Origin of the sequence: Pseudomonas sp. NBRC 111131 (assembly GCF_001320525.1) — a bacterium.
GTDB lineage: Bacteria > Pseudomonadota > Gammaproteobacteria > Pseudomonadales > Pseudomonadaceae > Aquipseudomonas > Aquipseudomonas ceruminis.
Genome location: NZ_BCBH01000001.1, coordinates 338871 through 396541 on the forward strand (window position 1 = coordinate 338871; position 57671 = coordinate 396541).

At 62.7% G+C, this 57671-nt stretch carries 45 protein-coding genes (2 of these 45 cut by a window edge); 14 read left to right on the forward strand and 31 right to left on the reverse strand.

Annotation, left to right across the window (positions count from 1 at the left end):
* A protein-coding gene (pdxJ, locus tag APH34_RS01565; RefSeq protein ID WP_220462597.1) for a pyridoxine 5'-phosphate synthase crosses the window boundary here: on the forward strand, positions 1-543 show its 3' portion. The gene continues 180 nt to the left of window position 1, outside the view; the window shows 543 of its 723 coding nt (coding positions 181-723); its start codon lies off the left edge, out of view; it ends in the stop codon at positions 541-543.
* Positions 544-605: 62 nt separating this feature from the next.
* Here the strand turns inward: pdxJ and APH34_RS01570 are convergent, their stop codons facing one another.
* Complete coding sequence (locus tag APH34_RS01570; RefSeq protein ID WP_054899410.1) at positions 606-1988, reverse strand: heavy metal sensor histidine kinase; 1383 nt, start codon at positions 1986-1988, stop codon at positions 606-608.
* Positions 1985-2659 (reverse strand): heavy metal response regulator transcription factor, encoded by a 675-nt coding sequence (locus APH34_RS01575; RefSeq protein ID WP_054899411.1) that lies wholly within the window; start codon positions 2657-2659, stop codon positions 1985-1987. The genes APH34_RS01570 and APH34_RS01575 overlap by 4 nt, the downstream gene beginning before the upstream one ends.
* A gap of 277 nt (positions 2660-2936) precedes the next feature.
* Between APH34_RS01575 and APH34_RS01580 the strand changes: the two genes are divergently transcribed.
* Positions 2937-3140 (forward strand): hypothetical protein, encoded by a 204-nt coding sequence (locus APH34_RS01580; protein ID WP_054899412.1) that lies wholly within the window; start codon positions 2937-2939, stop codon positions 3138-3140.
* Between the two features lie 67 nt (positions 3141-3207).
* On the opposite strand, the gene cmoB is transcribed toward APH34_RS01580, so the two are convergent.
* The 7 genes from cmoB to APH34_RS01615 form a co-directional block, all read right to left on the reverse strand.
* A complete protein-coding gene (gene cmoB / locus APH34_RS01585; RefSeq protein WP_054899413.1) occupies positions 3208-4164 on the reverse strand; it encodes a tRNA 5-methoxyuridine(34)/uridine 5-oxyacetic acid(34) synthase CmoB in 957 nt (318 codons plus the stop codon).
* Positions 4161-4904 carry a carboxy-S-adenosyl-L-methionine synthase CmoA gene (cmoA, locus tag APH34_RS01590; protein WP_054899414.1) on the reverse strand — a complete coding sequence of 248 codons (744 nt, stop codon included), beginning with the start codon at positions 4902-4904 and terminating at the stop codon, positions 4161-4163. Before cmoA ends, cmoB begins: the two co-directional genes overlap by 4 nt.
* Before the next feature lie 89 nt (positions 4905-4993).
* Positions 4994-5386, reverse strand: coding sequence for a protease inhibitor I42 family protein (locus APH34_RS01595; RefSeq protein WP_054899415.1), 393 nt, complete (start codon positions 5384-5386; stop codon positions 4994-4996).
* 169 nt (positions 5387-5555) lie between these two features.
* Positions 5556-7982, reverse strand: a complete 2427-nt coding sequence (lon, locus tag APH34_RS01600; protein ID WP_054899416.1) for an endopeptidase La — start codon at positions 7980-7982, stop codon at positions 5556-5558.
* A 133-nt stretch (positions 7983-8115) separates the two neighbouring features.
* The gene (locus APH34_RS01605) at positions 8116-10527 is read right to left on the reverse strand and encodes a glucose/quinate/shikimate family membrane-bound PQQ-dependent dehydrogenase (RefSeq protein ID WP_054899417.1); all 2412 of its coding nucleotides are present in this window, start codon (positions 10525-10527) and stop codon (positions 8116-8118) included.
* A gap of 29 nt (positions 10528-10556) precedes the next feature.
* Entirely contained in the window at positions 10557-11903 is a 1347-nt protein-coding gene (locus APH34_RS01610) for a carbohydrate porin (RefSeq protein ID WP_054899418.1), read from the reverse strand.
* Positions 11904-12185: 282 nt separating this feature from the next.
* On the reverse strand, positions 12186-14234 hold the full coding sequence (locus APH34_RS01615; RefSeq protein WP_054899419.1) for a TonB-dependent receptor: 2049 nt from the start codon (positions 14232-14234) through the stop codon (positions 12186-12188).
* Between the two features lie 169 nt (positions 14235-14403).
* Between APH34_RS01615 and APH34_RS01620 the strand changes: the two genes are divergently transcribed.
* The gene (locus APH34_RS01620; RefSeq protein ID WP_023378991.1) at positions 14404-14625 is read left to right on the forward strand and encodes a VF530 family DNA-binding protein; all 222 of its coding nucleotides are present in this window, start codon (positions 14404-14406) and stop codon (positions 14623-14625) included.
* Position 14626: 1 nt separating this feature from the next.
* Entirely contained in the window at positions 14627-15268 is a 642-nt protein-coding gene (locus APH34_RS01625; protein WP_054899420.1) for a Pr6Pr family membrane protein, read from the forward strand.
* Positions 15269-15324: 56 nt separating this feature from the next.
* On the opposite strand, the gene APH34_RS01630 is transcribed toward APH34_RS01625, so the two are convergent.
* The 3 genes from APH34_RS01630 to APH34_RS01640 all read right to left on the reverse strand — a co-directional run bounded on the left by APH34_RS01630 (position 15325) and on the right by APH34_RS01640 (position 19847).
* On the reverse strand, positions 15325-16083 hold the full coding sequence (locus APH34_RS01630) for a siderophore-interacting protein (RefSeq protein ID WP_054899421.1): 759 nt from the start codon (positions 16081-16083) through the stop codon (positions 15325-15327).
* Positions 16076-16621, reverse strand: coding sequence for a PadR family transcriptional regulator (locus APH34_RS01635; protein ID WP_054899422.1), 546 nt, complete (start codon positions 16619-16621; stop codon positions 16076-16078). Before APH34_RS01635 ends, APH34_RS01630 begins: the two co-directional genes overlap by 8 nt.
* A gap of 88 nt (positions 16622-16709) precedes the next feature.
* Entirely contained in the window at positions 16710-19847 is a 3138-nt protein-coding gene (locus APH34_RS01640; protein ID WP_054899423.1) for a transglycosylase domain-containing protein, read from the reverse strand.
* A gap of 389 nt (positions 19848-20236) precedes the next feature.
* Between APH34_RS01640 and APH34_RS01645 the strand changes: the two genes are divergently transcribed.
* Positions 20237-21655 (forward strand): amino acid permease, encoded by a 1419-nt coding sequence (locus APH34_RS01645; protein ID WP_054899424.1) that lies wholly within the window; start codon positions 20237-20239, stop codon positions 21653-21655.
* 39 nt (positions 21656-21694) lie between these two features.
* Here APH34_RS01645 and APH34_RS01650 read toward each other — a convergent pair whose 3' ends face one another.
* Both APH34_RS01650 and APH34_RS01655 read right to left on the reverse strand, forming a co-directional pair.
* Positions 21695-23314, reverse strand: coding sequence for an FMN-binding glutamate synthase family protein (locus APH34_RS01650; RefSeq protein WP_054899425.1), 1620 nt, complete (start codon positions 23312-23314; stop codon positions 21695-21697).
* A 164-nt stretch (positions 23315-23478) separates the two neighbouring features.
* Positions 23479-27759 carry a DEAD/DEAH box helicase gene (locus APH34_RS01655; RefSeq protein WP_054899426.1) on the reverse strand — a complete coding sequence of 1427 codons (4281 nt, stop codon included), beginning with the start codon at positions 27757-27759 and terminating at the stop codon, positions 23479-23481.
* Positions 27760-27884: 125 nt separating this feature from the next.
* Between APH34_RS01655 and APH34_RS01660 the strand changes: the two genes are divergently transcribed.
* On the forward strand, positions 27885-28298 hold the full coding sequence (locus tag APH34_RS01660; protein ID WP_054899427.1) for an NUDIX domain-containing protein: 414 nt from the start codon (positions 27885-27887) through the stop codon (positions 28296-28298).
* Here the strand turns inward: APH34_RS01660 and metR are convergent.
* On the reverse strand, positions 28282-29199 hold the full coding sequence (metR, locus tag APH34_RS01665; RefSeq protein WP_054899428.1) for a transcriptional regulator MetR: 918 nt from the start codon (positions 29197-29199) through the stop codon (positions 28282-28284). The two genes, APH34_RS01660 and metR, sit on opposite strands and share 17 nt — an antisense overlap.
* 195 nt (positions 29200-29394) lie before the next feature.
* On the opposite strand from metR, the gene APH34_RS01670 reads away from it, so the two are divergent.
* Entirely contained in the window at positions 29395-30390 is a 996-nt protein-coding gene (locus APH34_RS01670) for an alpha/beta fold hydrolase (protein WP_054899429.1), read from the forward strand.
* Between the two features lie 76 nt (positions 30391-30466).
* On the opposite strand, the gene APH34_RS01675 is transcribed toward APH34_RS01670, so the two are convergent.
* From APH34_RS01675 to APH34_RS01700, 6 genes are all read right to left on the reverse strand, one after another.
* Positions 30467-31795 carry a sigma-54 dependent transcriptional regulator gene (locus tag APH34_RS01675; RefSeq protein ID WP_054899430.1) on the reverse strand — a complete coding sequence of 443 codons (1329 nt, stop codon included), beginning with the start codon at positions 31793-31795 and terminating at the stop codon, positions 30467-30469.
* Positions 31792-33696: an ATP-binding protein gene (locus APH34_RS01680; protein ID WP_054899431.1), complete on the reverse strand. Its 1905-nt coding sequence runs from the start codon at positions 33694-33696 to the stop codon at positions 31792-31794. The genes APH34_RS01675 and APH34_RS01680 overlap by 4 nt, the downstream gene beginning before the upstream one ends.
* Before the next feature lie 69 nt (positions 33697-33765).
* Complete coding sequence (locus tag APH34_RS01685) at positions 33766-34500, reverse strand: amino acid ABC transporter ATP-binding protein (RefSeq protein WP_054899432.1); 735 nt, start codon at positions 34498-34500, stop codon at positions 33766-33768.
* Positions 34497-35168, reverse strand: coding sequence for an amino acid ABC transporter permease (locus APH34_RS01690; RefSeq protein ID WP_054899433.1), 672 nt, complete (start codon positions 35166-35168; stop codon positions 34497-34499). Before APH34_RS01690 ends, APH34_RS01685 begins: the two co-directional genes overlap by 4 nt.
* Positions 35169-35915 (reverse strand): amino acid ABC transporter permease, encoded by a 747-nt coding sequence (locus APH34_RS01695; RefSeq protein WP_054899434.1) that lies wholly within the window; start codon positions 35913-35915, stop codon positions 35169-35171.
* Positions 35916-36057: 142 nt separating this feature from the next.
* Complete coding sequence (locus APH34_RS01700) at positions 36058-36975, reverse strand: glutamate/aspartate ABC transporter substrate-binding protein (protein WP_054899435.1); 918 nt, start codon at positions 36973-36975, stop codon at positions 36058-36060.
* 340 nt (positions 36976-37315) lie between these two features.
* Here APH34_RS01700 and APH34_RS01705 point away from each other — a divergent pair, with 340 nt between their 5' ends.
* Positions 37316-41443, forward strand: a complete 4128-nt coding sequence (locus APH34_RS01705) for an NEL-type E3 ubiquitin ligase domain-containing protein (protein ID WP_054899436.1) — start codon at positions 37316-37318, stop codon at positions 41441-41443.
* Positions 41444-41475: 32 nt separating this feature from the next.
* Here the strand turns inward: APH34_RS01705 and glpD are convergent, their stop codons facing one another.
* From glpD to APH34_RS01725, 4 genes are all read right to left on the reverse strand, one after another.
* Positions 41476-43005, reverse strand: a complete 1530-nt coding sequence (gene glpD / locus APH34_RS01710; protein WP_054899437.1) for a glycerol-3-phosphate dehydrogenase — start codon at positions 43003-43005, stop codon at positions 41476-41478.
* Between the two features lie 173 nt (positions 43006-43178).
* Positions 43179-43934, reverse strand: coding sequence for a DNA-binding transcriptional repressor GlpR (gene glpR, locus APH34_RS01715; protein ID WP_054899438.1), 756 nt, complete (start codon positions 43932-43934; stop codon positions 43179-43181).
* Positions 43935-44037: 103 nt separating this feature from the next.
* The gene (gene glpK, locus APH34_RS01720) at positions 44038-45537 is read right to left on the reverse strand and encodes a glycerol kinase GlpK (protein ID WP_054899439.1); all 1500 of its coding nucleotides are present in this window, start codon (positions 45535-45537) and stop codon (positions 44038-44040) included.
* Positions 45538-45578: 41 nt separating this feature from the next.
* On the reverse strand, positions 45579-46430 hold the full coding sequence (locus tag APH34_RS01725; RefSeq protein ID WP_054899440.1) for an MIP/aquaporin family protein: 852 nt from the start codon (positions 46428-46430) through the stop codon (positions 45579-45581).
* A gap of 297 nt (positions 46431-46727) precedes the next feature.
* On the opposite strand from APH34_RS01725, the gene ybaK reads away from it, so the two are divergent.
* Positions 46728-47198, forward strand: coding sequence for a Cys-tRNA(Pro) deacylase (gene ybaK / locus APH34_RS01730; protein ID WP_054899441.1), 471 nt, complete (start codon positions 46728-46730; stop codon positions 47196-47198).
* A 36-nt stretch (positions 47199-47234) separates the two neighbouring features.
* Here the strand turns inward: ybaK and APH34_RS01735 are convergent, their stop codons facing one another.
* Both APH34_RS01735 and argF read right to left on the reverse strand, forming a co-directional pair.
* Positions 47235-48344, reverse strand: a complete 1110-nt coding sequence (locus tag APH34_RS01735) for an ABC transporter ATP-binding protein (RefSeq protein WP_054899442.1) — start codon at positions 48342-48344, stop codon at positions 47235-47237.
* On the reverse strand, positions 48341-49261 hold the full coding sequence (gene argF, locus APH34_RS01740) for an ornithine carbamoyltransferase (protein WP_054899443.1): 921 nt from the start codon (positions 49259-49261) through the stop codon (positions 48341-48343). The genes APH34_RS01735 and argF overlap by 4 nt, the downstream gene beginning before the upstream one ends.
* Positions 49262-49626: 365 nt before the next feature.
* Between argF and APH34_RS01745 the strand changes: the two genes are divergently transcribed.
* Both APH34_RS01745 and grxD read left to right on the forward strand, forming a co-directional pair.
* On the forward strand, positions 49627-51735 hold the full coding sequence (locus APH34_RS01745) for a molybdopterin oxidoreductase family protein (protein ID WP_054899516.1): 2109 nt from the start codon (positions 49627-49629) through the stop codon (positions 51733-51735).
* 91 nt (positions 51736-51826) lie between these two features.
* The gene (gene grxD, locus APH34_RS01750) at positions 51827-52162 is read left to right on the forward strand and encodes a Grx4 family monothiol glutaredoxin (protein WP_054899444.1); all 336 of its coding nucleotides are present in this window, start codon (positions 51827-51829) and stop codon (positions 52160-52162) included.
* Positions 52163-52219: 57 nt separating this feature from the next.
* Here grxD and bfr read toward each other — a convergent pair whose 3' ends face one another.
* Together bfr and APH34_RS01760 are read right to left on the reverse strand one after the other, a co-directional pair.
* Positions 52220-52693: a bacterioferritin gene (gene bfr, locus APH34_RS01755; RefSeq protein ID WP_054899445.1), complete on the reverse strand. Its 474-nt coding sequence runs from the start codon at positions 52691-52693 to the stop codon at positions 52220-52222.
* Positions 52694-52894: 201 nt separating this feature from the next.
* Positions 52895-53116 (reverse strand): bacterioferritin-associated ferredoxin, encoded by a 222-nt coding sequence (locus APH34_RS01760; RefSeq protein WP_054899446.1) that lies wholly within the window; start codon positions 53114-53116, stop codon positions 52895-52897.
* Positions 53117-53330: 214 nt separating this feature from the next.
* Between APH34_RS01760 and APH34_RS01765 the strand changes: the two genes are divergently transcribed.
* On the forward strand, positions 53331-53933 hold the full coding sequence (locus APH34_RS01765) for a peroxiredoxin (protein ID WP_033702669.1): 603 nt from the start codon (positions 53331-53333) through the stop codon (positions 53931-53933).
* Positions 53934-54023: 90 nt separating this feature from the next.
* Here APH34_RS01765 and rnt read toward each other — a convergent pair whose 3' ends face one another.
* Together rnt and pyrC are read right to left on the reverse strand one after the other, a co-directional pair.
* Complete coding sequence (rnt, locus tag APH34_RS01770) at positions 54024-54635, reverse strand: ribonuclease T (protein WP_371263286.1); 612 nt, start codon at positions 54633-54635, stop codon at positions 54024-54026.
* Positions 54636-54694: 59 nt separating this feature from the next.
* Positions 54695-55741 (reverse strand): dihydroorotase, encoded by a 1047-nt coding sequence (gene pyrC, locus APH34_RS01775; protein WP_054899448.1) that lies wholly within the window; start codon positions 55739-55741, stop codon positions 54695-54697.
* 130 nt (positions 55742-55871) lie between these two features.
* On the opposite strand from pyrC, the gene APH34_RS01780 reads away from it, so the two are divergent.
* Positions 55872-56828, forward strand: coding sequence for an OmpA family protein (locus APH34_RS01780; RefSeq protein WP_054899449.1), 957 nt, complete (start codon positions 55872-55874; stop codon positions 56826-56828).
* A 128-nt stretch (positions 56829-56956) separates the two neighbouring features.
* Positions 56957-57671, forward strand: the 5' portion of a protein-coding gene (locus APH34_RS01785; RefSeq protein WP_054899450.1) for an argininosuccinate synthase. The gene runs 503 nt beyond the window's last position; 715 of the gene's 1218 nt are visible here — the first part of the coding sequence; it begins with the start codon at positions 56957-56959; its stop codon lies off the right edge, out of view.

Below are 57671 nucleotides of genomic sequence, written 5' to 3' on the forward strand. Positions count from 1 at the left end.
GTGCTGCAAACCCGCATGAACTTCGAGATGGGCGTCACCGAAGAGATGATGGCCTTTGCCGAGAAGATCCGCCCAGCGCACATCTGCCTGGTACCTGAGACCCGTCAGGAACTGACCACCGAGGGTGGTCTCGATGTGGCTGGCCAGGAGGCGCGGATCAAGGCTGCGGTGGAGCGCCTGTCGCGTACCGGCGCTGAGGTGTCGCTGTTTATCGACGCAGACGAGCGGCAGATCGAAGCCTCGCGTCGTGTCGGTGCGCCGGCCATCGAGCTGCACACCGGGCGTTATGCCGACGCAGAAACCCCGACCGAAGTGGCTGAAGAGCTCAAGCGTATCGTCGATGGCGTCGCCTTTGGCGTTGGTCAGGGTCTGATCGTCAACGCCGGTCATGGCCTCCACTACCACAATGTCGAGGCCGTGGCGGCGATCAAAGGCATCAACGAGCTGAACATTGGCCACGCGCTGGTGGCCCACGCGCTGTTCGTCGGCTTCAAGGCGGCAGTGGCGCAGATGAAGGCGCTTATCGTCGCGGCCTCGCGCTGATCGAAGGCGTCGTTGCCGGTCTCTTCGCGGATGGCTCACGAAGGGGCCGGGCGACAGCCCGTCTATTCAGCCCGGAACACCAGAGAGAATCGCGTAGGCCCGGTTGGGCTGCTGTTCACCTCAACCCGCCCACCATGCAGTTGCATGATCGATTTCACGATCGCCAGGCCCAGCCCCGTGCCGCCTTCAAGCCGTGAGCGGCCTGAGCCTGCCCGGTAAAACCGCTCGAACAGCTGGGGCAGATGCTCATCGGCAATCCCCGGCCCCAGATTCGACACCGATAGCCATACCTCGTCGCCCTGCCGTTCGATGTCCAGGCTAACGGGGTGGCCCTCGGGGCTGTGCCGAATTGCATTGCTCAACAGGTTCGACAGCGCCCGTTGCAACATCAGCCTATCCGCCAATGCGGTCCCCCAGCCTTGCAGGTGCAAGGTCAATGCCTTGTGTTCGGCACTGAAGGCAAACAGCTCCATTACCTGGCTAGCCTCATCGGCCAAGGCCAGCGGTTTGAGCGCCACCGCTGTTTGTGGTTGGCTGACCTGGGCGAGGAACAACATGTCGTTGATGATGCGGTTGAGCCGTGTCAGTTCTTCGATACTGTCTGCCAGCACTTCGCGGTAGTTCTCGGTATCACGTTCGCGCGCCAGGGTGACCTGGGCCTTGCCCATGAGGTTGCTCAGGGGCGTGCGCAGCTCGTGGGCAAGGTCGTCGGAGAACTGAGACAACTGTTGCACGCCCCGATCCAGGCGGTCGAGCATCACGTTGATGCTTTTGGCCAGTTCGGCCAGCTCCACCGGCAGGCCGCTGTCCGGCAGACGGTGCTGCAGGTCCTGGGCCGATACCTGCCCGGCGATACGCCGAAAGCGGCGCAGGGGCTTTAGCCCGCGCTGCATCAGCCACCACGCGCCAGCGCCTATCAGCACCAGCAGCAGCGGCACGGCAAGCAGGGTGGAGTGCAGGTACGCCTGGAGCAGGGCACTGTCGTCGGCACGGTTGAGCGACATCATCACCCGCACCGGGGTATCGTCGCGCAGGCGCATCTGCCGGGTCACGGTCAGGATCTGGTTGCCCGCGCTGTCACGCCATTGGTGATAGCTCAGGCGTGTATCGGTGGGCAATTCGCCTACGCGGGCATCCAGGGCCGGGCCCAGGCTGAGCAGGTGAGGGTGCCGCCCCTCGAGCGCCAGCACGCTGAGGCTGAGGTTGTCGTGCCCCATCACCAGGTCCAGCAGCGGGTGGGCGCGTGTGCCCAGGTCCTCGCTGCGCAGGTCGACCCGCAGGTTGTGCTCCACCTGGAGCATCTTGCGCGCCAGGTCCTTGTGGGCGCGGCTGTCCAGCTCGTGATCGAGGGCCAGCACGGCCAGGCAGGCCAGCAACAGCACCAGGGCGGCGCCCATCAGCGTGACGCTCAGACCAAGGCGCAAGGACAGGCTGGCCTGCTTCACAGGCGTGCTTCCAGTACATAGCCAACGCCCCGCAGGGTGTGGATCAGTTTGTCGTCGAACGGATCGTCGATCTTCGCCCGCAAGCGGCGGATGGACACCTCGACCACATTGGTGTCGCAGTCAAAGTTCATGTCCCACACCAGCGAGATGATCTGGGTGCGCGACAGCACCTCGCCGCTCTGGCGCATCAGCAAGTGCAACAGGGCGAACTCCTTGGCCGTCAGGTCGATACGCTGGCCGCCACGGTAGGCGCGGTGGCGACCGGGGTCCAGTTCGAGGTCGGCGACGCGCAAGGTGCTGGGCTGCAGTTGCTGATCGTTGCGGCGCAGCAGGCTACGAATACGGGCCAGCAGCTCGGGAAATTCGAACGGTTTGAGCAGGTAGTCATCGGCGCCCAGGTCCAGGCCCTTGACCCGGTCTGCCAGGCGCCCGTGGGCGGTGAGCATCATGATGCGTGTCGCCGCCTGGGCGCGCAGCTGCTGCAGCACGCTCCAGCCATCGAGCCCAGGCAGGTTGACATCGAGGATGATCAGCTCATAGGGCTGCTGGCGTGCCAGATGCAGGCCGTCGATGCCGGTGTGGGCGCAATCGACCACGTAGCCGTTTTCGCGCAGGCCTTGTTGCAGATAGTCGGCGGTACGCAGTTCGTCCTCGATGATCAGTAGGCGCATTGGGGGCTCGGGGTGCTGAAAGAGGGGGGATTCTTGAGCCTGTAGGGGCTTCAGGGTCAAGCAACGGGATGTTACGGGATGAGAATGGCCTGGCGGCGCAGATAACAGATTTGTAATGCCTATGTTATCTGGCTGTTCACCAGCGGGCGTGCCAGCGACAGCGGCCAGACCCGTTGGCACGGGGCACATTGCAAGACTGTAATGCCCGCCTCACCTTGGCGTTAGCTGCGCCTCAATAGGATGGCCTCATCTGATCGGTTATCACGAGGCAAGCACGATGAACCTGAACCAATACCTGCTGCTGGCGATCCTCACCCTGGGTAGCGCCGGCGCTCATGCCGAGGGTGGCGCAGAACGCTCTCGTCAGTTCTGGGAAGCCTTCCGCCAGGACCAGGAGCGCTTGTACGGTGACAAACAGCAGGCCGTTGCGGAGCGTGAGCGCATAGCGCAGGACAAGGCCCGCGAGGTGGCCAAAGACTAGTGCAACACCATCTGCGATGTATCAGCTCCTCGCCGCAGGTGTATTCAGGCGCCCCAGGGCGCCCTTTTTATTTGCGCGCCAGCAGTGTGGCGCGACGTGGGGCAGGCAGCCCTTCGACGGTCTTGCTGTGATCGTTCGGGTCAAGGAAGTCAGCCAGCGACTGATAACGCATCCACTCGGTACTGCGTTGTTCTTCGATGCTGGTGACGCTGACATCGACGCAGCGCACATCACTGAAGCCTGCCCGGCGCAACCAGCGCTCCAGCGCTGGTACCGAGGGCAGGTACCAGACATTGCGCATCTGCGCGTAACGGTCCTCCGGCACCAGGACCTGCTGTTCGTCGCCTTCGATCACCAGCGTCTCCAGTACCAGTTCGCCGCCTTTTACCAGGCAATCCTTCAGCGCCAGCAGGTGCTCGATGGGCGAGCGGCGATGGTAGAAGACGCCCATGGAGAACACGGTGTCGAAGCCTTCGAGGTTGGCTGGCAGTTCTTCCAGGGCGAAGGGCAGGTGCCAGGCCGGCAGGTCGGGCAGGTACTGCTGCACAGCCTGGAACTGGCAGAAGAACAGCCAGTTGGGGTCGACGCCGATGACCATGTCGGCGCCCGCGCCAAGCATGCGCCACTGGTAGTAGCCATTGCCGCAGCCCACATCGAGCACGCGCTTGCCCTTGAGGTCCAGGTGCGGGCTGACCCGTGACCATTTCCAGTCCGAGCGCCATTCGGTGTCCACGTGCACGCCGAACAGGTCGAATGGGCCCTTGCGCCAAGGTGACAGGCCCATCAATGCCTGGCGCATCTGCGCGCGGGTGGCGTCGTCGCAGGCGCAGTCCAGGCGTAGGCCGTCCACCAGGTCGATTTCACTGGGCTGCAGTGCCGGCAGGGCCTCGAGCGCGCCGCGCCAGCGATCGAGGTCGCCGTGGCCTTTTTCCAGTTTGGCGTGCAGTTGTGCTTGCAGGCCTTGCGACCAGGAAGCCAGGGGCGTACCCGCCAGGCGGCGGACGAGGGGGGACAGATCGATCATGGCAGGGCTATCAGCGAGGCAAAATTGAGGCATTGGAACCACGGCACGACCTTGGAGAAGCCCGCTGCGCGCAGGCGCTCGCTGTGGGCTTGCAGGGTGTCTGGCTTCATCACGTTCTCGATGGCACTGCGTTTCTGGGCGATTTCCAGTTCGCTGTAGCCATTGGCACGCTTGAAGTCCAGGTGCAGTTCGTTGAGCAGGGCCTGCTCTTCGTCATCGGCAAAGCGCAGCTTTTCCGAGAGAATCAGCGCACCGCCGGGCAGCAAGGCCTGGCGGATGCGGCTGAGCAGTGCCAGGCGTTGTTCTGGGGCGATGAACTGCAAGGTGAAGTTCATCGCTACCACCGAGGCCGGTGCGAAAGGCAGGGTCAGGATGTCGGCTTCCAGTACCTGGACCGGCAACAACTCCTGGAACATGGAGTCCTGGGCGGTGAGGTATTGGCGGCAGCGTTCGACCATGGCGGCGGAGTTGTCCACCGCGATGACCCGGCAGCCGTCACTGCGCACATGGCGGCGTAGCGACTGGGTGACGGCGCCCAGCGAGGCGCCCAGGTCATACAGGGCAGTGTTCGGCTGCGCAAAGCGCGCCGCCAGCACACCGAGGTTTTCGACGATGGTCGGGTAACCAGGCACCGAGCGCTTGATCATGTCCGGGAAGACGCGCACCACATCCTCGTTGAACACGAAGTCGGGTACTTGCTCCAGAGGCTGGGCGAAAAGGCGGTCGGGTTGTTTGCTCACGGTGGGTCCAGGCAGCTGGCAATAGGCAGGGCCGGCATTCTAGCCAAACCGCGCCAAGGTTGCATGATTGGCTGACCAGCGCTGTGCGTTCAGTCGACGCGAATGGCGCAATCGAAGGTCTGCACCGGGCGCACTTCCGGTGCCCAGGGTTGCTGATAAACCAGCACAAGGTGGCCTTCGCCGGCCGCACGGGCCTCGAATCGCCAGGTGGAAAGCCCGGCGTTGCCGACGATGCCGGCCTCCTCGGGCGCGCTGTAGACCTCGGGGCCGAGGCTGCGCAGGATGCTCGAAGCCGGGTTCTGCACCAGCCAGCGGTAACCCGTGGTGGGGTTGCTGGGCAGGGTCAGCGTCAGTGGCTGGCCGACCTGCAGGCGCTTAGGGCATTCGCTTTCGGCGTCCAGTTCGACGGGTTGCCTGGGGTGTTGGGCACAGGCGGTAAGCAGGGCAAGGCTCAGGGGAACGAGCAGACGAGGTGCAGTCATGGTAGCTCCTTAGGCTGGCGATGGCCTGAGGATAACCGAAGCGGGTTCAGTTTTGTGCTGCCTGGTTCGGCCCCGTCACGGTAAACCCACGCCCACTGGCACTGCACAACAGCGCTGGACCCGTAGGCGCGCGTTTACCCGTGAAGGGCCGCATCGCGGCCCGGATGCATCAGAACAGTACCTTGGCCACGTCGGCAAAGCGCTTGGCGAAATGCACGGTCAGCCCATCACGCAGGTAGTCCGGCAACTCTTCGAAGTCCCCGCGGTTGGGTTCCGGCAGAATCAGCTCGAAGATCTTCTGCCGCCGCGCTGCAATCACCTTCTCGCGCACGCCACCAATGGGCAGTACCTGGCCGGTGAGGGTCAGCTCGCCGGTCATCGCCACCCCTTTCTTCGGCGCCTGGTCACGGGCCAGGGACAACAGCGCACTGGCCATGGTGATGCCAGCACTCGGGCCGTCCTTGGGCGTAGCGCCTTCGGGCACGTGCAGGTGGATGAATGCTTCGTTGAAGAAGGCCGGGTCGGCACCGAACTGCTTGAGGTTGGAGCTGACGTAGCTGTAGGCGATCTCGGCCGACTCCTTCATCACGTCGCCCAGCTTGCCGGTGAGCTTGAAGCCGCGGTTGAGGGTGTGGATGCGGGTGGCTTCGATCGGCAAGGTCGCGCCGCCCATGCTGGTCCAGGCCAGGCCGGTGATCACTCCCTTGCCCGCCAGCACCTGCTCGCTGCGGAATACGGGGATGCCCAGCGCGGCCTCCAGGTCCTTGGTGCCGATCTTGAGTTTGGCGTCGGGGTCTTGCAGCAACTTGACCACCGCCTTGCGCACCAGCTTGCCCAGCTGTTTCTCAAGCTGGCGCACACCGGCCTCACGGGCATAGCCTTCGATCACGGCGCGCAGGGCGCTGTCGCTGATGCTCAGGCTGGTCTTGGCCACGCCTGCCTTGTCCAGTTGCTTGGGCCAAAGGTGGCGCTTGGCGATGGCCAGCTTTTCTTCGGTGATGTAGCCGGAGAGACGGATGACTTCCATGCGGTCGAGCAATGGCCCAGGGATCGAATCCAGGGTGTTGGCGGTGCACACGAACAGCACTTTGGACAGGTCCAGGCGCAGGTCCAGGTAGTGGTCGAGGAAATCGACGTTCTGCTCCGGGTCCAGCGTCTCCAGCAGTGCCGAGGCCGGGTCGCCCTGATAGCTCTGGCCCATCTTGTCGATTTCGTCGAGCATGATCACCGGGTTCATCACCTCGACGTCCTTCAGCGCCTGTACCAGCTTGCCGGGTTGAGCGCCGATGTAGGTGCGGCGATGGCCTTTGATCTCGGCCTCGTCACGCATGCCACCCACGCTGAAACGGTAGAACGGGCGGCCGAGGGATTCGGCGATGGATTTGCCGATACTGGTCTTGCCCACGCCGGGTGGGCCTACCAGCAGCACGATCGAGCCGCTGATCTCGCCCTTCCAGGCACCAACGGCGAGGAACTCGAGGATGCGCTCCTTGATGTCATCGAGGCCGGCATGGTGCTGGTCGAGCACCTTGCGGGCATGCTTGAGGTCGAGTTTGTCCTTGCCATAAACCCCCCAGGGCAGGGCGGTGGCCCAGTCCAGGTAATTGCGGGTGACGGCGTATTCAGGCGAGCCGGTTTCGAGGATGGCCAGCTTGCCCATCTCTTCGTCGATGCGTTTCTTGGCCTGCTCCGGCAGGGTCTTGCCTTCCAGGCGCTGTTCGAACTGTTCAAGGTCGGCGCTACGGTCATCCTTGGTCAGGCCCAGCTCCTGCTGAATGACCTTGAGCTGCTCCTTGAGGAAGAACTCGCGCTGGTGTTCGCCAATCTGCCGGTTGACCTCGGCCGAGATCTCATTTTGCAGGTGCGCGACCTCGACCTCCTTGCGCAGCATCGGCAACACCTTCTCCATGCGTTTGAGCATGGGCACGCAGTCGAGCACTTCCTGCAACTGGACCCCAGTGGCGGAGGTGAGCGCTGCGGCGAAGTCGGTGAGTGGCGAGGGGTCGTTGGGGCTGAAGCGGTTGAGGTAGTTCTTCAACTCTTCGCTGTACAGCGGGTTGAGCGGCAGGAGTTCCTTGATCGCATTGATCAGGGCCATGCCGTAGGCCTTGACCTCGTCGGTGGGTTCGGCCGGCTGGCGAGGGTACTCGACCTCGACCAGGTAGGGGGGGCGATGGTGCTTGAGCCAAGTGCGGATGCGCACCCGGGTCAGGCCCTGGGCGACGAACTGCAGCTTGCCGTTTTCACGGCTGGCGTGGTGCACCTTGACCAGGGTTCCATACTCCGGCAACGCCGAGGTGTCGAAGTGGCGGTGATCCTCTGGCGGGGTGTCCATGAAAAACAGCGCCAACGAGTGATGCGGGGTTTTTGCCACCAGATCGAGGGTTTCGGCCCAGGGTTCTTCGTTGACGATCACCGGCAGCACCTGCGCCGGGAAGAACGGGCGGTTGTGGATCGGGATCACGTAGACCTTGTCCGGCAGTTGTTGGCCGGGCAGGGCGAGGGCATGACCATGACCGGCTTCGGTCTTGGCATCGAGGTGTTCGACTTCGCTGCGTTCGTCGGGTTGTTCCGGGAAATCTTGCTGGTCGCTCATGGGGCACCTGCGTGAATGGCTATGGTGCTTAGATGGGGCGCGGGGGGATGGGTTTCAAGCTTCATGTTTCAAGCTGCAAGCTTCACGAAAAAAGCGGGGCCGTGCAGGCCCCGCTTTCTCGTGTAGCTGTCGCTTAGTCAGGCAATTTGTAAGCGATGATGTAATCGCCCATCTTGGTGCCCAGCGAGCCGTGGCCACCGGCGACGATCAGCACATACTGCTTGCCGTCCTTGCCGGTGTAGGTCATCGGTGTGGCCTGGCCACCTGCCGGCAGGCGGGCCTTCCACAGTTCCTTGCCGTTGTTCACGTCATAGGCGCGCAGGTATTGGTCAAGCGTGCCGCTGAGGAAGCCGACGCCACCGGCGGTGACGATCGAGCCGCCCATGCTTGGCACACCCACCGGCAGCCCGATCGGTACCGGCGTGCTGTCACGGGTAGTGCCGTTCTTGCGCTTCCATACCACCTTGTTGGTGAACAGGTCGATGGCGGCCACATAGCCCCAGGCTGGTGCCTGACACGGTACGCCCAGCGGCGACATGAACGGGTGCATGATCACGGCATACGGTGCGCCGGTGTTCGGCTGCACACCGCTGGTTTCGCTCTCGCGCTTGCTGCCGGCGGCCACCTGCTCACGCGGTACCATCTTCGACACGAACGCCATGTAGTTGGGGGAGGTGAACAGCAGTTGGCGCACCGGGTCGACCGAGACGCTGCCCCAGTTGAACACGCCGACGTTGCCTGGGTACACCAGGGTGCCCTGTTCCGACGGCGGGGTGTACTGGCCTTCGTAGCGCAGTTCGCGGAACTGGATACGGCACAGCATCTGGTCAAACGGGGTGGCGCCCCACATGGCTTGTTCGGTCAGTTCCGGGCCCAGCAGGTTGAGGTCGGAGCGGGCCTGGGTCGGCGCCGTGTGGTCGCCCTTGACCGCGCCTTGCGGCACGGGGATCTCGCGGATCGGCACGATGGGCGTGCCATCGCGGCGGTCGAGCACATACAGGCTGCCCTGCTTGGTCGGTACGATGATCGCCGGCTTGACCCCGTCCTGGGTCTTCAGGTGTACCAGGGTCGGCTGGCTGCCGACGTCCATGTCCCACAGGTCGTGGTGGGTGAACTGGTAGTTCCAGCGGGCCTTGCCGGTGGCCAGGTCCAGGGCGACGACGCCAGCGCTGTACTTCTCCGCGCCTGGGGTGCGATCGGCGCCCCACTGATCCGGGGTCTGGTTGCCCAGGGGCAGGTAAACCATGCCCAGGTCTTCATCGACGCTGGCCAGGGACCACATGTTGGCCGAGTTGCGGCTGTACATCTTGCCTGGCGCCAATGGCTTGGTGTCGTCCGGGTTGTTGCTGTCCCAGTTCCAGACCAGGCGGCCATCGTGCACGTCATAGGCGCGGATCACGCCGGACGGTTCGTTGGTCGACTCGTTGTCGGTAACGTGGCCGCCGATGATCACCAGGCTGCGGGTGACCGCCACTGGCGACGTGGAGTAGTAGCCACCGGCAGTGAACGGGCCGATACCGGTCGTCAGGTCGATCGCACCCTGGTTGGCGAAACCTTCGCAAACTTTGCCGTTGTCGGCGTTGATGGCGATCAGGCGGGCGTCAGCGGTGGGCAGGTAGAGGCGGCGTGGGCAGGCCTGGGCCACGGCCTGGCCGGCGTCCGAGACTTTCGGCGCGGGGCTGCCGTCACGGCTGACATAGGCGTTCTCGTCATAGTACGAAACGCCGCGGCAGGTCATGTGGGCAAAGCCCTTGAACGTGCCCACCGGGGTTTTGATCTGGGGGTCGAAGCGCCAGATCTCGGCACCGGTATCTGGGTCCAGGGCCAGCACCTTGCTGTGGGCAGTGCAGGCGTAGAGCATGCCGTTGGCTTTGAGCGGCGTGTTCTCGTTGGTCAGCTCGACTGGATCGTTGTCGGTGGGCAGGTCACCGGTACGGATGCGCCAGGCTTCTTCCAGGCGGTAGGCGTTCTGCGCAGTGATCTGGCGCAGCGGCGAATAGCGATCGCCGTGCTCGGTGCGGCCATAGGCCTGCCAGTCGCCATCAGGCATGGCAGGGGCGGCACTGCCCATTTCGCTGTTGTCGCGGCCCAGCTCGCCAAACACCTCGCCGGGGTGGGTGAATTGGCTACCCAGCGCACAGGCGCCGGAAGCCAGCACGGCAACGCTGAGCAGGGCAGTGTTGGCCTTGGCGGCCGGCCCGATCAGCGGGCGGCGCGCCCACGGCAAGAGCAGCACCACGCCGATGGCGAACCAGAGGGCCAGGCGCGGCACCAGTTGCCACCAGTCCAGGCCCACTTCCAGCAGCGCCCATACCGTGCTGCCAAGCAGCACCAGGCCGTAGAGCCCCAGGACGATGCGGCGCTGGGCCAGCAGCAGGATGCCCGACAGGGCAAAGCCGACACCGGCGATCAGGTAATAAAGCGAGCCGCCTACCTGGCTCAGCTTGATGCCGCCCGCTAGCAGGGCCAGGCCCATCAGCAACAGCAGCACGCCTATCAGGCGCGGTAGCCAGCGGCTTCCATTCTTGGCACCGTCAGTGCTCATCGTATGTTCTCCGTTAGGTGAGAGGTTTGTCAGAAAGTGCTCTGGATCTTCAGGCCGCCGATCAGGGCGGCGTCGACCTGCGACACACCGCCCGGATGGCGGATGTACTGCAGGTTCGGGCGTACCGTGAGCCAGTTGGCCAGGTGGATGCCGTAATAGAGTTCAGCGCTGTATTCGGTGTCCTGCACCGGCAGGAAACCTGGATTGTCGTAGTCATAGAAGCCGGCGGCCTGGTTGGCCAGGCGGGCGTTCTTGCGGTAGGCGGGGTTGGCGTGCACGCGGGCGAGGGCGAAACCGATGTCGTCCTTGGCGCGGGCGTCGAAGGGGCCCTTGTATACCAACCCTGCTTGAACATAGTTGTCGATGGCATTGGTCTTCTTGTCGTGGACCGTGGCGTTGGCGAACAGGCTCAGGCCGCGCGAGTGGTCAGAGGCCAGCGAAGTCACCTGCTGCTGGGCGCCGATCCAAAGGCCGTGCTTGCTCGAACTGCTGCGATAGGCGGCGCCGCTGATGGCGGCCGGCTGACCGTTGCTGTCCTTTAGAACATCCTGTGCCTTGGCATTACTGTAGTAGTACCCGGCGCGATATTCCCCTTTAAGGCCATTGACCGTCGGGCTCCACACCAGTTCGACCGGCATCACGGCGCCCTGGGTGCCGCTGCCGCTGAGCTTGAAGCCATTGCCCGACTCGAGGTTGGAGGGGTTCTGCTCGAACACACCGACCTGTGCGTAGAGCTGGTCATTGAGGTTGTAACGCACGCGCAGGGCCCACTGGCTGACCGGCCAGTTGTACCAGATGCCCCCGACCCAGTTGCCCACCTGCGAGCCGCAGAAGGCCAGGTTCTGGAAATCACAGGGGAAGCTGTTGAAGTCTTCGCCCTCGCCGAAACGGCCGAATTTCACGTCCAGGGCGCCATCGAAGTACTTCTGTTTGACCCACAGTTGGGTGAGCCGCCAGGTTTGTCCACGGCCCCAGACTTCCTGGGCCGAGGTGAAACCGCCGACACGCGGATCGTTGATGCGGTCATTGCTGATGTTGTTGCCGTGCCGTTCGGTGATGGTCAGCTGCAACTCGGCATCGTGCCACCCGAGGATCTTTTCCAGGTCCAGGTGGCTGCCGAAGGTGAACTGGTCGCTGTAGCGTGCGCTGCGATCGTGGTCGTAACCGCCGTGCAGGTTGCTGCCCATTTCGCCGGTGTAGCCCAGGGTGAAGTCGTAGCCTGCTTCCAGCAGCGTGCTGCGGGTGCCACCCCAGTCCCCGAGCATCCAGGGGGAGTCGCTGGCGAACGGTTCGCTGGCGCTGGCAGTGGCGGACCAGCCCGCAGCGAGTGCGATGAGGGCGAGTCTGGAGTAACGGGTATCGGGCAGTTGAAACATGAGATAGCGCTATCTTTTGATTATTGAAAAAACGGCAAGCGCACCGAGGAGGGGCTCTTCGATGAAAATGGCAACAAGGTATGCGGGATGAAGCGATTCAGCTTGCGGCGGGGAGGATATAGGGGAAGTTGTAAGAAAAAAAGACAAATTGTCGCAGTTGATTATTACAGGGGCGGTAACAGTCGCGTGGGTGCAGGGCCAACCCGCCCCCCAGGTTCACTGCTGCAGCCGTAACGCCAGCGTGCCTGTGGGAACGGGTCGGCCCGCGAAGGGGCACTGCGATCAGAAGGACGTACGCAAGCCGACCTCCACACTACGCCCTGGCGCCGGTGCGATATCACGCAGAATCGAACTGGCATAGCGCACCGTCTGGTCCGTCAGGTTCTCCCCGCGCACGAACGCAAGCCACTGGCTTTCGCCGATATCGAAGCGATAGCCGACGCTCGCCCCGAGCGTGGTGTAGCCATCGGTGCTGGACTCGTTGTCCGGTTTGCGATGCTGCGAAGCGGCATGTTGCACATCGACCCGTGCCTGCCAGCGGTCCAGTTCCCAGACCAGGCCGCTGTTCAGGCGCAGTGGCGCGATGCGTGGCAATGGCTCGCCGCTGTCCAGATTCTTGGCGCGGGTGTAGTCGCCGGACAGCTCCAGGGCGAAGCTGCCGTATTGGTTCTCCAGCAGTTTCCACCGGTCCTGGGCCTCAATACCGTAGAAGCGTGCCCGCACGCCCTGGTACTGGTACTCGGGGAAACCACCGTCATCATGATCATGATCGTGGTCGTGATCATCGCCATCGTGGTCGTGGTCATGCCCTTCGCGCAGGTTGCCCGTGCCGATCAAACCGATGTAGTTGCGAAAGTGGCTGTAGAACACGCCCACACTGCCCTTGTGGGTGCCGTTATCGAAGCGCAGGGCCAGGTCGCTGGAGATGGCCTTTTCCTTGTTCAGGCTTGGGTCGCCGACTTCAAACGCCCCGGTGGCAACGTGGGCACCGTTGGCATACAGCTCGTAGAAGGTTGGCGCGCGTTCGGTGTAGCCAAGGTTGGCAGCCAGCGACCAGATCGGATCGAGCTGGTACACCGCCCCCGAGGACAGGCTGAAGGCGTTGAAACTGCTGGCGCTGTCGGCGCCGATGAAGTTCTCGTTGCCCTTGGCATCGGGGTCGACGCGGGTATGTTCCAGGCGTGCGCCCAGGCTCAGGTTGAGGCGCTGAGTGGCTTGCCACTGCTCGAGCATGAACAGCGCCAGGCTGTCGGTATCGGTGTGCGGGACGAAGGCCTCTTCACCCAATGCCGAGAACTCGTTGCGGCTGACCTGGGCGCCAACCACACCTTCCAGCGGGCCGAGCGGTTGATGGCGGGCCTCGATGCGCGCTTCGTAGCCTTTGTTCTTGAAGGTGGTATGCACCTCGCCTTCTTCGATTTCGCTGTGCTGGTAGTCGGTGTAGCCCGCATCGACCTTGACCGAGCTGAACGGGCCGTCCAGGTCACGCAGTTCGGAGGCGAAGGCGTAGTGGTCCTGTTTCATGTCCAGGCGTACACCGGGCTCGGCGACCGAACCGTAGTTGCTGTCGTAGCGGCTGTAGGAAAGGCCTGCATAGCCGTGATCCCAGTGGTAGGAACCGCCTACTGCGCCACCGTCCTGGCGCCCGTCGCTGTTCTCCAGGCGGTGCTTGCTACCAGGCTCGTCGGCGTCGCGCACATTTGCGCTGCGGGCGTAGCCGGGGATACGCAGGTCGTTGAACTGGCGGCTGTTGGCGTCCAGGTGCAGGGCGAACGTACCGTCGCCGGCTTCCAGCTTACCTGCGCTGCTGCGGGTGGTGTCGGCGCCGCCGTAGCGCAACTCCCCGGCACCGTGGATGCCCTCGATAGGGGAGTCGGGGATACGGTTGTCGAACGTGTTGACCACGCCACCGATCGCATTGCCGCCGTACAGCAACGCGGCGGGGCCACGGACGATTTCGACGCGTTCGACGGTGACCGGGTCCAGGGGCACCGCGTGGTCGTAAGACAGCGACGAGGCATCCAAGGCGCCGACGCCGTTTCGCAAGATTCGAATGCGATCGCCGTCCAGGCCGCGGATCACGGGGCGGCTGGCACCGGGGCCGAACCAGGTGGAGGCCACTCCGGGCTGTTTGTTGAGGGTTTCGCCCAGGCTGCCGTGCTGTTGTTGCAGCAGCTTGTCACCTTCGAGCACGGTGCTCGGGGCGGCCAGTTGGCTGTTGCCCAGTGGGTTGGCAGTGATGACCTGGGGTTCGAGTTCCACGGCCTGGCTGGGCGATGACGCCAGCCAAAGGGCGATGGCAAGAGGGGAGAGGCGTAGCGGGCTGTGCATGGGGCTGTGACGTTCCTTGGCAGATGCTTTTGTGTTGTTACAATATAACATCACTATTTCAGCACAGAGGTTTCGCCGTTTGCCAGCAGTTTTTGTAATCGGGTCAGCTGTGCCCCTTGGCCACTACACTCGTGTAAGGTGCGCATCTTTTTCAACGCGGAGCACTGGCATGAGCACGGCCCAACACAACGCGCTGCACGGCAAGACCCTCGAACAGATCCTTACCGAGCTGGTGGCGCACTACCAATGGCAGGGCCTGGCCGAGCGCGTTGATGTGCGCTGCTTCAAAAGCAACCCGAGCATCAAGTCGAGCCTGACCTTCCTGCGCAAGACCCCCTGGGCGCGTGAGAAGGTCGAGCAGCTGTACGTGAAACTGCAGCGACAGGCCTGAAATGGCGCGTCATCCCTGGCTGACGTTGCTTGCTGTGCTGGGCTGGCTGGGCCTGACGGTGCAGGTTTACCTGGTGCTGGTGGCGCGTTGGCAGGAACAGGCCAGCCTGATTGGCGGCCTGATCAATGTGTTCGGGTACTTCACAGTACTGACCAATACCTTGGTAGCGACGGTGCTGAGCTATGCGGCTTTCGGGCGTGAGTCAGGCGCCAGGCGGTTTTTCCTGTCACCCTCGGTGAGCTCTGCAGTAGCCGCCAGTATCGTCCTGGTGGCGCTGGCCTACAGCGTGCTGCTGCGGCATCTGTGGCACCCCGAAGGGTGGCAATGGCTGGCGGACGAACTGCTGCACGATGTGATGCCTGTGCTGTACGTCCTGTACTGGTGGTTCGAAGTGCCCAAAGGCTGCTTGCGGCTTTGGCACTTGGCCCTGTGGGCGCTGTATCCAGCGGTGTATTTCGGCTATGCGCTGTGGCGGGGGAGTGAAATTGGCGTGTATCCCTACCCGTTCATCGATGTGGCGAACCTGGGGTATGGGCAGGTCATGCTCAATGCACTGGGCGTGCTGGGAGGGTTCTGGCTCATAGCGCTGGTGTTGTTGTGGCTGGATCGCTGGCGCGGGCGGACATTGCACGGCGTGGCTTAGCCGTATCCGCCCTTTTTGCGGGCCAGCGCTTGTACAAGGGCGGGGCTGTAGGCTGTTTACGCGTCGTCTGCGGTCCCATCCGCTCGCCAGTAGGCTGCGGCCTTGAGCGCCTCTTCGGAAACGCCTTTTTCCAGCAACAGCGCCTTGGCCTGGCGGGTCAGTGATTTTTCCAGGGCCACCCAGCTGTACAGCTTGCCGCCGGGCAGGGGCAACCCCTTGAGCAACGTCAACAGATCTTCCTCTCGCTTGACCCAGATGACGTCCACCTGCGCCTTGCTCTGCAAGGGCTGGCGCTCCTGCTCATCCTCGATCTGGACCACCGCCAGCACCTGACGGCCGGCCGGCAGTTCCTCAAGGCGCCGCCCGATGGCAGGGAGGGCGGTTTCGTCACCGATCAGCAGATAACTGTCGAAGATATCCGGCACCACCAGCGAGGCACGCGGCCCGGCAATGTTCAGCGTTTGCCCCGGTGCCGCCTGGGCGGCCCAGGTCGACGCAGGACCGTCGCCATGCAGAACGAAATCGATGTCCAGTTCGTTGGTCACCAGGTCGATTCGCCGTGGCGTGTACTCGCGCATGGTGGGGCGGGCACCGCCATCGCGGCCCAGGTTGCGGGCGTCGATGGCCTGCTGTTGCTCGGCAGTTTCGGCGAACAGCAACTTGATGTGGTCATCGCTGCCCAGGCTGGTGAAACCCTCCAGCTCCGGCCCACCGAGAGTGATGCGGCGCATGCGCGGGGTAAGGTCGGCCACCCGCAGGACCTGCAGGCGACGTTGGCGGATCTCGTGGTTGACGCGGTGAATGGTGTCACTCATGGGGGATCTCCCTGACAGGGTCGGCCGGCCCGGAGGCGATGGCCTTGGCAGTGTCGTTGAGCAGCGTGCGGACCCGCTCGATTTCCTCTGGGGTCCAGCGGCCGCTGTGCATATGCAGGGCATGGCGCAGGTTGCCGACGGCTTCATGGATTTCTGGCGGGCGGTCGTGGCCACGCAGGGCGCGCTTGCTGACTTCGATGCGCATGCGTACGCCATCCAGGGCCACGGCCTGTTCGGCCAGGGCGCTGCGGCCTGTGGCGGTGATGGCGTACAGGCGTTTGCTGCCCACGGCCTGGCCACTGATCAGCTCAGCTTCCTCCAGGAAATTAAGGGTGGGGTAAATGACCCCAGGGCTCGGCGTGTAGCTTCCCTCGAACAGGTTTTCGATCTGGCGGATCAGGTCGTAGCCGTGGCCAGGCTGCTCGGCCAGCAGGGCCAGCATCAGCAGTTTCAGATCGCCCGGGGCGAATACCCGCGGGCCGCGCTCACCCCGGCCGGGGCGGCGTTCGAAAAGATCATGGGCGGAATGTTCGCGCATGTAGATTGGCTCCATCTGTTTCGATATATCGCAAGATATTACTCAAGATATATCTAAAGACAAAACCAAAAATGCGGATGATTATCATCTATATGTTCGATGAGTCACCTGAACGCATCGCCACCTGCGGTGGTTTGCATTCGTTCGGGTTGCCCGGTTCAAGGTACGGCATGAGGATCGGAGCCATGCCCTTGAGCACCTGCACCGGTAGGGCCGAGGTGAACTTGAAGGCCTCCGCCGAGCGCCCTGGGACGAAGGCGGTCAACGTGCCGAAGTGGTTGTCCCCGAGGAAGAACACGAACGTCGCGGTGCGGTTCAGCGAGCGTGAGCCGATCAGCCGGCCACCGGCACCGAAGCTCTCGATGCGGTTGTCACCCGTGCCGGTCTTGCCGCCCATCACCAATGGGGTGCCATCATGCAGCTTGAAGCTGCCGGAGATACGCCGCGCGGTCCCGGCATCCACCACTTGCGACATCGCACCCTTGAGTGCCCTGGCCACTTCCACCGGGAGAATCCGCTGGCCCCGGTCGGGGTCGCTGTTCAGTTTGGTTTCGTAGGGGGTATCGGAGGCAAAGTGCAGGGTGTCGATGCGCAGCGTCGGCAGGCGCACACCGTCGTTCTGGATGATACCGACCAGTTCGGAAAGCGCCGCCGGGCGGTCGCCGGAGCTGCCAATGGCAGTCGCCAGCGACGGTACCAGGTGATCGAACGGGTAACCGACACGTTTCCAGCGCTGATGAATGTCCAGGAAGGCTTCGATCTCGACCATGGTTCGGATGCGGCTGTCACGGGCGCCCTGGTGGCGGCTTTTGAACAGCCAGCCATAGACTTCCTGACGCTCGAACCGGCTGGCGTTGATCATTTCGGTCAGCGTGGCACTCGGGTGCTTGAGCAGGTAGCCAAGCAACCAGAGGTCCAGTGGGTGGACCTTGGCGATGTACCCCTGGTCAGGCAGGTCGTACTTGCCCGGGCCGTAGGCCTCGTACATCTCCACCAGGCGGCCGTCGGTGAGTTTGCCCAGGGCGACTTTGTCGCCCTTGCTGTGCGCACGGACAAAGGCGTTGAACGTTTCCTGGCCAGCCTCGGGGAACAGGTACCGGTGCACTGCCGCCAGGCGCTGCGGGGTGACACGCATGCTGTCGAGGAACGTATCCAGGCGCTGCTGCGAGGTCTTGCGCTGGTATTTCTTCCAGAAGCGCATCAGGTAGTTCGAACCTTCCTTGTCGGCAAAGCGAGCGAGGTACTCCTGGCGGCGCGGGTCTGTGTCGTCCTTGAGCAGCGGTACCCGGTTGAACGGTTGCTGGTAGGTCACATAGCGCACCAGGTCGCGCATCAGGCGGATGAACGGCAGGTTGATCGATTCGCGCAGGGCTTCCTTGAGGGTCGGGTTGCGGCTGTTGTCTTCCTTGCGGAAGTTGTTGAACACGTGCATGCCGCCACCCGTGAAGAAGGCTTCACCGGTGTTGGCCGAGTATTTGCGTTCCAGCGCCGCATCGAGCATGGCGTCCAGGCTCTGGTTCTTGCTGTTCTGTGCCAGCCACTCCAGTGACCACTGGGTGATGCGGTCAAGTTCGGCGACGTCGACCTTCTTCAGCTCGGCAGCGGGTTTGCCGGCGTACTTGTCATGCAGCTCGGCGATGATCTCCAGGTAGGTGGTGAGCACCCGCAGCTTGGCGGTCGAGCCCAGCTCGAGCTTGCTGCCCTCGTTGATGTCAAAGGGCTGGTCGGTACTGTCGGTCTGCACCCGCACTCGCGAGCCGTCGGCGGTGCGCTCGAACAGGGTGAAGCTGTAGCGCACCTGATCGGTGGTCTTGGCGGTCAGCAGGCGCTCGCCGATCAAGCCGATCTGGGCGGCAAAACCGGGGTCGGAGAGGTTCTTCAAGTACTGGCTGACCTGCATCTGAAGGTCTGCCTGCAATGTGCTGGTGGCCGAGAGGTCGAGGCGGTCCAGGTCATACAGCGGGCGGTTGAGCATGGCCGCCAGGCGATTGCGCGCCAGGCTGATGCCCTTGTTGGTGATGATTGGCACGATGGTGGGTTGTGCCACCCAGTCGCGGTAGACCGCTTTGCTGGCCAGTGCAGCCTCGGCCAGTGAGCGGTCGATGATACCGTTGGCGGCCAGTACGCGAATGTGCGAATCGGTGAGCTCGGCCAGCTCGACCCGGCCCTTGGACAAATAATGCGAGGGGCGGCGCTGGGCGATCATCAGCGACAGGACCTGGCGCAAGGCCAGGCCACGTGCGGCCAGGCTATCGGGGTCGGTCGCGGTGGCGTTGAGGGCCTGGTTGACCTGGCTGAAGTCGGCGCCGTACCACACGCGCAGGCCTTCGGCCATGCCGTGTACCTCGCCATGGCCTGGTACCGCTGACAGCGGCACGCTGTTGAGGTAGTCACGCACGATGCGCTGGCGGGCTTCGGTGGTATCCGGGCCGCCCTGGTAGGCGCGCACGCTGGCCGAAATCATCTGGCGGATCTTCTCGGCGCCGGACACCGTCAGGCCATCGGGGGAGTGGCGGTATTTTTCCAGCTGAGTGGCCAGGGTACTTCCGCCCGCTGACTGGCCAGGCAGGGCCAGGTACTTGGCAATCTGGCTATAGGCCGCCTTGGCGAAGCGTGGCCAATCCACCGCCGGGTTGTTCTTCGGGTCCTTGGGATCAAGCAGGTCGCGGTTTTCGATGAATAGCAGGCTGTTGACCATCACCGGTGGAATGGCCGCAAAGTCTGGATACAGATGTTGCGGGTAGTTGTACTGGTACAACGTCTCGCCGCGGCAATCGGTGATCGACAAGCCGGCCTGGATTTTCTCGATATAGGGGACAAACAACCCATGGTCGACATAACTCATCAAGGCTGGCGAAAACCTCACCTGCTCGCTGATCAGGTAGTCGCGCTTGAGCAGGCGTGGCAGAAACTCGCCCAGTGCGCTGTAGCCCAGGCGTTTGTCGAAGGGGCCTTCGCCGGGGTAAACGATGGCGTCGCTGGGGCCTGGCTGCAAGGAATAGGTGAGGGTGGTGGCCAGCTTGCTGAATTCGCGCGACTGCACGTCGGAGGTGCGAAATTCTTCATAGGCGGCATAGCCGATGACAGCGATCGCCACCAGTACGATCAGCAAGATCAGCCGCCACCAAAGCCGAAGCTGGCGTGGGGACTTTGGCTGCGGCGTCTCGGCCAGAGGCGTTTCGGGTGCTTCCATTCTGGTTGGTTCCGATTGCCACAATGCGCCCATAGTCTTCTATCCGGCCAGGTAATTTCGTCTTGCTTGTCTGAAGCTTAGACGTTGACGGGGAGAGGTGAAAAATTTGTAGGAAGTGTGAAAAACCGCAGTCGGATATGCGGCTTTGGTGTGGGTTTCATCCGGTGTCGATGTTGTTAGGGTGGCTTGCCGGCGATAGGGTTCGCGGCAGGTCCAGAAAACTTGCTGAATTTTCCTGTTTATATAGCGAAAACCCCTGCGGTCGGCTTCCTATACTGCTCGGCCCTTCGCCCCTGCCGGCCGCTCTATTCCGGCATACGGGCCGGCCCACAAGGCCGGCCTGGCAAGCCAACGCCACGCCTATCGGCATGGCCGGAGCTGCACGAAGGTAAAATCCAATAACAAAATGAGGTTGTATTGCTATGCCAGTTGGCAACCACTCTGCCCATGGCGAGGCCACCCAAGGCGGCCCGCTCAAGCGTGAACTGGGCGAACGGCACATCCGTCTGATGGCGCTGGGCGCCTGCATCGGTGTCGGCCTGTTCCTCGGTTCGGCCAAAGCCATTGAAATGGCCGGCCCCGCGATCATGCTTTCCTACATCATCGGCGGCCTGGCGATCCTGGTGATCATGCGTGCCCTCGGCGAAATGGCCGTGCACAACCCTGTGGCGGGCTCGTTCAGCCGCTATGCCCAAGACTACCTTGGCCCCCTGGCGGGCTTTCTGACGGGCTGGAACTACTGGTTCCTGTGGCTGGTGACCTGCGTCGCTGAAATCACCGCCGTGGCCATCTATATGGGCATCTGGTTCCCCGATGTACCGCGTTGGATCTGGGCCCTGGCGGCGCTGGGCAGCATGGGCGCGGTCAACCTGATCGCGGTGAAGGCGTTTGGCGAGTTCGAATTCTGGTTCGCCCTGATCAAGATCGTCACCATCATCGCCATGGTGCTGGGCGGCATCGGCATCATTGCGTTCGGCTTCGGCAACGACGGTGTTGCAGTCGGCATCTCCAACCTGTGGAGCAACGGCGGCTTCATGCCCAACGGCGTTACCGGTGTGCTGATGTCGTTGCAGATGGTGATGTTCGCCTACCTGGGCGTTGAAATGATCGGTCTTACCGCCGGTGAAGCACGCAATCCGCAGAAAACCATCCCTCAGGCCATCGGTTCGGTGTTCTGGCGCATCTTGCTGTTCTATGTGGGCGCACTGTTCGTGATCCTGTCGATCTACCCGTGGAACGAAATCGGCAGCCAGGGCAGCCCGTTCGTCATGACCTTCGAGCGCCTAGGCATCAAGACGGCTGCTGGCATCATCAATTTCGTGGTCATCACGGCGGCACTGTCATCCTGCAACGGCGGCATCTTCAGCACCGGGCGCATGCTCTATAGCCTGGCGCAGAATGGCCAGGCGCCGGCCGTGTTCGCCCGTACCTCGAAAAGCGGCGTGCCGCGCAACGCGCTGCTGCTGTCCATCGGTGCCCTGCTGCTGGGCGTGCTGGCCAACTACCTGGTACCGGAAAAGGTGTTCGTCTGGGTGACCTCGATCGCCACCTTCGGCGCAATCTGGACCTGGGTGATGATCCTGCTGGCCCAGCTCAAGTTCCGCGCCGGGCTGTCCACGGCCGAGTGCAAGGCCCTGAAATACCGCATGTGGTTGTGGCCGCTGAGCTCCTACCTGGCATTGGCGTTTCTGGTACTGGTGGTAGGGTTGATGGCGTACTTCGAGGATACTCGGGTTGCCCTGTACATCGGCCCGGCGTTCCTGGTGTTGCTGACGGCGTTGTACTACACCTTGCGCCTGGCACCGAAACAAGAGCAGGCGCTGGCCAGCAGCGCCTCGTGATATGAACTGCCCGGGGCCGCTCAGCGGCCCCAGGCATCGTCAGGCCGCGACCTCACTGTTAGGCTCGAAGCTGTCAGCCCGGGCCAACTGCCACATCCGTGAATAGAACTGCCCATCCACCTCACCGGTGAGCAACTCCCCCGGTTTGAGGAACACATGCATCTGCGAAAACAGCTTGATCTCGGTGGCTGAGACGCGCCTCACCAAGTGCTTGGCCTCCAACTGCGCCGGATGTTCCAGGCCTGCCGCCGCAAGCATTTCGGCCAAGGCCCGCAAGGTGTTGTGGTGGAAGTTCAGCACCCGCTGGGCCTTGTCCGGTACCACCAGTGCACGCTGGCGCAAGGGGTCTTGAGTCGCTACGCCGGTCGGGCATTTGTTGGTATGGCAGCTCTGCGACTGGATGCAGCCGATGGCGAACATGAAACCGCGTGCCGAGTTGGCCCAGTCGGCACCAATGGCCAGCACGCTGGCGATGTCGAAGGCGCTGACGATCTTGCCGCTGGCGCCTAGCTTGATCTTGTCGCGTAGATTCAGGCCGACCAAGGTGTTGTGCACGAACAACAGGCCTTCACGCAGCGGCACACCGATGTGGTCTGTGAACTCCACCGGCGCAGCCCCGGTGCCACCTTCCTTGCCGTCGACAACGATGAAATCGGGCAAGATGCCGGTCTCCAGCATGGCCTTGGCAATGCCCATGAACTCCCACGGGTGGCCCAGGCAGAACTTGAAACCCACCGGCTTGCCGCCGGACAACTCACGCAGCTGGGCGATGAACTGCATCATCTCGATGGGCGTGGAGAACGCCGTGTGGCGTGACGGCGAGATGCAGTCCTCGCCCATGAGCACGCCACGGGTTTCGGCAATCTCCTGGGTCACCTTGTGCTTGGGCAGGATGCCGCCGTGGCCCGGCTTGGCACCCTGGCTCATCTTGATCTCGATCATCCGCACTTGTGGGCTGCGCGCCTGGGCGGCGAAGCGCTCGGGGTCGAAGCGGCCATCGGCGGTGCGGCAACCGAAGTAGCCACTGCCCAGTTCCCAGACCAGGTCGCCGCCGTGCTCGCGGTGGTAGGGGCTGATGCTGCCTTCGCCGGTGTCATGGTGGAAATTGCCCAACTTGGCACCCTGGTTGAGCGCGCGGATGGCATTGGCGCTGAGCGAGCCGAAGCTCATGGCAGAGATATTGAAAATCGACGCCGAGTAGGGTTGGCTGCACTGCGGCCCACCGATGATGATCCGGAAGCTTGCCGGGTCGGCCAGCGGTGCCGGGCGCATGGAGTGGCCAATGAATTCGAACCCGGACTCATACACATCGATCAGGGTGCCGAAGGGTTTGTCAGAGGCTTCGTTCTTGGCCCGTGCATACACCAGCGAACGCTGAGCGCGCGAGAAAGGCAGGGCGTCGCTGTCGGCCTCCAGCAGGTATTGGCGGATTTCCGGGCGAATGCCTTCGACCAGGTAGCGGATGTTGCCAAGGATCGGGTAGTTGCGGCGCACTGCATGGCGCTGCTGCAGCAGGTCGAACAGGCCAATCAGGCTGAGCACCGCTGTTGCCAGGGTGAATGGCCACAGCCATTCGTGGTGGAGGAACGGCAGGCTCGCCAGGGTGAACAGGACACAGGCGGCGAAGAAGGCGTAGCGACTGAGAAGTGACAGGCTCATACGGGGTCCTTACGATGGCGCGGTCAGGCTCAGGGGCCTGGGGCAAACCCCGACCATAGCCCGGTTGCGCGCCCCTGAAAATGAAATTCGGGGTATCGAAAATCATTCTCAAAGGTGACGTTCGCCTGACCGGAGCGGGTCATCTGTGCGCAGAACAGCGCACTTCAGACCGTACCGCGCAACAATTTTTGCCGCCATGACGCCTGTTCGTCGGCCGCTGCCTCGGCCAGAAAGTGGTAACGCCCGGCAACCTTTACCGCTACCGGCACGCCGTCCTGGTACAACAGGCGGTTACCGCCCACGGCCGGCACTTTCGCCCCAGGCAGCAACGAGCCGATCAGGTTAAGCGGATCGCTTGCACTGACCACCACCAGCGCACCCTCCCGTTCCCGGCGCCGCACCTGCCGTAGCAGCCCCACCGCCTCCGGCAAGGCGAACTGTTCCCCAGCCAGCCCAGCGATGAAACGCCCTCCGCGAATTTCGCCACGCGCCTCCAGCCGGTGATAGCAACGCAGCAGGTCACGCCAGGGCGGCAGCACATCGCTCTCGCGCTCCAGCAGTCGCCAGCAGATCACCCCATAACGGCGCAACAGGCTGCGGGCGATGTGCTCCAGGCGCTGGTTGTCGTCCACGGTGGCATTGCCCCGGCGCAACAAGGCCCAGCGCCCGGCGTGGACCATGCTGCTGGACATCGGCGGGTGGCCGCGCCGGCTGTTGCGTGACGAGCGTTTTGCCGCCGGGGTGATCAGGCTGCGCAACCCGGTATAACTGTCGGCGCCCACCAACCCGGCGCCCACCAGTGCCTGCAAGGCCGTTTCCAGCTCGCTGGGCAACAGGTGGGCTTCGTGCGTCAGCTCGTCGAAAAACAGCGCACCTTGCTCCTGCAGCACATGATGAACGCGCTGCGCGCGCGGGCCGAGCCCCTCCAGCGCCGGTACGGGAGCAAGGCTGCGCCAGGTGCCCAGATGTTCTCGGGGGAGCAGCACCAGCGGTGTGCTCGCCAAGGTGGTGCTGGACACCGTCGACGCCAGCCGGCTCCAGGCAAACTGCCCGCTGCGGCAGGCGTCATCGAGCCACTGCGCGCTGTAGTCCTTGACCCGTGCCGGCAGCAGCTCTGCCTCCCAGGCGCCGGCTGCAGCGGGGAACCCCTGCAACTGGCCCAGTACCTCAACCACTGCCTGCGGGCCGCGCAGCCCCTCGTTCGCGGCCACGTGCTGCCAGTCGAACAGAAAGCGCATGAAGTCTTGCAGGCTGACCGGCTCGATTTCCCGGCGCAGGCGTTTGACGGTGTAGCGATGGATACGCGCGAGCAGATGGCGTTCGCACCATTGCTGCTGGTTCTCGCCTGGGCTGAAATGGCCGCGCAGGACATAACCTTCGCCTTCCAGGCGCGCCAGGGCCTGTTCGATGAGAGAGGTGGGCTTGCCGAGCGGTTCGGCGATTTGCGCCAAGGTCAGCGGGCCATGGCCGCTCAGGCGCGAACGCAGTAACTCGCCCACGGCGATGTCCGGGTCGATGGCCTGATCGAAACCGGGAAGCACCTCGAGGGCAGGCGCCAGGCGCGAGCCTGGATACAGCGCTAGCAGCAGGCTCAGGCGCTCGCGTGCCAGCCACAGCTGTTCAGCAGGCAGGCGCAAGGCCCGTCCTGCCTTAGCCAACTGCCTGAGCAGCACGCCCCAGGTGGGGTTGGCCTGCACCTCACGCTGGCTGATGGCGCCGAGGCTCATCAAGGCTTCGTGCATCTCGTCGACGTTGCCCGGTTGCGGCCATGCCTCTGCCTCCACAGCGGCGATGGCATCGGCGTCCAGTGCTCCAAGGTCGTCGGCGCTGTGGACTTCGTTCCAGCGCCGATTGAGCACCGCCTGTGTGCGGCGTTCCTCCAGCGGGGCGTCATCGAGGAAGGCGTAGGGCCTGGCATTGAGGATGGCCGATGCCAGCGGTGAAGGGGCCGGCAAGTCGCGGCTGAGCAGGCGTACCTGGCCGTTTTCCATGCGCCTGAGCAGCGCCAGCCAGCCTTCGCTGTCCATGGCTTCGTGCAGGCAATCATCGAGGGTCTGCTCGATCAGCGGGTGATCGGGAATCTGCCGTTCGCCCACGATGTTTTCCAGGCAGGCGATCTGGTCGGGGAACACGGCGGCAATCAGGTCCTCGCTCTTCATACGCTGGATCTGCGGTGCCACCTTGCGCCCGCCTACATAGCGCGGCAAGGCCATGGCCACGGCAGCGTTCCAGCGCCAGCGCACACCGAACAAGGGGGCGTCGAGCAGCGCCTGGACCAGTACCTGCTCGGCGGTACGGCTGGACAGGTAGCGCCATACCTCGTCCAGTTCAAAGCTGTGGCTGGTCGACAGTGACAGCACGATGGCGTCTTCGCTGGCCGCCGCCTGCAGCTCGAAATTGAACGTGCGGCAGAACCGTTTACGCAGGGCCAGGCCCCAGGCACGGTTGATGCGGCTGCCGTAGGGTGAATGAATGATCAACTGGGTGCCCCCGGACTCGTCGAAGAAGCGCTCCAGCACCAGGGTCTGTTGGGAGGGCAGGGCGCCGAGCACTTCTCGGGTTCTGCCCAGGTAATCGAGCAGTTGACTGGCGCAGGCCTCGTTCAGGGCGAAGGTGGTTTGCAGCCAAAGCAGCACCGCTGCGAAATCGCCGCCACACCTACCCAGTTGCTCATCGATACGTGCCTGCAGGCGGGCGACGGCGGCAGACAGCTCATCGCTGCGCCCCGGCGCTTCGCCAAGCCAGAACGGTATGGTAGGTGGCAGGCCCTGGGCGTCTTCAACCCGCACCCGGCCTGGCTCTACCCGCACGATGCGATAGGACGCATTACCCAGCTGGAAGATGTCGCCAGCGATGCTCTCCACCGCAAAGTCTTCGTTTACGCTGCCAATGTTCAGCGCCTGTGGCTCAAGCAGCACGGCGTAGTCAGCAGTCTCAGGGATGGTTCCGCCACTGGTCAGCGCGGTCAGCTGGCTACCCCGTCGACCGCGCAACGTGCCGCTGACCGCGTCACGGTGCAGGTAGGCGCTGCGTACTCCCTGGCGGCCGTTATAGCCTTCGGCGAGCATGCGCAGCAGCGCCTGGTAATGGTTGATGTCGAGTTCGGCATAGGGCGTGGCCTGCCGCAGGCAGGTGAACAGCGCCTGTTCCTGCCACGCCTGGTTGCTGGCCTCGGCGACGATCTGCTGGGCAAGCACGTCCAGGGGGGCCTTGGCGATGTGCAACTCATCGAGTTCACCCTGACGTATGCAATCGAGCAGGGCGACGCACTCGATCAGGTCATCCCGCGAGGTCGCGAACAGGCGTCCCTTGGGAACGCCATCGACCTGGTGCCCGGAGCGGCCGACCCGCTGCAAAAAGGCGGCGATCGATCCTGGGGAGGCTATCTGGCACACCAGATCGACATCGCCGATGTCGATGCCCAGTTCCAGCGAAGCAGTGGCCACCAGTACCTGCAACTGGCCATTTTTCAGGCGTTGCTCAGCGTCCAGGCGCAGTTCTTTGGCCAGGCTACCGTGATGGGCGGCCACGGCTTGCTTGCCCAGGCGATCGCTGAGGTGCCGGGTCAGGCGCTCGGCCAGGCGGCGGGTATTGACGAACACCAAGATTGTACGGTGCTCACGGGCAAGGGTGGCCAATCGGTCGTACACCAGGCCCCATACATCCGTGGCCATCACCGCGCCAAGTGGCACGGGCGGCACTTCGATGGCGAGGTCGCGTTGACGTGCATGGCCGATATCGACGATCGCGCAGGGGCGCTGGTGGCCCACCAGGAATTGCGCCACGCGCTCAACCGGGCGCTGGGTGGCGGACAAGCCGATGCGCCGCAGTGGGCGCCCGCTCAAGGCCTGCAGGCGCTCCAGGGTCAGGGCTAGATGGGCGCCGCGCTTGTTGCCGGCCAAGGCGTGGATTTCGTCGACGATCACGGTGTGCACGTGGGCCAGACCCTGACGACCTGAGGCCGAGCCCATCAGCACATAGAGCGATTCGGGTGTGGTCACCAGGATGTGCGGCGCCCGTTTGCGCATGGCTGCGCGCTCTTTCTGCGGCGTATCGCCCGTGCGCACGGCTGTGGTGATGTGGGGCGCCCTCAGCCCCTGTGCTTCGAGTGCCTGGCTGATGCCTTCGAGCGGGGCCTGCAGGTTCAAACGGATATCGTTGGACAACGCCTTGAGTGGCGAAACATAGATCACTTGGGTTTGTGCGGGCAGTTCACCGCCCTGATCGAGGCCCTGGCGCAAGAGTTCATCCAGCACGGCAAGGAAGGCGCTGAGGGTTTTGCCTGAGCCAGTCGGGGCAGCCAGCAGCATTGACTGACCGGCGTGAATCAGCGGCCATGCGCGCGCCTGGGCGTCGGTGACCGTGGCAAATCGGCGACGGAACCAGGTGCCGACGGCAGGGTGAAACAGTTCAAGCACCGGGTGCTGTGAGGCGGGCAGGTTCATGTGTTGGTTATGGCGGGTTGGCGGCAGGTTGGCAAGGGGCCGTTCGTCTGCGAGGCAGGTTGTCCTGTCCTTGTCAGGTCATGGACCACATGGGATCCTCTCAACCTTTCCAGCGAGTCCCTTCCATGCCCAAGATCATTCGCATCGCCGCCGCCCTGCTGATCGACCCTCAGGGGCGCACCCTGCTGGTGCGCAAGCGTGGCACCCAAGCGTTCATGCAGCCTGGGGGCAAGATCGATGCAGGGGAAACGCCCGTGCAGGCCTTGGTGCGCGAGCTGCATGAGGAGCTCGGCCTGCACATCGACCCGGCGCAGGCCATTGCGCTGGGCCAGTTCAGCGCCCCGGCCGCCAACGAGCCAGGCTTCGCGGTGCAGGCTGAACTGTTTCGGGTCGATTGCGCCGAGGCCGTGGCCCCGGCGGCGGAAATCGAGGAAGTGATCTGGCTGGCCGCCGACCAGGCGGTTGAGCTGGCGCTGGCGCCGCTGACCCGCGACCTGATCCTGCCGCTGTTCCGCCAGGCGGTCAGCGTACCGCGCTGACCCCGTCGAGGGTGGCGAAGGAGGTGTCCTTGGCCGTCAGCAGGAAGTCACGCATGTACGGCGCATCCAGCATGTCGGTGCGTACTGCGGCATAGAGCGTGGCGAACAGGCCTTTCTCGCCCAGGCGCTTGCCTTTCACATACCCGCGCGAGCTGTACTCATGCAGCGCCCAGTGCGGCATGCCGCATACGCCACGGCCGCTGGCCACCAGTTGCATCATCATCACTGTTAGCTCCGAGGTACGCACGGCCGCTGGCTCGATGTCGGCCGGCTCCAGGAAGCGGGTGAAGATATCCAGGCGATCACGCTCCACCGGGTAAGTGATGAGGGTCTGCTCGATCAGGTCCTGCGGCACGATGTAGGGTTTGCTGGCCAGCGGGTGCTGGTTGGCCACGGCGAGCATGGCTTCATAGGTGAACAGCGGCACGTAAGTGATGCCGGCGAGGTCCAGCGGGTCAGACGTCACCACCAGGTCCAGGTCGCCACGGGCAAGGGCTGGCAAAGGGGCGAAGGCGAAACCAGAGGCCAGGTCCAGTTCCACTTCCGGCCAGGCATCGCGGAACTGGTCGATGGTCGGCATCAGCCATTGGAAGCAGCTGTGGCATTCGATGGCCATGTGCAGGCGCCCGGCAGTACCGCCGGCCAGCCGCGCGATATCGCGCTCGGCGCCGCGCAGCAGCGGCAAGGTGGCGTCGGCCAGTTGCAAAAGGCGCAAGCCGGCGCTGGTGAAACGGAGCGGCTTGGTCTTGCGCACGAACAATGGCAGGCCCAGACGTTCCTCCAGCTCCTTGAACTGGTGCGACAGTGCCGACTGGGTCAGGTGCAGGCGTTCAGCGGCCTCCACGAGGCTGTCGGCCTCGCGCAGGGCATGAAGGGTTTTCAGGTGGCGGATCTCCAGCACTACAGGCTCCGGGAGAAAAAGTGGAAGGGGCAGGGATGGAGTTGAGTTTCTCTCATGTTACCTCGGCTGTCGACTAGGCCTTTGGTGCACCGCTCGGCGGGGGTCATCAAACTGTCACCGAACTGTGGCAGCGCGCCTGAATAAAAGTCATCAGACTCACGCTCTACTGGGGATCTGCATTCTGGTGTTTCTTTCATGCCGGCTTTATTGCTGTTTTTCTTCTTCCTTGTCAGCGTGCCAGCGAGCTTCGCCGATCAACGTTGCGACGTGCAGGGTGCGGTACAACGGGCCGATCTGGGGGATGTGAGCCTGGTCTACCAAAGCATTGGTGCGCCCCGAGATCCGGCATTGCTGCTGGTCATGGGCCTGGGCGGGCAACTGATTCATTGGCCGGACGATGTGGTCGAGGCCTTGTGTCGCCAGGGTTTTCGAGTCATCCGCTACGACAACCGCGATGTCGGCCTGTCACGCTGGAACCAGTTGCCCCCCTCGGCCAACCTGACCGTTGAACTGTTGCGCTACAAACTTGGGCTGCCGGTTGCTGCGCCATACACGCTGACTGACATGGCGGGCGATGGCCTTCGCCTGATGGATACCCTGAAGATTCGCCAGTTCCATGTATTGGGTGTGAGCATGGGCGGCATGATTGCGCAGCACCTGGCGGCCATGGCGCCGGAGCGGGTGCGGAGCCTGACGTTGGTGATGTCCAGTTCGGGCGCCGCTGGGCTGCCGGCGCCAAGCCCGGCGCTGGTGCAACTGCTGGCACGGCGCAGTGCGCCCAACCGTGCAGTGGCCCTCGAGCAGCAGGCCGACTTGCTGGCCGCCCTGGGCAGCCCACAGGTGCGGGACGACCGCGCAGTTCTGCTGCAGCAGGCCGCGGTAGCGTATGACCGCGCGTTCAACCCGGAAGGGGTCAAGCGCCAGATCATGGCGATTCTCGCCGAGCCGAGCCGGGTGGCGTTGCTCAACCAGTTGCGAGTACCCACCCTGGTGGTGCATGGCACGGCCGACCCATTGTTGCCGGTGATGCACGGGGTGCACCTGGCGGCGCACATTCAGGGCAGCCAGTTGCGGCTGATTCCAGGCTTGGCGCACCGTTTCCAGGAGCCGTTCAAGGCGCCGCTGCTAGGGGCTGTGTTGCCTTACCTGCAAGCACACCGGCAGGACGTGACGCACATCGCCGGTCTTTGACCCTTGCGCTGGCTGCTTCGCAGGTCACCCGCCCCTCGAAGGGGTAGGGTTGCCAGCGAAGTCGCGACAGTGGCTATCAGCCCAGGCCGTACTTCTTCACTTTGTCGAACAGGGTGGTCTTGGCCATGCCCAGCTCCTGGCTGGCCTGGCTGAGGTTGCCGCCTGTACGTTGCAGGGCATCGCTGAGCAGATTGCGTTCGAAGGCTTCCACCGCCTCGGCGAAGCCCAGCCCTTGGCTGGCCCCGCCGCTGGGGCCTTTCTTGAAGGGCGGCAGGCCCAGGGCAAAGCGCTCGGCAACGTTGCGCAGTTCGCGCACGTTGCCCGGCCAGTCATGGGCCATCAGGCGCGACAGGGTCTGGCTGTCCAGCGCCGGGGCCTCGCGGTCGAAGCGCAGTGCCGACTGCTGGAGGAAGTGTTCGAACAACTGCAGGATATCTTCGCGGCGCTCGCGCAGCGGCGGCAGTTCCAAGGTCACCACGTTCAGCCGGTAGTACAGGTCGCTACGGAACTGCCCGCTCTGGCCCAAGGCATCGAGATCGGACTTGGTGGCAGCGATCACCCGGCAGTCCACCGGGATGCTCTGGTTCGAGCCCAGGCGCTCCAGGGTGCGCTCCTGCAGCACACGCAGCAGTTTGATCTGCAGGTTGACCGGCATGCTTTCCACCTCGTCGAGGAACAGCGTGCCGCCATTGGCATGTTCGATCTTGCCGATGCGGCGCTTGCCCGCCCCGGTGAAGGCGTTGGCCTCGTGGCCGAAGATCTCGCTTTCAAAGAGATTTTCCGGCAGGCCGCCACAGTTCAGCGCCACGAAAGGCTGGCCCTGACGACGGCTGAAGTCGTGCAGGCAGCGAGCAACCAGTTCTTTGCCGGTACCCGTCTCGCCTTCGATCAACACGTTGGCCGACGTATCGGCCACGTTGGCGATCAGTTCGCGCAGGTGTTCCATAGCCGGCGAGCGGCCGATGATGCGGCCCTCCAGGCTGCTCTGTTCGGCCAGTTGGCGGCGCAGGGCGACCACTTCGCGTGACAGCCCGCGCTGTTCGAGGGCGCGGCGCACCACGTCGACCAGGCGCTCCGGCGAGAAGGGTTTCTCCATGAAGTCATAGGCGCCGTTGCGCATGGCACCGACCGCCATGTCGATATCGCCATGGCCGGTGATCAGTACCACGGGCAGGCTGCGGTCGCGCGCCTTGAGGCGGTTGAGCAGTTCCAGGCCGTCAATACCCGGCAGGCGTATGTCGCTGACAACGATACCGGCAAAGTCATCACCGATGCGTTCCAGCGCCTGCTCGGCGCTGCCGACACCCTCGCAGGCGATGTCTTCCAGGGCCAGCGCTTGCTGGCAGCCGAGCAGCACATGCGGGTCGTCTTCTACGATCAGGACGGTAAGAGGCGCTTGTTTCATGAGAGCTCAGCCGATTCGTTAGGGGCGCAAACCAGAGGCAGGACGAGGACGAAGGCCGTGCCGCCAGTGGCGGGGTGCTCGACGTTCAGGCTGCCCTTGGCGGCGGCGGCAAGGCTCGCCGACAGGGTCAGGCCCAGGCCCAGGCCGTGTTCGCCGGGTTTGGTGGTGAAGAAGGGTTCGAACAGGTGCTTGCGGGCTTCGGCGTCAATGCCGTGGCCATTATCGCGCACCCGCAGACGGTATTTGTCACCCTGCAATTCGCCTTCCAGCCATAGCTCAGGCAGCGGCTGGCTGGCCATGGCATCCAGGGCATTGCCGATCAGGTTGACCAAGATTTGCTCCAGGCGAGTCTGGTCGATGGCCAGTTGCTGGTCGTCGAACAGGTGGTGCAACTGCAGGTGGCAAGCACTGATGCGGTTGGCCAGTACTTGCAGGGTAGCTTCCACAGCCTTGGCCAGCGAAGCCTGCCCACCGTCGTCGCCGCGCCTGGCGAACGAACGCAGGCTGGCGGTGATTCGCCCCATGCGGTCGATCAGGTCGTTCATGGTGCGCAGGTTGGTACTGGCGGTCTCCAGTGCACCACGCTCCAGAAAACGCACTGTGTTGCCAGAGAGCGTACGCAGCGCAGCGAGCGGTTGGTTGAGCTCGTGGGCAATACTGGTGGACATTTGCCCGATGGCCGCCAGTTTACCGGCCTGCACCAGTTCGTCCTGGGCGTGGCGCAGGGTCTGCTCGGCATGGCGACGTTCACGTATCTGGCCCTTGAGCCGTTCGTTGCTGGCGCGCAGGTCGGCGGTGCGCTCGGCGATGCGCCGCTCCAGCTGGCTGTTGGCTTCTTCCAGGGCCTCACGTGCGGCCAGCCGCGTGGCAATCACCTTGCGCCGCTCGTTCCAGGCAATGCCCAGGATGGCCAGCAGGGCGAACGCCACACCCACAAGGATGCCCTGTACCATCGATTCGCGGCGTAGGTCCTGCAACGGCGTGAGTAGGGTGAAATGCCACGGTGTATCGACCAGGCGCCGCGTCTGCGCCAGGTAGGTCACCTCATAGGGCCGGCCATGGGCGGTTTCGCTGTTGGCCGGGAAGGTCAGTTTTTCCACGCCATCGGCTAAGGTCTCGCGTGCCAGTGGTTGCAGCTCATTGAGCGGCCACCAGTAGTATTGCAGGCTGCGCGCCAGGCGCTCCTTGATTTGCGGCGTCAGCGGGCGCACTGATTTGAGCCGGCGTGCCGGGTCGCTGGAGAGGATGATGATGCCGTTCTCGTCACTGACGAAGGCTTCCAGGCGGGCGCGCTGCCAGCGCTCCTCCAGGGTGTCCAGGCGAACCTTGATCACCGCTACGCCAATGATCTTGCCGTGTTCTTCCAGGCCGTGGGCCAGGTAATAGCCTGCCTCGCCCGTGGTGCTGCCGATGCCGTAGAACCGGCCCGGTTCGCCACGCACCGCGGCCTGGAAATAGGCGCGGAACGACAGGTCCTCGCCGAGGAACGAGTCGGCATCGCGCCAGTTGCTGGTGGCCTGGACCCGGCCATTGGTGTCGAGGACGAAGATCGCCCGGCTACGGCTGCGGCGGTTGAGGCCTTCGAGGTATTCGTTGACGGTTTGGCGGTAACCGTTGTCTGGGTCTGTGAGCAGGTGCGAGACGCTGTCTTCCAGCTCGAGCAGGCTCGGCAAATAGGTGTATTTGCTGATTTCGCTTTCCACCGTGCGCGCGTGCAGCTCCAACTGGCGCTCGCCATTTTCGCTGAGCGTGCGGATGCCATTGCTTTCGCTGACCAGGAAGCCGGCCAGACCTAAACCGACCATCAGCAGGACGATCAGCGGCGGCAGCAGTAATTGGCGAATCAGACGGGATTTCACGGCAGGCTTGGCAGGGAGAAGTAGCGAGGGGTCGCATTTCATCACAGTGGCCTTGTCACGACCAGCATCCGCTGCCCGGCGAGGGCCTGGGCAGCGGGTACTGTGTGCGACTTAGTGTTGCAGGATCTTGCTGAGGAAGTGCTGGGTGCGTTGGTCGCGCACGCTCTGATCACCGAAGAACTCTTCCTTGGTGCAATCTTCGATGATGCTGCCCTTGTCCATGAAGATGACGCGGTTGGCCACTTTGCGGGCAAAGCCCATCTCGTGGGTCACGCACATCATGGTCATGCCTTCATGGGCCAACTGCACCATCACATCCAGTACCTCGCTGACCATTTCCGGGTCCAGCGCCGAGGTGGGCTCGTCGAACAGCATGACGATTGGGTCCATCGCCAGGGCGCGGGCAATGGCCACACGCTGCTGCTGGCCGCCGGAAAGCTGGCCAGGGTGCTTCTTCGCCTGAGCACTGAGGCCTACCCGGTCGAGCAGGGCCAGGCCCTTCTTGGTGGCTTCTGCCTCGCTGCGGCCCAGTACCTTGCGCTGGGCGATCGTGAGGTTATCGGTGATGGTCAGGTGCGGGAACAGTTCGAAGTGCTGGAACACCATGCCCACCCGCGAGCGAAGCTTGGGCAGGTTGGTCTTCGGGTCGGCGATGGAGGTGCCGTCGACCACAATGTCGCCCTTCTGGAAGGGTTCCAGCGCGTTGACGCACTTGATCAAGGTGGACTTGCCCGAACCCGAAGGGCCGCACACTACCACCACTTCGCCTTTCTTGACCTCGGTGCTGCAGTCGGTCAGTACCTGGAAGTCGCCGTACCACTTGTTGACGTTCTTGATGGAAATCATACGGTGATCCTTTTTTGCAGGCGCTTGACCAGCCACGAAGCGGAGAAGCTGATAAGGAAGTAGACGACCCCGGCGAAGATCAGGAACTCATGGGAGCGCCCGATGATGTCGCCGTTGGAGCGTGCCGAGTTGAGGAAGTCGACCAGGCCCACGGTGTACACCAGCGAGGTGTCCTGGAACAGGATGATGCTCTGCTGCAGCAACAGCGGGGTCATCTTGCGAAACGCCTGGGGCAGGATGATCAGACGCATGGTCTGGCCGTAGTTCATGCCCAGCGCCTGCGCGGCACCCATCTGGCCCTTGGAAATCGACTGCACGCCGGCGCGCACGATTTCACAGAAGTACGCGGCCTCGAACATCATGAAGGCCACCACGCAGGAGGTGAAGGCCCCGACCGGGGTGTCTTCACCCGTGATCCAGCGCAGCACGAAAGGCACTGCCAGGTAGAACCAGGTGATCACCAGCAGCAGCGGGATCGAGCGGAAATAGTTGACGTACGCGCCTGCCAGGCGCGACATCAGCTTGCTCGACGACAAGCGCATCAGGGCCAGGACGGTGCCCAGCACGATACCGCCAACAACGCCCATGACCATCAGCTTGAGGGTCATGACCATGCCTTCCCACAGGGCAGGCAGGGCCGGGATGATTTCGCTGAAATCCATGTCCATTTACTTGCCCCCCACGGAAATCAGGCCCGGTACGGCAACTTTCTTCTCGACCAGGCGCATGAGCAGCATCAGGCCCATGTTCAGGGTGAAGTAGATCAGCGTGGCCAGGGTGAACGCCTCGAACAGGTTGGCGGAAAACTCGGCCGTCTGCTTGGTCTGTGCCAGCAGCTCCATCAGCCCGATCAGGGAGGCTACCGACGAGTTCTTGAACACGTTCAGGAACTCGGACGTGAGCGGTGGAATGATGATCCGATAAGCCTGCGGCAACAGCACGTTGTTGTAGATCTGCGGGAGGCTGAAACCCATGGCGCGGGCGGCGGCTTCCTGGCCACGGGGCAGCGCCTGGATGCCGGTACGCACCTGTTCGCAGACCCGGGCGGCGGTGAACAGGCCCAGGCAGACGACGACGCTGATCAGGGCCGAGGTGGTCGGGTTGAGGTCTTGCTTGAACCATTCCTGCAGGCCTTCGGGCAGCAGGTCCGGCACCAGGAAGTACCAGATGAACAGCTGCACCAGCAGCGGCACGTTGCGGAACAGCTCCACGTAGGCGGTGGCGATGCCTGATACCAGGCGGTTCGGCACGGTACGCATGACACCGAGGACCGACCCCAGCAGCAGCGCGATGATCCAGGCAGTGATGGAGATGGCGATGGTCCAGCCCAGGCCGGTGATGTACCAGTCCAGATAGGTTTCGCTGCCCACACCGGTGGACTTGAAGAACACGCCCCAGTCCCAGTTGTAATTCATCGGGATTTCCCCTCAGACGGTTGTTTCACGGGCACCTTCGAGCATCCGGGGGCGCAGAGCGCCCTCGGATGAAAGGTTAGACACTAATGAGTGGCCTGCAGAAATGATTCGTGCGCTCGCGCACCAGGCCACTAGCTGAGGATCAGGACTTCTTCTCGTCCGCCGCCTTGTCGGTCGGCTCGGCGATCAGTTTTTTAAGCTCGTCGCTCATCGGGAACTGCAGGTTCAGGCCCTTTGGCGGGATTGGCTGCTGGAACCACTTGTCGTAGCTCTTGTTGACTTCGCCCGACTTGAAGTAGCCCACGATGGCGTCGTCGACCGCTTTCTTGAACTGGGCGTCATCCTTGCGCACCATGCAGCCGTAAATTTCGTACGACTGCGGGGTACCGGTGATGACCCAGTCGGACGGCTTGCGCGCCTTGGCCATTTCACCGGCGAGCAGGGCGTCGTCCATCATGAAGGCCACGGCGCGGCCGCTTTCGAGCATGTTGAAGGCTTCACCGTGGTCCTTGGCGGAAATCACGTTCATCTTCATCTGCTTGTCGGCATTCATTGCCTTGAGGATGCGCTCGGAAGTGGTGCCTGCAGTGGTCACCACGTTCTTGCCGGCCAGGTCCGGGAAGTCCTTATAGGATGGCTGGCCATCCTTGACCTTGGTCAGCAGGCGGGTACCCACTTCGAAGATGCCCACCGAGAAGCCGACTTGCTGCTGGCGCTCGACGTTGTTGGTGGTGGAGCCGCACTCAAGGTCGACCGTGCCGTTCTGCACCAGCGGGATGCGGGTCTGGGAAGTGACGAGGTTGTACTTGACCTTGATGTCGGTGCCCAGTTGCTTTTTCAGGGCTTCGACGACGGCCAACTGAATGTCATGGGAGTAGCCCACCGGTTCCGGCTTGCCAGCCAGGTAGGAAAATGGAATGGAGGAGTCACGGTGCCCCAGGGTGATGGTGCCCGAGTCCTTGATCTTCTTCAGGGTGCCGGTCAGCTCCTCGGCCATGGCCGGCGAAGCGATGACTGCAGCCGCGATGGCGGCGCCCAGCAATTGACGAACGATACGCATCAAATTTTCCTCGACGTGTTTGTTTTTTTTATGGAGCCGTTGGCGGACTCTTTCGTTCAACGAAGACAGCGTGAAGCGCTGTGCATTCGGCTTCCAAGTGTAGAGCATGACTCGTGCCAAGCTCTGCCAGTGATCATAACCCCCCGAAATGCCTGGGCATGAACCCTATGTGAAGGTTTTTCCGCATTCATGGGTGGTCGGAAGGCCGAATGAGTGAGTGTATCGCGTTCGGCAATCCGAACGCGTGATGTGCGCCTATCCGTGCCCCTCAGCATTAAGTAACGCCACTGCGATAAACGGACCTGTTGAGCTTGCAGTCCCCTCAACAGGAGCCTTTGTCGTGTCTGCCATTCCGATACCTTCCGATTCCGTCGATGCCTTCATTGCCCGCCAGCTTGCACCCTGGCTGAGGACCGCCGATGTCGACCTGCTTCTGACGTTCCACAGGGCGCTGCACACCGAGCAGGCAGCAGCGGAAACTGTCAAAAACAAGCTCGCCAGCCTCCCTAGCCTGGAGGCCTTTGCCTCGGCGGTTCTGGAGCAGGCACTGCGAACCCGTGGCCTGGCGGATGTCGATGTGCGAAGCATGCAGGTCTGCATCGAGCAGGATGTGCCCATGCCCAGCGCAGCGCCGCGGCTGTATACGCCCTGGAGGACACTGCGCAGCGTGCAACCGTTGTTGACGGCCGCGATGCACAATTTCCATGAAGATGAGACCTCGCCGTCACTTCGCAGGCGGGCGCATCTGCAGGACGCCAAGGGGAGCAGGCTGCCAATGACGTTCGATGCGTTTGCCCGCTGTTGCAGGGCGTTGGATATCGGTGGGCAGTATCAGCAGCTGCTGCGTGCGCAGCTGTTTCCAAAAAGCAGACCGCCTGCGCCCAAAGACTATGCCCACGCAGCCGTCGAGCGCATGTTCGAAGAAAACCTGCGCGCGAAAATGGACGTTGCGGTGCGGATGGCCAGGATCAAATCCGAGCTGGACGACGTCGACTACCTGCGCTTGCTGCCTGTGTTCAATGCCAAGGCTGTCGTGCCGGCGGTCAGTGGTGTTGCCACACCGCGCCAGCTGTACCTGTTGGGCAAACGCATCCACGGGGTCGTTGCCTGGGAAATGCGCGAACACGGCGCAGGGCCACTGGTGCGAATCATCAGCTGGATACCGCAGGACCCGTATCGGTCTGTGACCGGCCATGGCGCCTGGGCCGATTTCTACCAATGGCTGGCCAAACGGCTGCGCGCGCCCCATTACCGTGACTTTTTCAGGCGTTTCATCAGTGAACGTGATCGGCCGGCCTTCACCGCTACCCTGGAGCGGCTTATCGAAGCGAGCAGTCCCCAGGCGCCCGCCGAGTTGGATGGGCGCAACTTTGCGATCGATGAGCCGTTGTTCGCCTACCTGCGCCGCTTGCAGGTGGACAAGATGCTCGACGACGCACGTGTCCTGGCGGTACCCACTGCCGACGAGACCGCTATCGAGCGCCATCAGCGGTTGGAGGCCTTCAAAAGCGCAGGGCTTGATCTGCTCAACCTGTCAGCGCTGTTCATCCCGGTTCTACGGGGAGTGATGCTCGCCGTGGCAGCGGTGGATGTGGTCAGCGAGGTGTATAAAGGTTATGCCGATTGGCGCATCGGTGACCGTCAGGGGGCCTTGGATCATCTTTTTGGCGTGGCGCAGAACCTGGCAGTCGGGGCAGTGGTGGGGGTCGCGCAGGTTGGGGTAGGGCGGGTACTCGAGCGTGTTCCGTTTGTTGATGCGCTCACGCCCTTGCATGAGGGCGAGGGCCGATCCAGGCTGGCGCACTGGCCGGTCTCGGCGCATCACCTTGATGGCAGCGGTGCGCTTGTGCGCAGGTTTGGGGGCGATTTGGCGCAAGTGTCCGACCAGACCGCGGAGGCTGTGCTGCGCATCACCGGCCTCGAGCCGGACCAGGTTCGCCACCTGCATCTGCAAGCGGCGCCGGCCCCCGCTCGTTTGCGCGATGCCCATGCGCGCTACGCGTTGCATGACCTTCAGCCGCTTTTGCGGGGGGCTGCATTCGAGCGAGCGCTGGCCACGCATCAGGGGCAAGCATCGGGTGCAGGGGCCCTGCTGATCAGGGCATTCCCAGGCTTGTCCGTGCCCGGCGCCGAAGAAATCCTTGCGCAGGCCAATGGTGAACAGATCAAGGCGCTGCTGGTCAGCGGCAGGGTGCCGTTGGCAATGGCCGAGCGTGCCCGCTGGTGCGTAAGGGAGAGCCGCCTGGACCGCGCATTGTTGGGGCTTGAGCACGTCGGCGCTGTCAATGCTGACAGTGAGCGCCTGGCGCTGGCGCTGATCGATGAACTGGCGCCTTGGCCGGCGTCGGTGCGCATCGAATTGCGCCAGGAGGAAGTGGGTGGCCGCTTGTTGGCAGCCAGTGGAGGGCCCGACGCAACGCACATCCAAGCCGTTATCCAGACTGCGCAGGGCTATCAGCTGGCTGACGGTAACCCGCCAGTGCTTGGCCAGGGCTTGTTGACGTGCTTGATCCGTACCTTTGATGAAGGTCAGAAAGCCAGGCTTGGCGGGGGGCAGTTGAGTGCCCGTGAACTGGGCGAGCGGCTTGCTCAACGGGCCAGCGCTGATCGGGAAAATACAGCGAAGTTAATGGGCCTTTTGCCTATTGCGGAACGCTATCGCCCGCCGCAGCGAATAGTCGACGGCCGCATCGGTTATGCGCTAAGTGGCGGCGGTGAGAGCAGCCGCCAGGCTATCCGCCGAGGTATACATGAGATTTTCCCTACCTTGACCGACGCCCAGCTGGACGCTTACCTGCGCGACCTGATGAACCGTCGGATCGGATTGTGGGACCACTTGAGTACCCTGCAGCAGCAGTTGGAAAGCTTGCGTGAGGCGCTCGACGCCTGGCAGCGTGAGCGCGTGAACTTCATGGATGGGCTCAGGCGCCAACGTGTGGCCAACCAGATTCGCCGCGCTTGGCGGCGCAAGACGGCTGGCCTGGCCGGGGACGATTTTGTACTGCATATCGAGGGTGAACAGGTGGGCAGCCTGCCGCGCTTGCCGGCAGACATCCACTTCACGCATGTTCGGCGCTTGACGTTGCGCAACATGAGCCTTGAGCAGGTTGATGAGGATTTCCTGCGCAGGTTTACCCAGCTTCGTGAACTCGACCTACGGGATAATCAGTTGACCACCTTGCCGGTTGGGCTGGAACGTCTTTGCGAGCTACGCCGGTTGCACCTGGCGGGTAACCAGATAGTCTTTGATGCCCCCGACAATCAAAGGTTGGCCAGCCTTTCGATGCTTCAGCAGCTCGATCTCACCTATAACCCGCTGGGCCAAATTCCCGATCTCTCAGGGTTACGCCACCTGCGCGAGGTCTCACTGCGCGCGACGGGGCTGTCCGCCGTACCCGACGAAGCCTTGATGCCCTGGCGGGGCCTGGTGGATATTCGTGAGAATCAGATTCGCCGGGTGAACGGCGATCTGCGTAGTCTGGGCGATCGGTTACGGCGCCTGTCGTTGCATGACAATCCCCTGGATGAAGCCAGTGAGGCCCTGGTTGCCCGCAGCAGCAGTAATGATGTGACACTGCGGCGCAGTTCGTATCGTCACGCCATCGCAGACGGCAATTTGCAACAGCAATGGCTGGGTAATGCAGCGGACGCCTTGCGCGATCGGCGCTTGCAGGTCTGGACGCGTTTGTCCGAGGAGCCGCAGTCAGGGGACTTGTTTCGCTTCCTCAGGGATTTTGCCCACTCGGATGACTTTCTCGATCACCCGCGCTACTACCGCGCCAGGATATGGCGAGTGCTGGAGCTTTGCGCGGATAACACCGATGTGCGTGAGGCTGTGTTCTGGCAGGTACGAGGGCCCAGGACCTGCGAGGACCGGCTGTTGCTGATCCTCAGCCAACTGGAGGTCAGGGCTCATATTGCCTTGCACACGTTGGAGGCTGGCGCTGCGCCCGCCGAAGTGACCTTGTTAAACCTGGGGCGCTCGCTCTATCGTCTGGACGAGGTTGACAGCATTGCCGCTCGGCATATCGAAGAAATGCGCCAGGACCTTTATGCCGCTGTGGATGACATCGAGGTTTACCTGGCGTATCGCGTCAACCTGGCCAACAGCCTGGGCCTTCCGGCTCAGCCTCAGCACATGAACTATCCCGAGCACAGCGGCGTAACGCAAACACGGATCATGCGTGCGCGCACGGCGGTACTCGCAGGCGAGAACGTCGACGTGCTTAGCCATTCACTGGCACAGCGTGAGTTTTGGCAAGGGTATGTGCGAAATCGCTACCCTGAGCGCTTTGAAGCCCTCGCCGCGCCGTTTCATGAGCAACTGGAGGGGTTTGAGCGCCAGGTGGGGGAGGCGGGGGAGCAGCTTTACCTTGAGCGCGCCGCAGCCTTGATGGCAGAGCTGAACGCCCAAGAGCGCGCGCTGTACCTGGAACTGGCCAGGGAAGCGTACGCTCGGGAGGTTTGAGGGCAGGCGACCGCCAGGTCGCCGCGCAAGGTTCAGGCGGCGTCGCTGCGGACGTCGCCTTGTGCAAGGTAATCAGCCAGGGCGCGTTGCTCGTTCTCACTGGTGAACAGACCCAGTTTGGTCCGCCGCCAGAGGATGTCCTGTGCACTGACGGCCCACTCGGTTTTGCGCAGGTAATCCACTTCCCGGGTGAACAAGCCGCCGCCGATCGCCTGGCCCAGATCGTTCGGGCCGTTCACGCCCTCCAGCAGTTGCCAGGTGCGGCTGCCGTAGGTCACCGCCCAGCGCTTGGCGATATCCGGCGCAAGCCATGGGTGGCGCGCGAGCAGTTCGTCGATCAATGCCTGAGGCGTGCTCATGCCCTCGCCCCCAGGCAATGCGGCGCTGGCTGTCCAGCTTTTGCCCATCTGGGTGAAGAACGGCTTCAGTTCTGTCATGGCCGATTCTGCAAGCTTGCGGTACGTAGTGAGTTTGCCGCCAAACACCGACAGTAACGGCGCCTGGCCCTGAGCTGCGGATAGGGCAAGGGTGTAGTCACGCGTGACCGCGGACGGGTTGTCCGATTCGTCGTTGCAAAGCGGACGTACACCGGCGTAGGTGTGCAGGATGTCGCTGCGGTTCAGCTGGTGATTGAAGTGTGCGTTGACCACCTTCAGCAGATAGTCGGTTTCCTGCTCGGTGATTGCCACCTTGGCGGGATCACCGCTGTATTCGCGGTCTGTTGTGCCTATCAGGGTGAAGCGGTCCAGGTACGGAATGCAAAAGACGATGCGCTGGTCTTCATTCTGCAGAATGTAGGCATGGTCCCCTTCATAGAGGCGCGGCACGATGAGATGGCTGCCCTGGATCAGACGAATGCCGTACGGCGCGTCGAGCTTGAGGTCGTCCTTGATGAAACTGGCAACCCACGGGCCTGCGGCGTTGACCAACGCCCGGGCACGAATGCTCTGCTGGCTGCCATCAGCATGCTGCAATTCCACTTGCCACAAACCGTCCACACGCTCTGCGCGCAGGCAGCGGGTGCGGGTATGGATATGGGCGCCGTGCTCACGGGCGGCCATGGCATTGAGCACTACAAGGCGGGCATCGTCCACAGCGCAGTCCGCGTACTCGAAGCCACGGGTGATGGACGGCTTGAGCGGATAGCCAGGGCCGAAGCGCAGACTGCGCGACGCTCCCAGGCGCTTGCGTTTGCCCAGGTGATCATAGAGGAACAGGCCAGCGCGGATCATCCAGGCTGGACGTAGGTGCGGGCGGTGCGGCAGCACGAAGCGCATCGGCTTGACGATATGCGGCGCCTTGGCCAGCAGCACTTCGCGTTCGGCCAGGGCCTCGCGCACCAGACGGAACTCGTAGTGCTCCAGGTAGCGCAGGCCGCCATGGATAAGCTTGCTGCTGGCCGAGGAGGTGTGCTGCGCCAGGTCATCCTTTTCGCAAAGGAACACCTTCAGACCGCGCCCGGCGGCGTCGGCAGCAATGCCCACGCCATTGATGCCACCGCCGATCACGGCGAGGTCGTAGCAGTCGGCGAGGGGTAGCTTGGACGAAACGGGCTGGGACACGGGCAAGGCCTCCTGGGGCTGTTCACATCGAATATGAACATTGATGTTCGTTTTCGAAAATATTAGCGCAACAGCAAGCCGGTCGCCAGTCAGTCTTTATAGAAAAAACTGATCGGATGACAAAGAAATGAACAATATCGAAAATGGCGGGCCATTGGCTGGCCCGCTTGCGTTCAGACTACGTCCAGTCGGATCTTGTACTGGTTCAGCAGTTGGGACAGGGTCGGGGTTGGGGGCTGGTCGGTCACCAGGCAGTCGACGAGACTGATCGACCCCAGGCGAACCATGGCATTACGCCCGAACTTGCTGGAGTCGGCCGCCAGAATGACCTGCCGCGCATTGGCGATGATGGCTTGGGACACCCGTACTTCCTGGTAATCGAAGTCCAGCAGGCTGCCATCTTCATCGATGCCGCTGATGCCGACCAACGCAAAGTCGACCTTGAACTGGTTGATGAAGTCGACGCTGGCTTGGCCGACCACGCCACCGTCACGGCGCACCGTGCCGCCAGCCACCAGCACGTCGAAATCATCCTTGGCCGCCAGGATCGAGGCTACGTGCAGGTTGTTGGTAATGACTTTCAGATGGCTATGGTTGAGCAGTGCCCGGGCAATCGATTCGGTGGTTGTGCCAATGTTGATGAAGACCGAGGCATGGTCGGGAATCTGCTTGGCCACGGCTTCGGCGATGCGCTGCTTTTCGTCGCGCATCTGGTCGGCGCGCATGGCATAGGCGGTGTTCTCGACGCTGGAGTCATATGCGGCGCCACCATGGTAGCGGCGCAGCAGGTTGAGCTCGGCCAGCTGGTTGATGTCGCGACGAATGGTTTGCGGGGTGACGATAAACAGCTGCGCCATTTCCTCGATGCTGACATAGCCGCGTTCACGCACCAGCTCGAGAATTTGTTGTTGGCGGGGGGGCAGATTCATGGGCGGTCCTTTTGGGCTGCCGGACAAATTCTGCAATGATGCCGTAGGAAAGGGATGACGGCCAGTAGACTATAGGGCCGCTTCGCGGCCCCATTACCTAAGATCAAGCGTCGTGATCTTCCCAGTCCCGGGTACGGTCGACCGCCTTCTTCCAGCCGGCGTACAGTTTCTCCTTCTGCGCCTCATCCAGTTGTGGGCTGAACTCGCGCTCGATGATCGCCTTGTCGCGCAGCTCTTCCAGTCCGCTCCAGAACCCACAGGCCAGGCCTGCCAGGTACGCGGCGCCAAGGGCAGTGGTTTCGCGCATTTTCGGGCGCTCGACGCAGGTGCCGAGGATGTCGGCCTGGAACTGCATGAGGAAGTTGTTGGCCACTGCACCGCCGTCTACACGCAGTTCGGACAGGCGCTCGCCGCAATCCTGTTGCATGGCATCGAGAACATCGCGGGTCTGGTAAGCGATCGACTCCAGCGCGGCGCGGATAATATGGTCGACCTTGACACCTCGGGTCAGGCCGAACAGCGCCCCGCGGGCATACGGGTCCCAGTAGGGGGCACCCAGCCCGGTGAATGCAGGGACCAGATAAACGCCATTGCTGTCCTTGACCTTGCTGGCGAAGTACTCGGTATCGAGTGCGTCGTTGACGATCTTCAACTCGTCACGCAGCCACTGCACGGTAGAGCCGCCGTTGAACACTGCGCCTTCCAGCGCATACGCCACCTCGCCTCGTGGGCCGCAGGCAATGGTCGTGAGCAAACCGTGGGACGATCGGACCGCCTTGTCGCCAGTGTTCATCAACAGGAAACAACCGGTGCCATAGGTGTTCTTGGCCTGGCCAGGTTCCACGCACATCTGCCCGAACAGCGCCGATTGCTGGTCACCGGCGATACCGGCGATGGCGATGCCGCTCTTGGTGTGGCCGTAGACTTCGGAAGAAGGGCGCACCTCGGGCAGCATCTGACGCGGGATACCAAGGATCTGCAACAGCTTGTCGTCCCATTGCAGGCTATGGATGTTGAACATCAGGGTGCGCGAGGCGTTGGTGTAATCGGTGACATGCACCTTGCCGCCGGAGAACTTCCAGATCAGCCAGGTATCGATGGTGCCGAACAGCAACTCGCCACGCTCGGCGCGTGCGCGGGCGCCCTCGACGTTATCGAGGATCCACTTGAGCTTGGTGCCGGAGAAATACGGGTCGGTGACCAGGCCGGTGCTCTCGCGAATGTAGTCTTCATGCCCGTCACGCTTGAGTTGCGCACAGATCTCGGTGCTGCGTCGGCACTGCCAGACGATTGCGTTGTACACCGGGCGGCCGGTTTCCTTGTCCCACACCACCGTGGTCTCACGCTGGTTGGTAATGCCCAGCGCGGCCACCTGGGCATGGCTGATACCGGCCTGCGCCAAGGCTTCGACCATGGTCGCGCTCTGCGTGGCGAAGATCTCCATTGGGTCGTGTTCGACCCAACCGGCTTGCGGGTAATGCTGGACGAACTCGCGTTGGGAGGTGCCGACCACATTGGCATCGCGGTCGAAGATGATGGCCCGCGAACTTGTGGTGCCCTGGTCCAGGGCGATGATGTAGTTCTTATCCTGGGTGTCTGTCATGGTCGTAGGCCTTGCGTAAGGGGGAGGTCAGGGCGCCAGCGTCAGTTGGCTTGAGTATCGCCCTGGCGATTGTCGTTTGTCTCAAGGTTCTCGCCTTGCACCTTCGGCAGGTTGCGGGCGATCAGGCCGCGATAGAGCGCGGCGCCCAGGCAAGCGCCGAGGATCGGTGCGAACACCGGAACCAGGAAGTAAGGAATGTCCCGGCCGCCGGTAAAGGCGATTTCGCCCCAGCCGGCCAGGAAGGTCATCAATTTTGGCCCGAAATCGCGGGCCGGGTTCATGGCGAAGCCGGTCAGCGGGCCCATGGCGCTGCCGATCACGGCGATCAACAAGCCGATCAGCAGTGGCGCCATGGCGCCGCGGGGCAGGCCGTTGTTGTCGTCGGTCAGGGCCATGATCACCGCCATCAGGATGGCGGTGATCACCACTTCGACCAGGAATGCCTGGCCGGTGGAAAGCGAAGGGTGCGGATAGGTGGAGAACACCGAAGCGAGCTCCAGGCTCTGGCTGCTGCCGCGCAACATGGCGTGGGTGTGTTCGAAATCGAAGAACAGGCTGCTGTACAGGGTGTAGACCAGGGCCGCACCGCAGAATGCCCCGCCGATCTGGGCCAGCATGTAGAACGGCAGTTTGCGCTTGTCGAAGCTGGCGAACAGGGTTAGCGCGATGCTGACCGCGGGGTTCAGATGCGCCCCGGAAATACCCGCGGTGAGGTAGATCGCCATGCTTACGCCGACACCCCAGATAATGCTGATTTCCCACAAGCCGAAGCTGGCGCCCGCCACCTTGAGAGCGGCGACGCAACCGGTACCGAAGAAGATGAGCAGTGCGGTGCCGAGGAACTCGGCCAGGCATTGGCTGGACAGCGTGGGTTCGCGTAGAGCAGTCGTCATGTGTGACCTCGTTTTTTTTGTTGTGAGGCGCGTGGCGCTCGACAGCAAAGCCCGGTGTCTATCCCCATTGACCCGGGCATGTGGAATGCACCCAAAAAGTGCACCATTTATTCAGAAACGAAAAAATATAGACAAGAAACGCTTATGTCAAAGGTCGAAAGTGAACGGTCGGTCACGTTCTGGGCGCCCGCTCGCTCCCTGAGTCCGCGTGCTAGAGAGGCGCGTCAGATGCAAACTGGCTGGGATGTGGGATTTGTCCTAAAGTAGCCGCCGATCTGTCCCAGACCGGAGTACTGCATGACCCCCGCCCTCGATCTTTTGAAAAAGGCCCGCGCCGAACATCGCGTGCACAGTTACGAACATGATCCGAAATCGGCGTCATATGGGCTGGAGGCGGCAGAAAAGCTTGGGCTGGACCCCCAGCAAGTGTTCAAGACCTTGCTGGCCAGCAGTGAGAAAGGCGAGTTGCTGGTGGCCGTGGTACCGGTAGTGGGGACGCTGGACCTCAAGGCCCTGGCCCATGCCGCAGGCGTGAAGAAGTGCGAGATGGCTGACCCGGCGGCAGCGCAACGCGCAACGGGATATCTGGTGGGTGGGATCAGCCCGTTAGGGCAGAAAAAGCGCCTGCGTACTTTTATCGATGACTCGGCGCAAAATTTTGCAACCATCCATGTCAGCGCTGGGCGGCGAGGGTTGGAGGTGGAGCTGGCTGCGGCGGTGCTGGCCGAGCATACCCAAGGCACATTCGCTGGCATCGGCCGGGGTTGAACGCTTCGGGGCTGCGCGGCAGCCCCGGCGTCCTGATCAGGTCGCTGCGCTGTAGCGGCGCACGCCATTTTCCTGTCGAGGCAGCTGGGCCGCGACACTGCCCGGTACCGGGAACAGCACGAGGTGGTCGGCCTTCACGGCGATCCCGACATCGTCGCCCACCTGATGGTCGACATGGCTCGGGAAGATTGCCTCCAACTGGCTGCCGGTCGGCAACTGCAGGCGGTACAGCGTCGAGGCGCCGAGGAAGCTCTTGCCAACGATGTTTGCCCGCAATGTGCTGTCTGCGGCATGAACGATGTCGTCAGGGCGCAGCAGGACGTCCACCGAACTCCCAGGCGCCATGATGTAGGCACGGTTACCACGCAGCTCGCCGAGCTCGGTATTGACCGCCTCATGGCTGCTCATCTGGCCGCGGATGAAGTAACCCTGGCCGATGAAACTGGCAACGAACGGCGTTTGCGGCTCATGGTAGAGGTTGTAGGGCGTATCCCACTGCTCGAGGCGGCCTTCCTTGAACACACCCACATGATCGCTGACCGCGAAGGCTTCTTCCTGGTCATGGGTAACCAGGATCGCACTGGTGCCGCGGCTCTTGAGGATGTCGCGGACCTCATGGCTCAGGCGCCGACGCAGCTCGACGTCCAGGTTGGAAAACGGCTCATCGAGCAGCAGCAACTGTGGTTCAGGTGCCAGCGCCCGGGCGAGGGCGACACGCTGCTGCTGGCCACCGGACAACTCGTGCGGGTAACGCCCGCCCAGGCCGCCGAGCTTGACCAGTTCAAGCATCTCCTCGACCACCTGCGCCTGGCGCGGGTGCTTGGCGATGCCGAACGCAATGTTCTGCGCCACGGTCAGGTGCGGAAACAGGGCGTAGTCCTGAAAGACCATGCCAATCCGGCGTTTCTCCGGGGCCTGGGTGAAGCCGGCGCGGGAAATGACCTCGCCGGCCAGCTGGATCTCGCCTTCATGCACCGGCTCGAAGCCGGCGATGGCGCGCAGGGTGGTGGTCTTGCCGCAACCCGAAGAACCCAGCAGGCAACCGATGTCGCCTGCGTTCAGGTGCAGGTTGAGGTTCTGGACGATGCGCTGGTCGCCGTAGCCGCAGGCGAGGTTGCGCAGGTTGAGCAGTAGGGGTTGACTCATGCGTGGTGGTAAGCCGGTTCTACAAGGAATTCGAGAAGGGCCTTCTGTGCATGCAGGCGGTTTTCAGCCTGGTCCCAGGCGACCGAACGTGGGTCGTCGAGCAGGTCATGGCTGATTTCCTCGCCGCGGTGGGCGGGCAGGCAGTGCATGAACAGGGCGTCGGGTGCCGCCAGGTCGAGCAGTTCGCGGGTAACCTGGTAAGGCGCAAAATGCGCCAGGCGCCGTGCAGTTTCCTCCTCCTGGCCCATGGAAGTCCAGACATCCGTGGTGACCAGGTGTGCACCGCGCACCGCTTCACGCGGATCCCGCACGATATGCACATGCTCACCGCCCAGCGCCATGAAGCGTGGGTCCGGGTCGTAACCTTCCGGGCAGGCGATACGCAGCTGGAAGTCGAACTGACGGGCAGCCTCGATGTAGGAGTTGCACATGTTGAAGCCATCGCCAATCCACGCCACGGTCTTGCCCTGGATCGAACCGCGGTGCTCCAGGAACGTCTGCATGTCAGCCAGCAACTGGCAGGGGTGCGACTCATCGGACAAGCCGTTGATCAGCGGCACGCGCGAATTGGCGGCGAATTCGGTAAGGGTGCTGTGGGCATGGGTGCGGATCATCACTGCATCGACCATGCTCGAGAGCACGATGGCGCTGTCGCTGATCGGCTCGCCGCGCCCCAGTTGGGTATCGCGTGGGGACAGGAAGATGGCCTGGCCGCCAAGCTGGATCATGCCGGCCTCGAACGACACGCGGGTACGGGTCGAGGACTTTTCGAAGATCATGCCCAGGACACGGTTTTTCAGAGGCTCGAACAGCACGCCGCGCTTGCGCAGGTCCTTCAGCTCGATGCCTCGGCGGATCACACCGAGCAATTCGTCGGTGGTGAAATCCAGCAGGGAGAGAAAGTGCCTAGCGCTCATGATTAACTACCTTATCTGCAACGGTATGCAGGTCGACCGTATGGTTTTTTTTGACAACGGGAGTGACCTGCGGCGTAAGCCGCACGGGGCGGACGTAATAGGGAAAGGCGCAATACTATAATTAAATGTCGCCTGAAACCAAGAGGGGAAACAGCTGCTCTGTTGCAAAGGGTGTCATTACCCATTGAGCCTGCGCTGTTTTTTATTAATTACAGAAGGTTGTACACGGCTTGCTGGCAATTTGGCAAATGGCTGTCGCAAATCGTGCGACTGATGTCGGGGGATTCACGCTGCAAAGTGCGCTGGAGCCGGTGTATGGGCAGGGCGCATAGTCGGCGTTGAACAACAACAAGGCAGAGGCGGCCATGACCCAGACCCTGCACCACCGTGCCTGTCACCTGTGCGAAGCGATCTGCGGGTTGAACATCGCAGTCAACCGTGGCGATGACGGGCGTGAGCGTATCACCTCGATCAAGGGCGATCCGTTGGACCCGTTCAGCCGTGGCCATATCTGCCCCAAGGCCGTCGCCCTGCAGGACATTCAGGACGACCCGGACCGCCTGCGCCAGCCGCATCGGCGAGTCGGCAGCCAGTGGCACGCCATCGGCTGGGATGAAGCCTTTGCGCTGGCGGCCGAGAGGCTGTGGTCGATCCAGCAGGCCCATGGCCAGAACGCCATCGCCGTTTACCAGGGCAACCCCAGCGTGCACAACTACGGCTTGATGACCCACAGCAACTATTTCCTGGGCCTGCTGAAGACGCGTAACCGCTTTTCCGCGACGTCGGTGGACCAGCTGCCCCAGCACCTGACCAGCCACCTGATGTATGGCCACGGCCTGTTGTTGCCGATTCCGGACATCGATCATACCGATTTCATGCTGATCCTCGGCGGCAACCCGCTAGCCTCCAACGGCAGCATCATGACCGTGCCGGATGTGGAAAAACGCCTGAAGGCCTTGAAGGCCCGTGGCGGGCAATTGGTGGTGGTGGACCCAAGGCGCAGCGAAACAGCGGCCATGGCCGACCGTCATTTGTTCATTCGCCCCGGTGGCGATGCCGCGTTGCTGTGCGGGCTACTCAACACCCTGTTCGACGAGGGGCTGGCGCGTGGCTCGCATCTTCCGGCCAATGGCGTAGAGCAGGTACGTGAGGCGATTGCCCCGTTCAGTGCCGAGGCGATGAGCCCCCTGTGCGGTATCGACGCTGTCAGTATTCGCCAACTGGCGCGGGACTTCGCCGCCGCCGACAAGGCCGTTTGCTATGGCCGCATGGGCGTGTCGACCCAAACCTTCGGCACGCTTTGCCACTGGCTGGTACAAGTGATCAACCTGGTCACCGGCAACCTCGACCGCGAAGGTGGAGCGCTGTGTACCGAACCCGCCGTCGACCTGGTAGCCAGCACTTCAGGTGGCCATTTCAATGTCTGGCAGAGCCGCGTCTCCGGCTTGCCCGAGTACGCGGGCGAGCTGCCTGTGGCGGCGTTGGCCGAGGAGATGTTGACCCCCGGCGCCGGGCAGGTACGGGCCCTGGTGACCGTTGCCGGTAACCCGGTGCTGTCCACCCCCAACGGCCGACAGCTGGATACAGCGTTGCAAGGCCTGGACTTCATGCTCAGCATCGACCTGTACATCAACGAGACCACTTGTCATGCCGACCTGATCCTGCCGTCCACTTCGGCATTGGAGAACGACCATTACGACAGCACCTTCAACCTGCTGGCCGTGCGTAATGTCACCCGTTTCAATCGGGCGATCCTGCCCAAGCCACAAGGTGCGCTGCATGACTGGGAAATCTTTGTGGGCCTGGCCCAGGCCTTCGCCCGCCGTGCAGGGCTGGCACTCAAGCCGACCGTGGCGCCGGCACAGATGATCGATGCGGCGCTGCGCAAGGGCCGTTATGGCGACGCGAGCAGTTGGCAGCTTTCGCTCGACACATTGGACACCCACCCGCACGGTCTTGACCTCGGCCCGTTGCGTGCAAACTTGAGTGCGCGCCTGGCCACTGTCAGCAAGGCCGTCGAGGTGGCGCCGCAGATCATCCTGGATGATTTGCGGCGACTTGCCGCGCAAGCACCGGCAGCGCCGGGGGAGCTGTTGCTGATCGGTCGCCGGCATGTGCGCAGCAACAACTCGTGGATGCACAACTTCCATCGCCTGATCAAAGGCAAGGCGCGCCATCAATTGCTGATGCATCCACAGGACATGCGTCAGCGGCTACTGGAGGATGGCCAGCAGGTGCGCATCCGCTCACGCACGGGCACTCTCGAAGTGGAGGTGCAGGCCAGTGAGGAGATGATGCCGGGTGTGGTCAGCCTGCCGCATGGCTTTGGCCACGGCCGCCAGGGCGTGCACTTGCAAGTGGCTCAGGCCCAACCTGGCGTCAGTGCCAACGACCTGACCGATGAGCGCTTGCGAGATGCCGTGTCAGGTAACGCTGCACTCAATGGCGTGCCTGTGCACGTCGACGCCGCCTGAGCAACGGCAAGGCCGAGCACGGCGCTCGGCTTTCCGATACAATGCGTCACCGTGCCGACGACTACGTCGGAAAGTTCAGCCGAGGTGCTACATGGATATCATCGAAACGATCAAAGAGCAGATTGCCAACAACACCATTCTGCTTTACATGAAAGGCTCGCCGAATGCCCCGCAGTGTGGCTTCTCGTCCCGTGCCTCGCAGGCCGTCATGCAGTGCGGCGAGAAGTTCGCCTACGTCGACATCCTGCAGAACCCGGAAATCCGCGCCAACCTGCCCAAATACGCCAACTGGCCGACCTTCCCGCAACTGTGGGTCGCCGGTGAACTGGTCGGCGGTAGCGACATCGTCCTCGAAATGTTCGAGAAGGGTGAGCTGCAGACCCTGATCAAGGAAGCCGCCGCCAAGGCCAAGGCTTCCGAAGCCTGATTTTCTGGCAGGCAATAAAAAACCCGCTCAAGGCGGGTTTTTTATTGCCTGCGAAAATTACTCTTCGCCCATCTGCGACTGCAGGTAGTTCTCGATGGTGATCTTGTCGATCAGGCTCAATTGGGTTTCCAGCCAGTCAATGTGCTCTTCCTCGGATTCGAGGATGTCTTCGAGCAGATCACGCGAGCCGAAGTCGCCGACGGTTTCGCAGTGGGCAATAGCGGCTTTGAGATCGATCAGGCCTTTCTGTTCGATCTTCAGGTCACACTCGAGCATTTCCTTGGTGTGCTCACCGATCAGCAGCTTGCCCAGGTCCTGCACGTTGGGGATGCCTTCGAGGAAAAGAATACGCTTGATCAGTTTGTCAGCGTGCTTCATCTCGTCGATGGATTCCTTGTACTCGTGCTTGCCGAGTTTGTTCAGACCCCAATCTTCGTACATGCGTGCGTGCAGGAAGTACTGGTTGATCGCGACCAGCTCGTTTCCGAGGATCTTGTTGAGATGCTGGATGACGCTTACGTCGCCTTTCATTGCGGGTTCCTGCCCTGTAGAAGTGTGCCAATACAGGGAAGTTTGAGCCCGATACTAAGGGCTGTCAAACCTAAGTTCTTGAATAATAAGTGAAAATTAATAGGAATAAGAATGTTTGTGAACCGCGTTGGAGCGCTAACTTATTGAATTCTAGGCATAAAAAAACCGGACGCGAGGTCCGGCTCTTTAAATTCGGCATTATCAAGCGGCAGTAAATTCTACCGGATAGGGCAGGGCGGCTTGCTGACTCACCTGAAGCTCAGTGAGGGTTTCACGGACCACCTGCTTGGCCAGGCAGGCACATTTACCACACTGGCTGGCGACATTGGTCGCGGTTCGAACTTCCTTGTAGCTGCAGCATCCTTCATAGATCGCATCGCGGATCTGTCCGTCGGTCACGCCGACACATAGACACACATACATAAAGTCGGACCATCGCTGGTTGAGTCGATGGGTTGGAGAGTAATGGTAATGAGAATGCTTGTCAAAACACTTCGTCAAAGGGCCGTGCTTGAGCGACCGGCGGTTGGATTCGGCCTGTCATGAGAAGCCGTGTATGATGGTCGGCCTTTGTTGGATGTCGGGCAAGCCCGCCTTGGCCTGGCAAACGGTTCTTCACCCTCATCAGGAGATTACAATGAGCGTACTCGTTGGCAAACAAGCCCCCGACTTCACCGTGCCGGCTGTGCTGGGCAACGGCGAAATCGTCGACAGCTTCAACCTGGCTTCGGCCATCAAGGGCAAGTACGGCCTGGTGTTCTTCTACCCATTGGACTTCACCTTCGTCTGCCCGTCCGAGCTGATCGCCCTGGACAACCGCATCCCTGACTTCCAGGCCCGCAACGTTGAAGTGATCGGTGTGTCGATCGACTCGCACTTCACCCACAACGCCTGGCGTAACACGCCGGTCAACAACGGCGGTATCGGCCAGGTCAAGTACACCCTGGCGGCCGACATCACTCACGAAATCTGCAAGGCCTACGACGTTGAGTCCGAAGGCGGTGTGGCCTTCCGTGGCGCCTTCCTGATCGACACCAACGGTGTGGTTCGCTCGCAGATCGTCAATGACCTGCCACTGGGCCGCAACATGGACGAGCTGCTGCGTCTGGTCGATGCCCTGCAATTCCACGAAGAGCACGGCGAAGTCTGCCCGGCCAACTGGAAAAAAGGCGACAAGGGCATGAACGCTTCGCCAGAAGGCGTTGCTGCATACCTGAGCGAGAACGCTGGCAAGCTGTAATTGCCAAGCGCATAAAAAAACCGGCCTTGGTGGCCGGTTTTTTTATGCCTGGAATCCAAGGGCTCCAGTGCCTGAGAGGAGGGCCTCGACTCAGTCGTTGAAGTCGCGCCAGCCGCCCATTTCCTTCCAGCGGTTGACGATGCCGCAGAACAGCTCGGCAGTCTTCTCGGTGTCGTAACGCGCCGAATGCGCCTCACGCCCATCGAAGTCGATGTCGGCGCTCTGGCAGGCGCGTGCCAGCACGGTCTGGCCGTACGCCAGGCCAGCCAGGGTGGCCGTGTCGAAGCTCGAGAAGGGGTGGAACGGGTTGCGCTTGAGGTCGTTGCGCGCCACCGCCGCATTGAGGAACCCGAGGTCGAAGCTGCTGTTGTGGCCGACCAGAATCGCCCGTTTGCAGCCGTTGGCCTTGAGCGCCTTGCGTACGCCGCGGAAGATATCGGTCAGCGCGCTTTCTTCACTCACCGCCATGCGCAGAGGGTGATCCAGCTTGATACCGGTGAACTCCAGGGCAGCAGCTTCGATGTTGGCGCCTTCGAACGGCTCGACCCGGTAGAAATACGTGTGTTCGGGGAACAGGAAGCCTTTCTCGTCCATGCCGATGGTGACCGCGGCAATTTCCAGCAGGGCGTCGGTGGCGCTGTTGAAGCCGCCCGTTTCGACATCGATCACTACCGGCAGGTAGCCCCGGAAGCGCTCGGCCATTGGGTGGCGCGAGCCGCTACCGGGCTGGTTGTCCTGGTCGTCTTCGTAAAGATCTTCGCTCACGCGTTGTCCTCCAGCAGGCGCCAGCGCAGTTGCTCACCCGCACGCAGCGGGATCACGGTCTGCTCGCCAAACGGCAGGCTCTCTGGGGCGGTCCATGCTTCGCGGACCAGCGTGATGGTGTCGGTGTTGGCTGGCAGGCCATAGAAAGCCGGACCGTGCAGGCTGGCGAAGCCTTCAAGCTTGTCCAGCGCATTGCGCTGTTCGAAGGCCTCGGCGTACATCTCGATGGCCGCGTAAGCGGTGTAGCAGCCGGCACAACCGCAAGCCGCTTCCTTGGCATGACGGGCATGGGGGGCCGAGTCGGTGCCAAGGAAAAACTTCGGGTTACCACGGGTGGCCGCATCCAGCAACGCCACCTGATGGGTGTTGCGCTTGAGGATCGGCAGGCAGTAGAAGTGCGGGCGAATGCCGCCAACCAGCATGTGGTTGCGGTTGTACAGCAGGTGTTGTGCGGTGATGGTCGCACCGACGTTGGCCGGGGCCTCGGTGACGAACTGTGCGGCATCGGCGGTAGTGATGTGCTCGAACACCACTTTCAGCGTTGGGAACCGTTCAACCAGGCGGCGCATGTGCTCGTCGATAAAGCGCTTCTCGCGGTCGAACACGTCGATCTCGCTGCGGGTCACTTCGCCATGCACCAGCAATGGCATACCGACTTCCGCCAGGGCCTCGATAGCCGGGAAGATGTTGTCGATGCTGGTGACGCCCGAGTCGGAATTGGTGGTGGCGCCGGCCGGGTACAGCTTGGCGGCGTACACGATGCCGCTGGCTTTGGCCGCGCGGATGTCCTCGGGGCTGGTGCGGTCGGTGAGGTACAGCACCATCAGCGGCTCGAAGTGGCTGCCGGCCGGGCGGGCGGCAAGGATGCGCTCGCGGTAGGCGCCAGCTTCGTCGGCGTTGCGTACCGGTGGAACCAGGTTGGGCATGATGATGGCACGGGCGAAGGTACGCGCCACATCGCCAACGGTGTGGGGCAGGACGGCACCATCGCGCAGATGGATGTGCCAGTCGTCGGGACGCAGGAGGGTCAGGCGATCGGACATTGGGGATTCCAGGCGGGTCGAACTCAGGCCCCAATGCTACCGGAAAACCCCGATTCGAGCACGGCTATCAAGTTTTCCAGTCTGCGTCCGATAGCCTGCTGGTAAGCCGTCAAAATTAGTGGAGCCGCCCGTGCGCCAGCGTTACCTAGCCCTGTTGACCCTGCTCACCAGCTTGCCAGCCGGTGCATTGACCTTCCAGACCCGCATGGAAAACATTGCCTGGAAAGTCGAGGGTGACCAGTTCGAATGCCGCCTTGTCCAGCCCATCGACGGGTTCGGCAGCGGTGAGTTCGTGCGTCGGGCAGGTGAGCAGCCGGTATTCCAGCTACGTTCGGACAGTAATCTGCTGGGCGCAGGCACGGCCACGTTGCTGGCCGCTGCCGCGCCCTGGCAGCCGGGGCGTGCGGATATCAACCTGGGTGCGGTGCGCCTGGCGCGCAGCGGCGTACTGTTCAGTTCATCGCAAGGCCAGGCCAGCCGCCTGATCAATGGGCTGCTCGATGGCCGCAGCACCGTGGTGCGCAGTTACACCGGCGAGGCCGGGCGCCCAATGGAGGTCCGCGTACTGCCCGTGAGCTTTGCCAAGGCCTACAGCGATTACCAGGTGTGTACCGGCAAGATGCTGGCGATGAACTACGATCAGGTGCGCCAGACCCAGGTCGGTTTCCCCGGGGGAGGCATCGACCTGGATGCATCGGCCCGAGCACGGCTGGATGTGATTCTGGACTACCTGAAGGCAGACCCGACAGTCAATCACATCGAGCTCAATGGACACTCTGACAACAGTGGCAATCGCCTGACCAACCGTGATACCTCGCGGCGCCGGGCGCTGGCGGTTGCCGACTACCTGAAGGCGCACGGTGTACCGCAAGCGCAGATCACTGTGCGCTTTCATGGCGAACGCTACCCGCTGGTGAAGAACAACAGCCCCGCCAACCGCGCACGCAACCGCCGTGTCAACATCGAGCTGGACCGTGTCGCGCCGGTCGAGCAACCGGCACCCCAGCCGGCGCAAGCCCCGGCCCCCACTCCAGCAGCGGTCGCCCCGGCCCCTGCACCGAGCACCTCCGCCACGAATCCGTCCTGAGTGCGACAGGGCGTCGCGCCCTCGACAGTTACTGTCGCTTTGTCGTCAGAAGCTGTCGCCCCACTGTAAATTTATCCGCAACGCCGGTAGAATCGGGCCTTTTCCGTACAACCCCGTGGAGTGATGGCATGGCGGACGTAAAAAAGGTCGTACTGGCGTATTCCGGCGGCCTTGATACTTCGGTGATTCTCAAGTGGCTGCAGGATACTTACAACTGCGAAGTGGTTACCTTCACCGCTGACCTGGGTCAGGGCGAAGAGGTTGAACCTGCTCGCGCCAAGGCCCAGGCAATGGGCGTCAAAGAGATCTACATCGACGACCTGCGCGAAGAGTTCGTGCGTGATTTCGTCTTCCCGATGTTCCGCGCCAACACCGTTTACGAAGGCGAGTACCTGCTGGGTACGTCCATCGCCCGTCCGCTGATCGCCAAACGCCTGATCGAAATCGCCAACGAAACTGGCGCCGATGCCATTTCCCACGGTGCCACCGGCAAAGGCAACGATCAGGTACGTTTCGAGCTGGGTGCCTACGCGCTCAAGCCAGGCGTCAAGGTCATCGCCCCTTGGCGCGAGTGGGACCTGCTGTCCCGCGAGAAGCTGATGGACTACGCCGAGAAGCACGGCATCCCGATCGAGCGCCATGGCAAGAAGAAGTCGCCGTACTCGATGGACGCCAACCTGCTGCACATCTCCTACGAAGGTGGTGTCCTGGAAGACACCTGGACCGAGCACGAGGAAGACATGTGGCGCTGGAGCGTCTCGCCGGAAAACGCACCGGACCAGGCAACCTACATCGAACTTACCTACCGTAATGGCGACATCGTTGCCATCGACGGCGTCGAGA

Excerpts from the sequence above, each read along its gene's own strand:
- APH34_RS01765 (WP_033702669.1), top strand. The coding sequence starts at position 53,331 with ATGAGCGTACTCGTTGGCAAACAAGCCCCCGACTTCACCGTGCCGGCT.
- APH34_RS01735 (WP_054899442.1), bottom strand. The coding sequence starts at position 48,344 with ATGAGTCAACCCCTACTGCTCAACCTGCGCAACCTCGCCTGCGGCTAC.
- APH34_RS01745 (WP_054899516.1), top strand. The coding sequence starts at position 49,627 with ATGACCCAGACCCTGCACCACCGTGCCTGTCACCTGTGCGAAGCGATC.
- APH34_RS01695 (WP_054899434.1), bottom strand. The coding sequence starts at position 35,915 with ATGAATTACAACTGGGACTGGGGCGTGTTCTTCAAGTCCACCGGTGTG.
- APH34_RS01610 (WP_054899418.1), bottom strand. The coding sequence starts at position 11,903 with ATGTTTCAACTGCCCGATACCCGTTACTCCAGACTCGCCCTCATCGCA.
- bfr (WP_054899445.1), bottom strand. The coding sequence starts at position 52,693 with ATGAAAGGCGACGTAAGCGTCATCCAGCATCTCAACAAGATCCTCGGA.
- APH34_RS01575 (WP_054899411.1), bottom strand. The coding sequence starts at position 2,659 with ATGCGCCTACTGATCATCGAGGACGAACTGCGTACCGCCGACTATCTG.
- APH34_RS01630 (WP_054899421.1), bottom strand. The coding sequence starts at position 16,083 with ATGAGTGACACCATTCACCGCGTCAACCACGAGATCCGCCAACGTCGC.
- APH34_RS01595 (WP_054899415.1), bottom strand. The coding sequence starts at position 5,386 with ATGACTGCACCTCGTCTGCTCGTTCCCCTGAGCCTTGCCCTGCTTACC.
- ybaK (WP_054899441.1), top strand. The coding sequence starts at position 46,728 with ATGACCCCCGCCCTCGATCTTTTGAAAAAGGCCCGCGCCGAACATCGC.
- APH34_RS01580 (WP_054899412.1), top strand. The coding sequence starts at position 2,937 with ATGAACCTGAACCAATACCTGCTGCTGGCGATCCTCACCCTGGGTAGC.
- APH34_RS01605 (WP_054899417.1), bottom strand. The coding sequence starts at position 10,527 with ATGAGCACTGACGGTGCCAAGAATGGAAGCCGCTGGCTACCGCGCCTG.
- rnt (WP_371263286.1), bottom strand. The coding sequence starts at position 54,635 with ATGGCCGAGCGCTTCCGGGGCTACCTGCCGGTAGTGATCGATGTCGAA.
- APH34_RS01700 (WP_054899435.1), bottom strand. The coding sequence starts at position 36,975 with ATGCGTATCGTTCGTCAATTGCTGGGCGCCGCCATCGCGGCTGCAGTC.
- APH34_RS01725 (WP_054899440.1), bottom strand. The coding sequence starts at position 46,430 with ATGACGACTGCTCTACGCGAACCCACGCTGTCCAGCCAATGCCTGGCC.
- cmoB (WP_054899413.1), bottom strand. The coding sequence starts at position 4,164 with ATGATCGATCTGTCCCCCCTCGTCCGCCGCCTGGCGGGTACGCCCCTG.
- APH34_RS01660 (WP_054899427.1), top strand. The coding sequence starts at position 27,885 with ATGCCCAAGATCATTCGCATCGCCGCCGCCCTGCTGATCGACCCTCAG.
- APH34_RS01655 (WP_054899426.1), bottom strand. The coding sequence starts at position 27,759 with ATGAACCTGCCCGCCTCACAGCACCCGGTGCTTGAACTGTTTCACCCT.
- APH34_RS01615 (WP_054899419.1), bottom strand. The coding sequence starts at position 14,234 with ATGCACAGCCCGCTACGCCTCTCCCCTCTTGCCATCGCCCTTTGGCTG.
- APH34_RS01675 (WP_054899430.1), bottom strand. The coding sequence starts at position 31,795 with ATGAAACAAGCGCCTCTTACCGTCCTGATCGTAGAAGACGACCCGCAT.
- APH34_RS01640 (WP_054899423.1), bottom strand. The coding sequence starts at position 19,847 with ATGGGCGCATTGTGGCAATCGGAACCAACCAGAATGGAAGCACCCGAA.
- APH34_RS01670 (WP_054899429.1), top strand. The coding sequence starts at position 29,395 with ATGCCGGCTTTATTGCTGTTTTTCTTCTTCCTTGTCAGCGTGCCAGCG.
- APH34_RS01760 (WP_054899446.1), bottom strand. The coding sequence starts at position 53,116 with ATGTATGTGTGTCTATGTGTCGGCGTGACCGACGGACAGATCCGCGAT.
- APH34_RS01635 (WP_054899422.1), bottom strand. The coding sequence starts at position 16,621 with ATGCGCGAACATTCCGCCCATGATCTTTTCGAACGCCGCCCCGGCCGG.
- APH34_RS01650 (WP_054899425.1), bottom strand. The coding sequence starts at position 23,314 with ATGAGCCTGTCACTTCTCAGTCGCTACGCCTTCTTCGCCGCCTGTGTC.
- APH34_RS01680 (WP_054899431.1), bottom strand. The coding sequence starts at position 33,696 with ATGAAATGCGACCCCTCGCTACTTCTCCCTGCCAAGCCTGCCGTGAAA.
- glpK (WP_054899439.1), bottom strand. The coding sequence starts at position 45,537 with ATGACAGACACCCAGGATAAGAACTACATCATCGCCCTGGACCAGGGC.
- glpR (WP_054899438.1), bottom strand. The coding sequence starts at position 43,934 with ATGAATCTGCCCCCCCGCCAACAACAAATTCTCGAGCTGGTGCGTGAA.
- grxD (WP_054899444.1), top strand. The coding sequence starts at position 51,827 with ATGGATATCATCGAAACGATCAAAGAGCAGATTGCCAACAACACCATT.
- APH34_RS01685 (WP_054899432.1), bottom strand. The coding sequence starts at position 34,500 with ATGATTTCCATCAAGAACGTCAACAAGTGGTACGGCGACTTCCAGGTA.
- argF (WP_054899443.1), bottom strand. The coding sequence starts at position 49,261 with ATGAGCGCTAGGCACTTTCTCTCCCTGCTGGATTTCACCACCGACGAA.
- APH34_RS01645 (WP_054899424.1), top strand. The coding sequence starts at position 20,237 with ATGCCAGTTGGCAACCACTCTGCCCATGGCGAGGCCACCCAAGGCGGC.
- APH34_RS01625 (WP_054899420.1), top strand. The coding sequence starts at position 14,627 with ATGGCGCGTCATCCCTGGCTGACGTTGCTTGCTGTGCTGGGCTGGCTG.
- pyrC (WP_054899448.1), bottom strand. The coding sequence starts at position 55,741 with ATGTCCGATCGCCTGACCCTCCTGCGTCCCGACGACTGGCACATCCAT.
- lon (WP_054899416.1), bottom strand. The coding sequence starts at position 7,982 with ATGAGCGACCAGCAAGATTTCCCGGAACAACCCGACGAACGCAGCGAA.
- APH34_RS01620 (WP_023378991.1), top strand. The coding sequence starts at position 14,404 with ATGAGCACGGCCCAACACAACGCGCTGCACGGCAAGACCCTCGAACAG.
- APH34_RS01690 (WP_054899433.1), bottom strand. The coding sequence starts at position 35,168 with ATGGACATGGATTTCAGCGAAATCATCCCGGCCCTGCCTGCCCTGTGG.